At 49.8% G+C, this 57671-nt stretch carries 53 protein-coding genes and 1 tRNA gene (2 of these 54 running past the window's edge); 28 read left to right on the top strand and 26 right to left on the bottom strand.

Translation table 11 applies throughout. The features are described from left to right. Positions 1-173, bottom strand: the start of a protein-coding gene (locus HRM2_RS08240) for an NADH-quinone oxidoreductase subunit NuoE family protein (protein WP_015903554.1). It extends 322 nt beyond the left edge of the window; the window shows 173 of its 495 coding nt (coding positions 1-173); its start codon is at positions 171-173; its stop codon lies off the left edge, out of view. Between the two features lie 107 nt (positions 174-280). After that, complete coding sequence (locus HRM2_RS08235) at positions 281-1396, bottom strand: tRNA-queuosine alpha-mannosyltransferase domain-containing protein (protein WP_015903553.1); 1116 nt, start codon at positions 1394-1396, stop codon at positions 281-283. Between the two features lie 187 nt (positions 1397-1583). On the opposite strand from HRM2_RS08235, the gene HRM2_RS08230 reads away from it, so the two are divergent. From HRM2_RS08230 to HRM2_RS08155, 16 genes are all read left to right on the top strand, one after another. Continuing rightward, complete coding sequence (locus HRM2_RS08230; protein WP_232364228.1) at positions 1584-1916, top strand: DRTGG domain-containing protein; 333 nt, start codon at positions 1584-1586, stop codon at positions 1914-1916. Between the two features lie 12 nt (positions 1917-1928). After that, the gene (locus HRM2_RS08225; RefSeq protein WP_015903551.1) at positions 1929-2360 is read left to right on the top strand and encodes an ATP-binding protein; all 432 of its coding nucleotides are present in this window, start codon (positions 1929-1931) and stop codon (positions 2358-2360) included. Then, the gene (locus HRM2_RS08220) at positions 2357-4003 is read left to right on the top strand and encodes a [Fe-Fe] hydrogenase large subunit C-terminal domain-containing protein (protein WP_015903550.1); all 1647 of its coding nucleotides are present in this window, start codon (positions 2357-2359) and stop codon (positions 4001-4003) included. The genes HRM2_RS08225 and HRM2_RS08220 overlap by 4 nt, the downstream gene beginning before the upstream one ends. 8 nt (positions 4004-4011) lie before the next feature. Then, positions 4012-4761: a PHP domain-containing protein gene (locus HRM2_RS08215; protein WP_148214584.1), complete on the top strand. Its 750-nt coding sequence runs from the start codon at positions 4012-4014 to the stop codon at positions 4759-4761. A gap of 3 nt (positions 4762-4764) precedes the next feature. Continuing rightward, positions 4765-5298: an ATP-binding protein gene (locus HRM2_RS08210; protein WP_015903548.1), complete on the top strand. Its 534-nt coding sequence runs from the start codon at positions 4765-4767 to the stop codon at positions 5296-5298. 9 nt (positions 5299-5307) lie between these two features. Further along, positions 5308-5676, top strand: coding sequence for a (2Fe-2S) ferredoxin domain-containing protein (locus tag HRM2_RS08205; protein WP_015903547.1), 369 nt, complete (start codon positions 5308-5310; stop codon positions 5674-5676). 36 nt (positions 5677-5712) lie between these two features. Beyond that, positions 5713-7359 (top strand): fatty acid--CoA ligase, encoded by a 1647-nt coding sequence (locus tag HRM2_RS08200; protein ID WP_015903546.1) that lies wholly within the window; start codon positions 5713-5715, stop codon positions 7357-7359. A gap of 68 nt (positions 7360-7427) precedes the next feature. Further along, positions 7428-7733 carry a DUF721 domain-containing protein gene (locus tag HRM2_RS08195; protein ID WP_015903545.1) on the top strand — a complete coding sequence of 102 codons (306 nt, stop codon included), beginning with the start codon at positions 7428-7430 and terminating at the stop codon, positions 7731-7733. Further along, on the top strand, positions 7714-8415 hold the full coding sequence (locus tag HRM2_RS08190) for a tRNA1(Val) (adenine(37)-N6)-methyltransferase (protein WP_041273146.1): 702 nt from the start codon (positions 7714-7716) through the stop codon (positions 8413-8415). The genes HRM2_RS08195 and HRM2_RS08190 overlap by 20 nt, the downstream gene beginning before the upstream one ends. 20 nt (positions 8416-8435) lie before the next feature. After that, positions 8436-8525: transfer RNA gene (locus tag HRM2_RS08185), tRNA-Ser, on the top strand. 27 nt (positions 8526-8552) lie between these two features. Continuing rightward, positions 8553-10325 carry a DNA polymerase III subunit gamma/tau gene (dnaX, locus tag HRM2_RS08180; RefSeq protein WP_015903543.1) on the top strand — a complete coding sequence of 591 codons (1773 nt, stop codon included), beginning with the start codon at positions 8553-8555 and terminating at the stop codon, positions 10323-10325. Beyond that, complete coding sequence (locus HRM2_RS08175; protein ID WP_041273145.1) at positions 10322-10633, top strand: YbaB/EbfC family nucleoid-associated protein; 312 nt, start codon at positions 10322-10324, stop codon at positions 10631-10633. Before dnaX ends, HRM2_RS08175 begins: the two co-directional genes overlap by 4 nt. A 5-nt stretch (positions 10634-10638) precedes the next feature. Further along, positions 10639-11238 (top strand): recombination mediator RecR, encoded by a 600-nt coding sequence (gene recR / locus HRM2_RS08170; RefSeq protein WP_015903541.1) that lies wholly within the window; start codon positions 10639-10641, stop codon positions 11236-11238. Continuing rightward, a complete protein-coding gene (locus tag HRM2_RS08165) occupies positions 11228-11659 on the top strand; it encodes a YkgJ family cysteine cluster protein (protein WP_015903540.1) in 432 nt (143 codons plus the stop codon). Before recR ends, HRM2_RS08165 begins: the two co-directional genes overlap by 11 nt. 208 nt (positions 11660-11867) lie before the next feature. Then, positions 11868-13190, top strand: a complete 1323-nt coding sequence (locus HRM2_RS08160; RefSeq protein WP_015903539.1) for a KamA family radical SAM protein — start codon at positions 11868-11870, stop codon at positions 13188-13190. 220 nt (positions 13191-13410) lie between these two features. Then, positions 13411-13854 carry a MarR family winged helix-turn-helix transcriptional regulator gene (locus HRM2_RS08155; RefSeq protein ID WP_015903538.1) on the top strand — a complete coding sequence of 148 codons (444 nt, stop codon included), beginning with the start codon at positions 13411-13413 and terminating at the stop codon, positions 13852-13854. A 4-nt stretch (positions 13855-13858) separates the two neighbouring features. Here HRM2_RS08155 and HRM2_RS08150 read toward each other — a convergent pair whose 3' ends face one another. The 6 genes from HRM2_RS08150 to HRM2_RS08125 are packed head-to-tail and all read right to left on the bottom strand — an operon-like array spanning position 13859 to position 20167. Then, the gene (locus HRM2_RS08150) at positions 13859-14689 is read right to left on the bottom strand and encodes a hypothetical protein (RefSeq protein ID WP_015903537.1); all 831 of its coding nucleotides are present in this window, start codon (positions 14687-14689) and stop codon (positions 13859-13861) included. Positions 14690-14697: 8 nt separating this feature from the next. Further along, positions 14698-16428, bottom strand: a complete 1731-nt coding sequence (locus HRM2_RS08145; protein ID WP_015903536.1) for a chloride channel protein — start codon at positions 16426-16428, stop codon at positions 14698-14700. A 9-nt stretch (positions 16429-16437) separates the two neighbouring features. Beyond that, on the bottom strand, positions 16438-17124 hold the full coding sequence (locus tag HRM2_RS08140; RefSeq protein ID WP_015903535.1) for a PTS sugar transporter subunit IIA: 687 nt from the start codon (positions 17122-17124) through the stop codon (positions 16438-16440). 46 nt (positions 17125-17170) lie between these two features. After that, on the bottom strand, positions 17171-17980 hold the full coding sequence (locus HRM2_RS08135; protein ID WP_015903534.1) for an OmpA/MotB family protein: 810 nt from the start codon (positions 17978-17980) through the stop codon (positions 17171-17173). A gap of 44 nt (positions 17981-18024) precedes the next feature. Then, positions 18025-18786, bottom strand: coding sequence for a motility protein A (locus HRM2_RS08130; protein ID WP_015903533.1), 762 nt, complete (start codon positions 18784-18786; stop codon positions 18025-18027). A 1-nt stretch (position 18787) separates the two neighbouring features. Next, positions 18788-20167, bottom strand: coding sequence for an HD domain-containing phosphohydrolase (locus HRM2_RS08125; RefSeq protein ID WP_015903532.1), 1380 nt, complete (start codon positions 20165-20167; stop codon positions 18788-18790). A 175-nt stretch (positions 20168-20342) separates the two neighbouring features. On the opposite strand from HRM2_RS08125, the gene HRM2_RS08120 reads away from it, so the two are divergent. The 3 genes from HRM2_RS08120 to HRM2_RS08110 are packed head-to-tail and all read left to right on the top strand — an operon-like array spanning position 20343 to position 23438. After that, entirely contained in the window at positions 20343-21368 is a 1026-nt protein-coding gene (locus HRM2_RS08120; RefSeq protein WP_015903531.1) for a LysM peptidoglycan-binding domain-containing protein, read from the top strand. A gap of 16 nt (positions 21369-21384) precedes the next feature. Continuing rightward, entirely contained in the window at positions 21385-22770 is a 1386-nt protein-coding gene (locus tag HRM2_RS08115) for a TrkH family potassium uptake protein (protein ID WP_015903530.1), read from the top strand. Next, positions 22767-23438, top strand: a complete 672-nt coding sequence (locus tag HRM2_RS08110) for a potassium channel family protein (protein ID WP_015903529.1) — start codon at positions 22767-22769, stop codon at positions 23436-23438. Before HRM2_RS08115 ends, HRM2_RS08110 begins: the two co-directional genes overlap by 4 nt. 62 nt (positions 23439-23500) lie before the next feature. Here HRM2_RS08110 and HRM2_RS08105 read toward each other — a convergent pair whose 3' ends face one another. The 7 genes from HRM2_RS08105 to HRM2_RS28295 form a co-directional block, all read right to left on the bottom strand. After that, a complete protein-coding gene (locus HRM2_RS08105; RefSeq protein ID WP_015903528.1) occupies positions 23501-24568 on the bottom strand; it encodes a hypothetical protein in 1068 nt (355 codons plus the stop codon). Next, on the bottom strand, positions 24561-25766 hold the full coding sequence (locus HRM2_RS08100; protein ID WP_015903527.1) for an ABC transporter permease: 1206 nt from the start codon (positions 25764-25766) through the stop codon (positions 24561-24563). The genes HRM2_RS08105 and HRM2_RS08100 overlap by 8 nt, the downstream gene beginning before the upstream one ends. Next, positions 25763-26503: an ABC transporter ATP-binding protein gene (locus HRM2_RS08095; RefSeq protein WP_015903526.1), complete on the bottom strand. Its 741-nt coding sequence runs from the start codon at positions 26501-26503 to the stop codon at positions 25763-25765. The genes HRM2_RS08100 and HRM2_RS08095 overlap by 4 nt, the downstream gene beginning before the upstream one ends. Beyond that, positions 26500-27819 (bottom strand): efflux RND transporter periplasmic adaptor subunit, encoded by a 1320-nt coding sequence (locus HRM2_RS08090; RefSeq protein WP_015903525.1) that lies wholly within the window; start codon positions 27817-27819, stop codon positions 26500-26502. The genes HRM2_RS08095 and HRM2_RS08090 overlap by 4 nt, the downstream gene beginning before the upstream one ends. 64 nt (positions 27820-27883) lie before the next feature. Then, complete coding sequence (locus HRM2_RS08085) at positions 27884-29425, bottom strand: efflux transporter outer membrane subunit (RefSeq protein WP_015903524.1); 1542 nt, start codon at positions 29423-29425, stop codon at positions 27884-27886. 283 nt (positions 29426-29708) lie between these two features. Beyond that, positions 29709-29927: an ATP-binding cassette domain-containing protein gene (locus HRM2_RS28300; RefSeq protein WP_408605353.1), complete on the bottom strand. Its 219-nt coding sequence runs from the start codon at positions 29925-29927 to the stop codon at positions 29709-29711. A gap of 154 nt (positions 29928-30081) precedes the next feature. Then, positions 30082-30429, bottom strand: coding sequence for an ABC transporter transmembrane domain-containing protein (locus HRM2_RS28295; RefSeq protein ID WP_408605352.1), 348 nt, complete (start codon positions 30427-30429; stop codon positions 30082-30084). Between the two features lie 361 nt (positions 30430-30790). Between HRM2_RS28295 and HRM2_RS08070 the strand changes: the two genes are divergently transcribed. Beyond that, the gene (locus tag HRM2_RS08070) at positions 30791-33304 is read left to right on the top strand and encodes a PEP/pyruvate-binding domain-containing protein (protein ID WP_232364226.1); all 2514 of its coding nucleotides are present in this window, start codon (positions 30791-30793) and stop codon (positions 33302-33304) included. 14 nt (positions 33305-33318) lie between these two features. After that, a complete protein-coding gene (locus HRM2_RS08065; protein WP_015903521.1) occupies positions 33319-34341 on the top strand; it encodes a protein-tyrosine phosphatase family protein in 1023 nt (340 codons plus the stop codon). Between the two features lie 25 nt (positions 34342-34366). On the opposite strand, the gene HRM2_RS08060 is transcribed toward HRM2_RS08065, so the two are convergent. From HRM2_RS08060 to HRM2_RS08050, 3 genes are all read right to left on the bottom strand, one after another. Next, complete coding sequence (locus HRM2_RS08060; protein ID WP_015903520.1) at positions 34367-34726, bottom strand: response regulator; 360 nt, start codon at positions 34724-34726, stop codon at positions 34367-34369. A gap of 95 nt (positions 34727-34821) precedes the next feature. Continuing rightward, entirely contained in the window at positions 34822-36810 is a 1989-nt protein-coding gene (locus tag HRM2_RS08055; protein ID WP_015903519.1) for an ATP-binding protein, read from the bottom strand. A 3-nt stretch (positions 36811-36813) separates the two neighbouring features. Continuing rightward, a complete protein-coding gene (locus HRM2_RS08050) occupies positions 36814-37722 on the bottom strand; it encodes a phosphate/phosphite/phosphonate ABC transporter substrate-binding protein (protein WP_202944695.1) in 909 nt (302 codons plus the stop codon). A 374-nt stretch (positions 37723-38096) separates the two neighbouring features. On the opposite strand from HRM2_RS08050, the gene HRM2_RS08045 reads away from it, so the two are divergent. From HRM2_RS08045 to HRM2_RS08030, 4 genes are read left to right on the top strand one after another with little or no spacing between them, the layout of a single operon-like run. Further along, positions 38097-40091: a TonB-dependent receptor gene (locus HRM2_RS08045; protein WP_015903516.1), complete on the top strand. Its 1995-nt coding sequence runs from the start codon at positions 38097-38099 to the stop codon at positions 40089-40091. Between the two features lie 6 nt (positions 40092-40097). After that, positions 40098-41114, top strand: a complete 1017-nt coding sequence (locus HRM2_RS08040; protein WP_015903515.1) for a FecCD family ABC transporter permease — start codon at positions 40098-40100, stop codon at positions 41112-41114. Between the two features lie 10 nt (positions 41115-41124). Then, entirely contained in the window at positions 41125-41943 is an 819-nt protein-coding gene (locus HRM2_RS08035; protein WP_015903514.1) for an ABC transporter ATP-binding protein, read from the top strand. Next, a complete protein-coding gene (locus HRM2_RS08030) occupies positions 41940-43007 on the top strand; it encodes an ABC transporter substrate-binding protein (protein WP_015903513.1) in 1068 nt (355 codons plus the stop codon). Before HRM2_RS08035 ends, HRM2_RS08030 begins: the two co-directional genes overlap by 4 nt. Positions 43008-43114: 107 nt before the next feature. Here the strand turns inward: HRM2_RS08030 and HRM2_RS08025 are convergent, their stop codons facing one another. After that, positions 43115-44395: a nickel pincer cofactor-dependent isomerase, group 22 gene (locus tag HRM2_RS08025; RefSeq protein WP_015903512.1), complete on the bottom strand. Its 1281-nt coding sequence runs from the start codon at positions 44393-44395 to the stop codon at positions 43115-43117. 237 nt (positions 44396-44632) lie between these two features. On the opposite strand from HRM2_RS08025, the gene HRM2_RS08020 reads away from it, so the two are divergent. Then, complete coding sequence (locus tag HRM2_RS08020; RefSeq protein ID WP_015903511.1) at positions 44633-45637, top strand: TAXI family TRAP transporter solute-binding subunit; 1005 nt, start codon at positions 44633-44635, stop codon at positions 45635-45637. 76 nt (positions 45638-45713) lie between these two features. After that, positions 45714-47615 carry a TRAP transporter permease gene (locus tag HRM2_RS08015; protein ID WP_015903510.1) on the top strand — a complete coding sequence of 634 codons (1902 nt, stop codon included), beginning with the start codon at positions 45714-45716 and terminating at the stop codon, positions 47613-47615. Positions 47616-47661: 46 nt separating this feature from the next. Here HRM2_RS08015 and HRM2_RS08010 read toward each other — a convergent pair whose 3' ends face one another. From HRM2_RS08010 to HRM2_RS07975, 7 genes are all read right to left on the bottom strand, one after another. Continuing rightward, positions 47662-47976, bottom strand: a complete 315-nt coding sequence (locus tag HRM2_RS08010) for a hypothetical protein (RefSeq protein ID WP_015903509.1) — start codon at positions 47974-47976, stop codon at positions 47662-47664. 308 nt (positions 47977-48284) lie between these two features. Beyond that, complete coding sequence (locus HRM2_RS08005) at positions 48285-49034, bottom strand: sulfite exporter TauE/SafE family protein (RefSeq protein ID WP_015903507.1); 750 nt, start codon at positions 49032-49034, stop codon at positions 48285-48287. Between the two features lie 72 nt (positions 49035-49106). After that, complete coding sequence (locus HRM2_RS08000) at positions 49107-49481, bottom strand: rhodanese-like domain-containing protein (RefSeq protein ID WP_015903506.1); 375 nt, start codon at positions 49479-49481, stop codon at positions 49107-49109. Between the two features lie 718 nt (positions 49482-50199). Further along, a complete protein-coding gene (locus tag HRM2_RS25080) occupies positions 50200-52428 on the bottom strand; it encodes a sigma 54-interacting transcriptional regulator (RefSeq protein ID WP_015903505.1) in 2229 nt (742 codons plus the stop codon). A 153-nt stretch (positions 52429-52581) separates the two neighbouring features. Continuing rightward, positions 52582-53430: a 3-hydroxybutyryl-CoA dehydrogenase gene (locus HRM2_RS07985; protein ID WP_015903504.1), complete on the bottom strand. Its 849-nt coding sequence runs from the start codon at positions 53428-53430 to the stop codon at positions 52582-52584. A gap of 36 nt (positions 53431-53466) precedes the next feature. Beyond that, positions 53467-55269, bottom strand: a complete 1803-nt coding sequence (locus HRM2_RS07980; protein ID WP_015903503.1) for an acyl-CoA dehydrogenase — start codon at positions 55267-55269, stop codon at positions 53467-53469. A gap of 66 nt (positions 55270-55335) precedes the next feature. Then, on the bottom strand, positions 55336-56706 hold the full coding sequence (locus tag HRM2_RS07975; RefSeq protein ID WP_015903502.1) for an acetyl-CoA hydrolase/transferase family protein: 1371 nt from the start codon (positions 56704-56706) through the stop codon (positions 55336-55338). Positions 56707-57356: 650 nt separating this feature from the next. On the opposite strand from HRM2_RS07975, the gene HRM2_RS07970 reads away from it, so the two are divergent. Beyond that, positions 57357-57671, top strand: partial view of a hypothetical protein gene (locus HRM2_RS07970; protein ID WP_015903500.1) — the 5' portion only. The gene runs 138 nt beyond the window's last position; 315 of the gene's 453 nt are visible here — the first part of the coding sequence; its start codon is at positions 57357-57359; the stop codon falls past the right edge of the window.

Genomic DNA, 57671 nt, shown 5'->3' with positions numbered 1-57671 from the left:
TGGCTGATGTGGTTGATAAGTTCAGATGGCAGATATCCCACAACTTCCTGGCTTTCGCGAAGAACGGATATCAGGGAACCGGGTATGCCCTTCCCGCTTGCAATAATCTTGTCTATTTTACCCCACATATCCTCTGAGATATCTGGATGAAGGGGGTGGGTCTTCTGTTTCATAATTTCTCCTAGACTCAATACACGACTAACCTATCTTATTATTTGATTTTTAATGCAATACTGATGGTTCTCTATTTTCACAGTCAACACAAATTGTCAATCATCGTTTAAAACTTTTCCCAGACCCGGGTTCGATCCATGGCCGCCAGGTGGTTGAGGATCTCATCATATTTTTTAATCACATGGTTCCAGGCATATTCCTCCATGGCCTGGGCAAGATTTCTCCCAAGCGGTTCATGGCGGTCAGACGAAAGCAAAAAGCCTGCCAGTTTATCCACCAGGTCCCCATGGTCCTTATACAATATGGTTCCATGGTGTTCCCGGGGCATAATTTCAGGATAGGCGAGCCTGTCCGGCAAGAGCGGAATGCACCCCATGCCCACGGCCTCCACCACAGAGATACCGAAATTTTCCTGAATGGCCGTACTCACAACGATATGACCCCGGCTGAGCCAGTCAAAATACACCGACTTGGACGGGACATGACCAAACACCACGATCTCTTGTTTAAACGCCTCTCTTGCAGCAAGGAATGCCTTTGGAATCTTTGATACGCCCCCACCAAGCAACGCGAGTCTAAAGGGTATCCCTCTTCGTTTAATTTCGCCAAGAGCCCTGAAAAACCGTTCCGGCTTTTTATCATACTCCCACCGATGATTCCAGATCACCAGGGGGGCAAGCGCCTTGTCTGGCAAGGATTCAGAGCTGCCCACGGGAAAACTGCATCCAGGGTAAAGCACCCCGGACCTTGCGCGGATGGTTCTGCCCACCCACGACGGATTTAAATCAGGCATTGTTGTGAGCAGCCCTTCCACCCCGGCCAGAAACTGCTCCATCTGGAATCTTGAATTAAAGAAAACCCGATCGGCACAAAGGGCCGTTGTCATGTTCATGAATCCATACTGCACTTCCGGGGGAACCCCTGGGTTGTCTGGATAGCCCAGCTGATTTTCATGGAAATAGGCCAAGACCGGCGGCGTGTTGGGGCCGGCCATGGCCATGAAATCACTCAGATTGATCATGTCTGTTGCAATGACGCCGTCATAGGCGGAAAGGTTGTCAATCCTTTCATGGAAAAGAAGGGCCGCCCCACGCATGCGCCATCGCCAGTAATGGTCAGGAAGCGTTACAATGTCTATCTCATGGTTTGAATGGGCCTTCAACCCCAGGGCAAAAGCCTTGTGCGACCCACCAAAAAACGATTCTAGAAAAAGAAACCTCACCAAACCTCCATGCCTGACCGTCGTTCACGGACACTGATATTTTCAGAATTCCATGAAAATTTTAACAATAACCGATTTGCCCGGTAAACGCCAGCCATGATTCGCCATCCAGATTCTTTGCCCCTTTTTCATTGACTTGCAAAGAAGAATACCTTAATAATCAAAAATGTTACTCTCAGAAATAGCCATGATACTCAAGGCTAGATTTCTTTTCGGCCGTGAGTTATGCTCAAAAGAGGTTCTTAACGTCGGGGCAAGCGATCTGATGAGCGATATACTGGCTGCCGACTCAGCAGGGTCACTCCTCCTGACAGGCCTGACCACACAACAGGTGATCAGGACAGCTTCCATTGCCGGAGCAAGTGCCATTGTTCTCATCAGGGGAAAAGTTCCCCACCAGGCGATCATTGACCTTGCAAGGGAAGAGAATCTCCCCCTTCTTACCACCCCCCTGTCCATGTTTGTCGCAAGTGGACGGCTGTATATGCACGAACTTAAAGGCCTTGACAACGGACGATAATCCGGAGGTCCCATGGAAAACCTGGTAAAAACATTTCTCATCAAACACAGGGATTTTATCCATGCCGGAAAGGCGTCCATTGAAATCAAAAACATACTCAAAGCCCTGAACACGCCCCCCGACATTATCCGCAGGGTTGCCGTGTGCGGCTATGAAGGTGAAATGAACGTTGTCATGCACGCACAAAACGGTCGCCTCAACCTGGAACTGTCTGCGACCAAAATAGTGATATGCATAACCGACAAAGGCCCCGGTATCGAAGATATTGAACAGGCCATGCAGGTCGGTTTTTCAACAGCTCCTGACGAATTCAGGGAAATGGGGTTTGGGGCAGGCATGGGACTGCCGAACATGAAAAAAAATGCCGACCGGTTTGAAATGACTTCCATACCCGGAGAGGGTACAACCATTAAAATGGAGTTTAAAACCGGAGATCGGAAATGACTACGGTCAAAAATCTTCCATGTTATGTTTCCTTTGACAGCCGTGACTGTAACGGATGCGGGGCCTGCGTCAAGGTCTGCCCCACCAAGGCCATCCGAATCAAAGACGGGAAGAGTCTTCTTCTTGTGGACAACTGCATCGGAGGCGGAGAGTGCGTCACTGTCTGCCCCCAGGAGTGCATCACCCCGACCACCGCCCCCTATGGACAGTTCAAAAAGACCCCTTTCCCGGTCGTGCTGGTGCCGCCTGTTCTCTACTCACAATTTTCCCATGCCACCCCGGATAAGGTACTCAAGGGGCTCAAACAGATGGGATTTAAACACACCGTGGACATGTCCTACTTTTTAACCCTTTTTAAGAAGGCTACGGAACAGCACATCCAAAGTCTCAACGTTTCCAGAGAAGGACGTCCGGTCATCTCCACCCTCTGCCCGGTGGTGCTTCGGCTGATCGCTTTCAGATTCCCAAGCCTCATGAACCTACTCCACCCGGTACTTAGACCCGTGTCCCTCATGGTCAAGGATGTGGCAGCCTTTATTGCACGACACCATGGCATTGAGATTGGCGAAATATCCATCTTTTACTTAAACCCCTGCCCCACCAAAATGACCCTGGAAAGCTCAACCCCCCACCATTCAACGCCCTATCTTTCCAGGACCATCGGGATTAACCAGATCTATGCGGAGCTCAAACACGAGATAAAAGCCCTGGAGTACACCCCCTTGAACGATGGTCCCGTGTTTGAATTTGAAGAACCCCCAACGGGTAACAGTCTGCTGTGGGGAATTTCAGGGGGAGAGACGGCCGGAACAACCATCCAGAACGCCATTGCCATATCTGGAGTGAATCAAACCATCGAGTACCTTGAAAAAATTGAACTGGGCCTTTTCAAAGACTATGACTTCATTGAATTCAGGTACTGCAGGGAGGGGTGTGTCGGCGGTTCCCTGTGTGCCGTTGACAAGTATGTGGCAAAGAACAATCTTTTGCAGCATATTGCCCGGCTTGAAGTCAGGAATCGCCATCAAAAAAAGACCTTGGAAAATGTCTATGCTAAAAAACGTTTTTTTGACAAATTGACCTCCTCAAAAATGGAAAAAATTTTTGGTCAGAAAAAAGAACCCCTTTCCATTGATGATCTCACAAAGATCAACCGGATTTATGACCGCCTGCCAAAATTCAACTGTTCAGCCTGCGGTGCACCCGACTGTCTGACCTTTGCAGAGGATGTGGTCAGGAAAAGGGCCAGATTAACCGAGTGCAAAATATTTAAACAGGAGATTGTACCCCATATGAACGACAAAATGTTGAAGGTATCGGATTTAAAAGACAAATTAGATCTTGTCCTGGCAGCCGGGGGAAAGGGGCTTGGCCGGCCCCTGTCAGGCGGTTACTGCGGCGACCTTTTAAGTGACGTCATGGCAAATGCCGCAGAACACAACGTCTGGCTGACAGTCCAGGCCCACCAGAACATCATTGCCGTGGCCGTTTTAAAAGAAATCGCCTGCATCATCATCACCTGCGGCAACCGACCGGACACGGCCACCTGCCAAAAGGCCGATGACGAGGAAATCCCCCTGTTTCTATCGGACAGATCAGCCTTTGACCTTGCCACGCGTCTTGCCCTGCTCCAGGGCGTTTAACCGTGCCCGTGGCGACAAAGAAAGGCTTTAAGGCCGATCTGCACGTCCACACCTGCCTCTCCCCCTGTGGTGACTGGGATATGACCCCAAAAAAAATTATCAAACGGGCCGGAGCGCTGGGACTGGACATCATCGCCATCTGCGATCACAACGCATCAAAAAATGCCCGCCCGATCATGACCCTTGGCAAAACAGCAGGCATCCTTGTCCTGCCAGGACTTGAAATCTGCACAAAAGAGGAGGTCCACCTTCTGGGCATCCACAAAAGCATCTGCCAGGCAGAAGCCGTGGCAGCGGTTGTTTACCAGGGATTGACCCAAAATAACGCACCTGACCTTTTTGGTTTTCAGGTCATTGCCGACGAACAGGACATGGTGATTGGACAAGAGCAGAAACTTCTGATCCAGGCGTGTCAACTCACGGTAAAGGAGGCAGTGGATCTCATCCACCAACAGGGCGGCATTGCCATTGCCGCCCACATTGACCGAACCAGCTACAGCATCCTTGGCCAGCTTGGTTTCATTCCCCTGGATCTTGGCCTTGACGGTGTGGAAATAACGGCCAGAACAATTGCCCACAAACAAGAACGGTATTTCCTTGACAAAACTACCCTTCCCTGTTTAGTATCGTCTGACGCACATCGCCTCGACGAAATGGGACAGGGAACGACCGTGTTTCATATGACTATTCCGACATTTGAGGCCATGGCATCTACACTGAAACGGGGCGATACGACCTTCACAACCAGAGGATTCTGATCGTTGAAAGAGCTGTCACTGCACATCCTGGACCTTGTGGAAAATAGTATTCAAGCAGGGGCGACCCAGATTGATATTAAAATAGACGAAACCCATCTCCACACCCACATCAAAATTACGGTCACGGACAATGGCAAAGGCATTGACCCCGCCATGCTGGCCGTTATTTCCGATCCCTTTGTCACCTCCCGGACCACAAGAAGGGTGGGCTTAGGCATTGCGCTGTTCAAGGCAGCATCGGAAAGATGCGAAGGCATATTTTCCATTCAAAGCAGACAGGGCAACGGAACAACGGTTACGGCCACCTTTGCCATTGACCATCTTGACAGGGCTCCCCTGGGCGACTTGGGAGCGACCATGACAACTCTTATTGCAGGTTACCCTGACATTGGTATAAGATACCATCATATTCTTTTCCAGGACAGTTTCACAATGAACACGGCCGAACTCAAATCAGGGCTCGATACCGTCGAGCTCAATGACCCGGCCATCCTGTCCCGGATAAAAGAGATGATAAATGACTTTTGCAAACAATGAGGACGTAAAATGGCAAAGATTTCAGTGGAAGATCTCAAACGAATCAAGGAAAAGACATCCCAGGAATCCTCCCTCAGGGGAGGGGAAACAACGGTCAAGGTGACTGTCCACATGGGAACCTGTGGTATTGCGGCCGGGGCAAGAAGCGTTATGAACACCCTTTTAGAAGAAAAGGCCGAATCAAACAGAACTGACATCAAAATCGTTGCTGCAGGCTGCCTTGGCATGTGCAGCAGCGAGCCCAACATCACCGTTGAAATCGTTGGGCAGGAACCCATTGTATACAAAAAGATGGACCCCAATAAAACCCGGCAGGTATTCAGACGCCACATTTTAAAGGGGGAGGTTCAGACCGATTTTGCCCTGGGTAAGGGCTAACATCAATCAACCGTTATTTAGGAGGAAAAACCGATTATGGGTGTTAAAATCATTGAGCAGACTGAATCAGCCTATTCCTATCCGTTGCTGATCAAAAATCTTCTGACAAATTCCCTTGTTCGTTCACCAGACCAGGAGATCATTTACAGGGATGAGATGCGCTATACCTACCGGGATTTCCACCGACGGGTGGCCCAGCTTGCCAATGGCCTTAAAGGGCTCGGCGTCAAACAGGGTGACACGGTGGCTGTCATGGATTATGACAGCCACCGGTATCTTGAGTGTTATTTTGCCGTTCCCATGATGGGTGCCGTGCTTCACACGGTTCATATAAGGCTTTCGCCGGAGCAGATCCTGTATACCATCAACCATGCAGAAGATGACGTCATCCTTGTAAACTCGGAGCTTGTTCCCCTTCTGGAGCCCATCTACAATAAGATTAAAACCGTTAAAAAAATCATCCTGATCAAAGAAACCGATGAAGCACCCAAGACTGCCATAAAATTTGAGACTGACTATGAGACCCTTGTCTCCGGGTCAAAACAGACCTACGACTTCCCGGATTTTGACGAAAACGCCAGGGCCACTACCTTTTACACTTCAGGCACCACGGGCGACCCCAAGGGCGTTTACTTCAGCCATCGTCAGATCGTGATGCACACCTTTGGACTCATGACAGGCCTTTGCGCCTACCACTCCCAGGCCATCATGACCTCAAAGGATGTATACATGCCCCTGACTCCCATGTTCCATGTCCATGCCTGGGGAATGCCTTATCTGTTCACCATGCTTGGCGCCCGCCAGGTCTATCCGGGACGATACGAACCTGCCATGATCCTGAAACTTGTGGTCACGGAAAAGGTGACCTTTTCCCACTGTGTTCCCACCATTATCCATATGCTGGTCAACTCACCTGTGATCAAAACGGTGGATCTTTCGACCTGGAAGGTTGTCATTGGCGGATCAGCCCTTCCAAGGGGCCTTTGTGAGGCTGCCATGGGGGCAAAGATCAATCTTTATTCAGCCTACGGCATGTCTGAGACCTGTCCACTGCTCACCGTGGCCCACATCAAACCCCATATGGAATCGTGGGACGAGGACCGCCAGATTGATATCCGGTGCAAAACAGGTCTTCCCATCCCACTGGTGGATATTGAAATCATTGATCCCATGGGTGATCCCGTGGCCCACGACGGGGTGCAGACGGGCGAGGTGGTGGCAAGGAGTCCCTGGCTCACCCAGGGGTATCTTAAAAATCCAGAAAAAAGTGAAGAACTCTGGCAGGGGGGCTGGCTCCACACAGGGGATGTGGGCAACATTGATACCGAAGGATATCTCAAGATTACCGACCGGGTAAAGGATGTGATCAAGACCGGAGGAGAGTGGGTCTCGTCCCTTGAGCTTGAGGATATTGCAAGCCGCCATCCCGCGGTGAGTGAAGCTGCGGCCATCGGCATCGCCGATGAAAAATGGGGGGAACGGCCCATTGTCCTTATTGTTCTCAAGGAAATTTACAAAGGTAAAGACCTTGAAGCTGAAATAAAGCAAGCCTTTATTGACCAGCATGACCAGGGAAACCTTCCCAAATATGGCATTCCAGACAAGATCATCTTTGTCGACGCCATTGCTAAAACAGGGGTTGGCAAACTTGACAAAAAAGTGATTCGAGGCCAATATAAATAGCTGACTTGGGGACAGGCTTTCTTAGGGCAAACGGGCAATAAAAAGCCTGCCCCCGAAAACATAAAAATATGAAACAAAAACTTACCCCACTTGGCAGCATCCTTTCAAAGGTCCTTGACAACCTGCGCCCAAGCTCGGATCTTGACATGACCCGGATCTGGGATCTGTGGGATGAGGCCCTGGATCAAACCGTTGCTGCAAACTCAAAACCCGGTGCGTTCAAGGAAGGCGTCTTGATCGTTCACGTCTCAAGCAGTGTCTGGATTCAGCATTTGCGATTCATGGAAAAAGATCTTAAAGCCCAGATTAACCTGGCCCTTGGAAGGCCCCTTGTAAAAGAGCTTAAATTCAAAATTGCATCCCTGCACAGTTGAACGATTCCCTGACCATGCCCTAAAGGTGTATCAGCCGAAAACCGGCTACCGATTCTCCATTGATCCGATTCTTCTGGCAGACCATGCCGATCCTCTCCCTGGAGATAGAATCGCAGACCTTGGAACCGGCTGCGGCATCATCCCTCTTTTACTGTCCCGCAAGCACCCTGAAACCCATATCACGGGTATTGAAATCCAGGGTGCCCTTGTAGACATTGCCAACAAAAACATCCAGAAAAATCACCTGACGGATCAGGTCACCATTCTATTGTCGGACATCAGATCACTTGTGCCCGCTGATCTTGGCGGACCTGTCGACCTTGTCGTCACCAACCCGCCCTATATCAAACAAGGCTGTGGCCGCATCAATCCCCATCCCCAGAAGGCCATTGCCCGCCATGAAGTTGAGATAACCCTTGACGAACTCCTTGACAGTGCAACAAAAATTCTCACCTTCCGGGGCCGTTTCATGATCATTTTTCCCATGGAACGACTCAATGAAGTCATGGAACGAACACGTCACCACGGCATGGGACCTTTTAGCCTACGGTTCATTCACACCCACGTGAACAAACCGGCAAAGCTGTTCATCCTCACCGCCATGCACAACCGCACGCCTTTATTAACGATCCTGCCACCCCTTTTTTTACCCCTTGACACGACACCCGAAACAGGGTATTAACTCCGAGTCATTGTTACTGCGGAGAGATGACCGAGTGGCTGAAGGTGCACGCCTGGAAAGCGTGTGTACTGTTACAGGTACCGAGAGTTCGAATCTCTCTCTCTCCGCCATCCCTTTTTTCTTCTTGTTCAGGCAAAATGTCATACCGAGTTCTAGCCCTTAAATACCGCCCCCAGACCTTTGACGAGGTAGTCGGGCAACCCCACGTTACAACCACCCTGAAAAATGCCATTTTATCCGGTCGTGTGCCCCATGCCATTCTTTTGACTGGTCCCAGGGGAACGGGCAAGACAACCATTGCCCGTATTCTTGCAAAAGCCATGAACTGTGAAACCGGGCCAACACCGACCCCCTGCAATATCTGCAAGACATGCACGAACATCACCGCAGGCAGCGCTGTCGACGTTTTCGAGATTGACGGTGCCTCAAACAACAGTGTGGACCAGGTTCGGGAACTAAGGGAAAACGTAGCATATATGCCCTCGTCTTCCAAGTTCAAGATCTACATTATCGACGAAGTTCACATGCTGAGCATGGCAGCTTTTAACGCCCTCCTCAAGACACTGGAAGAGCCACCAGACCACGTTATTTTTATCTTTGCCACCACCGAAGTCCATAAAATTCCCGTGACTATCCTTTCCCGGTGCCAGCGCCACGACCTGGGAAGAATTTCCCTTGCCCAGATCTCAGCCCATTTGATGACCCTTGCCGCCGCCGAAGGATTTTCCATTTCCCAGGAGAGCTGTGACCTCCTGGCGGGCGAAGCAGACGGCTCCATGCGGGATTCGTTGAGCCTGCTTGACCGGATCCTTGGCAGTCAGGCCCAGACATCCGAACAGACATCTGGCCCAAGGGCGATCGATGATGACAAAATCCTGGGCACCCTCGGCATCATTGATAAGACCCTTGTGTTTGACCTTGCCGATGCCATTATCCAGAACAGGGGAGCTGACATCATTGACCTTGTGGACCGCATCCACACCCTCGGTCTCGACCTGAAACGATTTTACGCCTCACTTATTCGGCACTTCAGAAACCTGGCGGTTGTCAAGGTCTCCAGTAATGACAAAAACACCTGCGACATTTCAGACCATGACAGACAACGGATGGCAGCACTCACAGCCCCCCTTTCCCAATCTTTTTTAAATCAGATATTAAACACACTTCTGGTTGACGAATCCCTGGTAAAACTATCCTCACACACACGAACAGCCGTTGAGATGGTGCTGTTAAAACTTGTTCAGATTCGACCGGGTATTGAAATCGATTTGATGATCAAGCGGCTGGATGATCTTGCCCGCCGATTTGACAACCCCGATTTTCAGGCATTACCCCAGGAGGAAAGACCTGTCTGTCCCCCCCCAGAGCCACGAAAAGCACCAACTTCCATGGATCCACATCCGATTTCAGATGACAACGGTGAGTCAGTGCCTGCACCACAACCTGGGACCACACCTTCGTACAAGCCCACAGACAGAATCAATGTTGTTTCGCCCCCCACACCTGAACCTCGGACCATCGCTCCCCCAGAAGATCCAGCTGGCCGATGGAACCCTTTCCTGAAGGCTCTTGCAGATTCACTGCCCTTTGCGTCGGCCATCCTTTCCAAAGGCCGGTTGCAAAAGATTTCAAATACTGATATTGTCGTTGAGCTCAATGGCACAGCCTTTGACAGGGGAAGGATTGAATCCAAAAGAGGGGAAATCGAGACCGTTTGCCATGACTATTTTGGAAAGCCACTGCACCTGACCCTCATTGGAGACTGTGCCCCCAAAGAATATGGGAATGATGAAAAAAGTCCGGCCAAATTAAGACAGGAGATATTGAACCATCCCCTTGTGGCCGACGCAATAAAACGATTCAACGGCACAGTCGTTGACGTAAAATTAAACGAAAGGAGCAACCCGTGAACAATATGAACAGCATGATGAAACAGGCCCAGAAACTTCAAAAAAAGATGCTCAAGATGCAAGAAGAGCTTGCCACCAAAACCGTGGAAGCCACAGCAGGCGGTGGCATGGTAAAGGTTATTGCCAACGGTAGTCAGAAGATCGAGGCGATCACCCTTGAACGGGAAGTGGTAGACCCTGAAGACATTGAAATGCTCCAGGACCTGATTCTTGCAGCGACCAATGACGCCTTGAATAAATCCCAGGAAATGGTCTCCGCCCATATGGGCAAACTCACCGGTGGCATGAACCTGCCCGGCATGATGTAGTATCTGTGGACCTCTATCCCGAATCCATCCTGAACCTGATCAAAAGCCTGTCAACGCTTCCGGGAATAGGAAGGAGAACTGCCGAGCGCTTGGCGCTTCACATTCTACATGCCCCCCTTCACGAGGCACAAACCCTTGCCAACGACATCCTTGAGCTTAAACAAAAGGTGACGCTTTGCAGGACCTGCTTTTCCCTGAGCGACCAACCAGAGTGCCGGATATGCAGTAACCCACGGCGGGATGCATCAATCATCTGTGTTGTGGAAAAGCCCACTGACATTGTGGCCATTGAGAAATCAGGTGCATTTTCAGGACTTTACCATGTTCTTGGGGGGGCACTTTCACCCATGGACGGCATTGGACCGGACGAGCTGAGGATACGCGAACTTTTTTCAAGGGCCTGTTCTAAAACAACAACCGAAGTGATCATTGCCACGGGGACCAATGTTGAAGGCGAGGCAACAGCCGCCTATATTTCGGACCAACTCCGAAAAAAAGGCGTCAATGTGACACGAATCGCTTCAGGCGTCCCCATGGGTGGCGATTTTCAATATGTTGACCAGGTAACCATGCAACGGGCAATGGAGGGCAGACGTGGATTCTGAAATTATTTCCGCCAGTGACATCTTTAACTGTACTCAATGCGGTCAGTGCTGTTCAGGCTTTGGCGGCACCTATGTGAACGATGTGGATATCCAGAGAATCGCAGCATTTATCGGTTGTGAGCCGACAACCTTTATCGAGCAATACTGTAACAGGTCCGGCTCCCGCTGGGTCATCCGCCAGGCAGAGAACGGCCTGTGCATCTTCTTTGACAAAAACTGCACGATCCACCCAGTAAAACCATACATGTGCAGAGCCTGGCCTTTTTTAAGGACCCTTATCAAGAATCCAGAGAACTGGGACGCCATGGCCCGGTCCTGCCCTGGGATGCAGCCGGGCGTCCCAGAAAAACACGTTAGTAGAATTGCAGCAAAGGAGGTTGAACGCCTTGATGCCTCCTACCCCTTTTCAACCCAGAAATAACCCCTGACACCCCTTCAATTTCCTGCCCCACCCCTGCTATACCATTTAAAAAAAACATTGTATCCAAACTATTTTCATGTTACTTATTATAAGATAGTTTGGATACAATAGAAATTCCACCCCAAATACTATCTTGTAGATCGCGCTTCGTACGGACATACGTTAAAAAAATCAGGATTTTAAAAACCTTTAATATCTGGAGGGACCTATGCGATACAAGCCATATACCAACAAAAACCTGAAAAGCCTTCCCCAATTCAACCGCCTTACGCCTGAACAGATTTTTAATATTCAAGTCGTTGGAACCGTTCTACCCTTTAAAACAAACAACTACGTGGTCAATGAACTTATCAACTGGGACGATTTTGAAAACGACCCCATGTTTATCCTTAATTTTCCCCAGAGAGAAATGCTGGCAAAAAAACACTTCAACACCATGGCGGCCCTGGTGAAAGCCAATGCCTCCAAGGAACGAATAACCATGGCAGCCAACCGAATCCGCCACAGTTTAAATCCCCACCCGGCAGGCCAGATCGACAAAAATGTGCCTGTGCTGGACGGTCAACGGCTCAACGGCATCCAGCACAAATACCGGGAGACCATGCTCTTTTTCCCCACCCAGGGACAGACCTGCCATGCCTTTTGCTCGTTCTGCTTCCGCTGGCCCCAATTTACCGGCATGGACGGCCACAGGTTTGCCATGAAGGATGCCGATCTCATGGTGCGATACGTACGCAGTCAACCTGAACTCACTGACATCCTTTTCACGGGCGGAGACCCTCTGACAATGAGCACCAAAATCCTGTCGGTTTATCTGAATGCAATTATCGACGCAAAACTGCCCGGAATCAGGACTATTCGAATTGGAACAAAAACCCTCTCGTTCTGGCCCTACAGGTTTACAACGGACAAGGATTCAGCAGAGCTTCTCGAACTATTCAAACGGGTAACTGACGCCGGGATTCATCTTGCCATCATGTCCCACCTGAACCACCCAAGGGAGATCGCCACACCTGAATGCAAAAGAGCCGTTGAGGCCATCAGAGGAACCGGTGCCGTCATCAGAAGCCAGTCCCCAGTTCTAAACAGAATCAATGCATCCGCCAAGATCTGGTCAAAAATGTGGCAGGACCAGATAAGTCTCGGTATTGTTCCCTATTACATGTTTGTTGCCCGCAACACTGGGGCCCAGGACTATTTTTCCATTCCCCTTGTTGACACCTGGAAAATTTTCAGGGATGCCTACAGCAGCGTAAGCGGCATCTCAAGGACCGTACGGGGACCGAGTATGTCAGCCTCCCCAGGCAAGATCAAAATCGAAGGGATAACCGAAATCAATGAACAAAAAGTCATTGCCATGACCTTTGTGCAGGCAAGAAACCCCAAGTGGGTAAAAAGACTGTTTTTTGCCGAATATGATGCAAATGCCGTCTGGCTTGACGACCTCAAACCCGCATTTGGGGACAAGAAATTTTTCTTTGAACCGCCCAGGGAAGATCTTAAAGTCGAATTTTCCCATACCGGACATTGATTTTTATCAGGTACAGGTCAGAAAAAGTTTGGCCTGGATTACCAATTAGGGTACAAGGGGAGAAATGTTAAAATGTCTGGCCCGGTTGTTCAAATGATTTTTAGATGAAATATCCACGGGAACTTCGCCCGTGGAGACGTTTTAAATTTCGTTGAGGCCAGGGCAGAGACCCTGCTCCGGCCATGCCGGTTATATTATTTAAAATGGTGACCCAAAAAAAGTGAAAGCAATACACGAAGAACGATGCAAGGAACTCCTCACACTGTTGAGGAAAATGATCCAGTCCATAGATCTCTACTCAAAGGACCTCAACAAACGCTGTGGTCTGACCGGTCCCCAGCTCGTGGTCCTCAAAGAAGTAACCATCCATGAAGAGATCTCTGTTTCAGATCTTGCCAGGACCATCAGTCTGAGCCAGGGAACAGTGACCGATATCATCAACAGGCTTGAAAACAAGGGGCTCATGAAAAAGGAGCGGTCCAAGGACGACAAGCGCCGGGTAATAATCTCCCCTTCTGAGAAATGCGTCGACATCCTCAAGGATGCCCCCCCTCCCCTTGAAGAAAAATTCACCGGGGCATTTATTGATCTTGAGGAGTGGGAGCAACTCATGATTCTAAGCGCCATGAACCGATTGGTTACCATCATGGCCGCCAGAATCTAAATTTTCAGCCCTGGCTCATCACATAATTGGGTCCTGCAATCAGGAGGGTATTTGTAAGGGTTGACTGAACCATCTCCATGGTGCTGCCGAAAAGCACCTCCTTTACAAGGCCGTGGCCATAGGCCCCAAGCACGGCAAGGGCATTGTGGGGGACATCGTAAAGATTGTGCTCAAACTTTCCCTGGTCATAAAAATACCACTTTCTTACGGTGGCATCCACCACGTCATAGAGATCCCGTTCTCTGAGGATCTCGTTAAAATGATCCTTTGTAAATTTTCCAGCCTGGGTAAAGATGTCCAGGGGCAACCCTGTGCTCCGGCTCAAATATAGGCCAAGTTTGAGGGCCTTTACGGCATTGACTGATCCCCCGAAAAAGACAATGATGCTCACCCATTCCTTGAACTGTGAGCTTGGAATGAGCACCGGGAACCGGGCAGAGTTGATGATGCGTCTCACCTTTGGGCCGATGTGACCCAGACTTATCTTGGTTGAAAGATCGCTGATGCTCCTGGGGCAGCACATGAAATCGAAATCAACGGGAAGATCAGGCAGGGTGGATGCAGTAAAGTTCATGGGGCCGATGATTCTCGGTTCGATCCCAGCCGCCTCTGCAAGGGCCCTGGCATGGGCCTCAGCCGTTTCCGGCTGGGTCAGATAGGAGGGGTCCAGGTCCACCTGTACTACATCATTGTCAAAGTACATTAAAAACTTAATAAATTCAGGTATATAAATATTAATCGATGACCGGGTCTGTTTGCAGAAAAAAAGCGACTGCATAAGAATCTCCCTGCCAAGGGGCGTGTTCCTGAACACATGAAAAAGTGTTGTCTCCATAAATTCTCCTAAAAAGCCTGGGACGTCTGAACGTTAAGTTCGTCCCGATATTTATCCAGAAGTGTTGCCTTGGACACCATGCCCATAAACCGGTTGTTGCTGACCACCGGCATGCTGAAACAGCGTCGGGCATCCATGGTTTCAAGCACGTCTGAAAGATTGTCTTCATAATGAACAGTGGCGGGATTTGAATCCATTATCTGCTCAACAAAAACAGTGTCATACATGACCGCGTTAAAAAGATAGGGTCGTACATGTTTAAGTTCGATCATCCCGAGAAACTGCCCTGTATCGTCATCTTCAACCGGGAAATAATTTCTCGTGGACTGCTTGAGCAAATACAAAAAATCCCTGAGAAGCATGTGGGGAGAAACAGAGATACAATCCCGTTCAAGCACCTCTCGGATGCTGATGTCGGCAAGCACCCGGGAATCTGTTCCGGGTCTTAAAAGCTCGCCCCTTTCCTTTAAATCCTTATGGTAAAACGAAGCAGGTTCAAAATAGTGGGTAATGGTGGTTGATATGGCAGACACAATGATCAACGGGAGCATCACTTCATAGCTGCCCGTGATTTCCAGGATAAGAAAAATGCCTGTCAGCGGGGCCTGGAGAATGCCGCTGATCAACCCGGCCATGCCAAGCAGGGCAAAGCAGCCCTCGTTGACCAGCATGGCCGATGGGAAACCAAAGACCAGGAGGCGATGGAAGGCAAGCCCTGCAAAACTGCCGATCACAAGGCAGGGGGCAAAAACCCCTCCCGATCCTCCCCAGCCAAGGGTGAGGGAAGTTGCTAATATCTTAGCAAAAAAGGCCAGGGCAGCAATGCCGATGCCCCCCTTAAAAACGCCCTGGATCATGGCGTGGATGGAATGATAGCCCTCGCCGAGCACCTCGGGAACGACATACCCCAGAAGCCCCACGGCACATCCGCCAATGGCCGCCCTGACCCACAGCGGCACCCGGACCTTTGCTGAAACCCCGTGCATCCGTCTGAGACTCCTTGTTAAAAGGATAGAGGCAAAAGCCGCCACAACAGCCAGCCCCAGGCTGGCAAACAGATCCACCCCGGTAATGTGAAAACCGCTGCTCTCAAAGGCAATGGAATTTCCCTGGAGCAACCTTGATACCTCAGCGCCAGCAACCGATGCCACGGCAATGGGAATGATATTGACCATGGACCATTCGCCAAGGATGATCTCCATGGTAAAGATAATACCGGTCAGTGGGGCATTAAAAATTCCTGCAATGGCCCCGGCCGCTCCGCACCCCACAAGGGTGGTTCTCTGGCGATCGTTCAGGTTGAAAAAACGGGCAATGGTCGAGCCGATGGCGGCCCCGCTCATGACAACGGGCGCTTCAGGCCCTGCCGAACCACCGCTTCCGATGGTGAGGCAGCTTGAGATCAGCCGTGAAAAGCTCGAACGAAACCGCAGCAACCCCCCATACCTTGAAACACTGTAAATAACCTCAGGAACACCATGTCCAGCCCCTTCCTTCATGATTTTATCAAGAAAGAGAGCGGATGCCATGGCACCTGCGGCAGGCAGCAAGAATGCCCACCACTGGTGACGCAGGTGATGAAGTCCTTCCAGCATAAATACAAGGGAACGGTTGAGCCCGATGGCGGCAAGACCAGAGGAGAGCCCTACGATAACGCCAATGGAGATAAGCAGCAGCCTGTCATCCATTCGAAAGAAAGTGAGTCTTGCCGGATACCTCCATGAAATAATTTTTTTCATCTTTCAGACCTATCTCTCCTTACTCTCAATGGCTGTCTCCATTTTTTTTACCCGGGCAAGGAGTGCCTCCTGTTCGGGAATCTTTTTCAGGAAAGAGACAAAGGCCCCGTCACGAAGACAAAAGGAAAGTCGGGACAAAAGCTTTAAATGATCCTGGACAGTGGGACTTAACAAAAGAAACAGCACAAACACGGGCAGATCATCAATGGCGTCAAAATCAACAGGCTGATCAAGGAAAAAAGTCACCACCGTGGGGCAATCCACCCCCTTGTCCAGGGGATTTCTAGGATGGGGAATGGCAATCCCCTTGCCAATGCCCGTGGAGATGAGGGCTTCCCTTTCCAGCAACTGGGCATAAAGTATTTCTTGAAAGTCGGGGGAAAGACCCGGCACAAGCGATACGCAGCTCTTGAGCACTGATGCCTTGTCTGAGCCTTCTACCCCTGCAAATACCCCACCAAGATCCATGGCCAACGCAAGCATGCCCGATCCTGTCTGGTGCTCATTATTATCCGGTTGGGTTGAAACGCGGTAGGAACAACGCTGGGACCTGGCCCACCGTTTGAGTTCAGTTTCATTAAAAATTCCCTCATCGCCCCGTTTGGTAACGGGAATCCGACCCTGTTTGATCCAGCGCTCAAGGGTATCCATGTTCAGTGCAAGACGCCTTGCGATTTCTCTGATGGTCAACTTCATAAAATGTTACCAATACTCCATTGGGGACAGTATGGCATCCATCCCCTCAATAGGTTTTCATTCCGGCAAATGATCGGGCAATGGCATCCCTCTCGTATACGATCTCAACCCGCCGATTCCGGGCCCTGCCCTTTTCCGTATCATTAGTGGCAACCGGCCGGTACTGGGCATAACCTTCAGCGGAAATCAGGCTTGGATCCAGACCGCTTGCCACAAGCAATTTTACTACGGCTGCGGCCCGACTGGCTGAAAGCTCCCAGTTGGAAGGATATCTTCCCGTACTGATGGGTGATGCGTCGGTGTGGCCTTTCACCTTGACATGGTAGGCAAGCTGGGCAAGAACCGCTGTCACCTTGTTCAGAATGTCGGCCCCTTTTTCAGAAAGAATTGCCTCACCCGCAGAAAAAAGCAACAGGTCAGACATGGTAATCACCACCCCTGTTTCAGATTCCGACACATTCACAAGACCTCCGAGTTTGTTAAAGAGAATCATCTCCCTGACCTCACTTGCGATTTCCCGAATCTCTTTTTCAACCATGCCGCCAAGCTCATCAATCTTCTGATTGTCCGTAGGTTCTTCTGAAGGGACCGCATGCATGGTCAGCCCCTCCCTTGTGCCGGTCTCAGGAACACTCTGGACACCCAGGGCACTTCGCAAGGATTCCACAAGTTCCTTAAAGGTTTCCTGCTGGGTGGTACTCATGGCAAAAAGAAGCACGAAAAAACACATGAGAAGGGTTACCAGGTCTGCAAATGTAGCCATCCATTCAGGCGAGCCACCGCCTTTTCCACCGTCATCGTCATCCGCCGGTACAACAAGGGCCGGGGGAGCTTCGTCCATGCTTTCATCCACCATTTTCACCCCCAATGCTTGCCTGGGTTAAACTGCCAGACTCCATTCTACTCCTCCTTGGGCTTTGCCCCGGCGCCAAGATAGACGTTGAGTTTATCTTCCATCAGCCTTGGATGTTCACCCTCCCTTATGGAAACCACCCCCTCATAGATGATGGTCATGTTCGTGATCTCCTCGGCACTCCTGCCTTCAAGCTTTGTTGCCATGGGGATGAAAAAAAGATTGGCCATGACGGATCCGTAAAAAGTGGTAATCATGGCAACGGCCATCTTGGGTCCAATGGTCGAAGGATCATCCAGATTGGCAAGCATCTGAACAAGTCCGATCAGGGTGCCGACCATGCCAAAGGCCGGCGCAAAACTTCCCATACTCGAATAAAGGGAATAACCGGTCTTGTGCTCTTTCTTGATCAGGGCCATCTTCTTCTGCATGATGGCGGCAATGTCACCTGTCTTGACGCCATCCACCGTCATCTGAAGGGCTTTGGCAAGGTATGCGTCCGGGGTATTTGCAATATCGCTTTCAATGGACAACAGGCCACCTTTTCTGGCCTTGTTGGAAATTTCAACAAGATTGGCAATGATATCCTCTGTTTTCTCAATTTTAAAAAGAAACACCTTCATGGTCACCTTGACGATGCTTAAAAAATCAGACAGGGGGTAGGCGATCATTGTTGCGGCAATGGTGCCTCCGACAACGATCATGACCGAAGGAAGGTTCCAGAACAGTCCCATCCCGCTGCCAAGAAGAATGGTAACACAGATAAACCCGATACCGGAGACAATACCAATAATTGAAGCTAAATCCATCCTAATCCACCTTTATAAAAACCGTTTCCGCCAATGGGTATTCCCTGTTGTATCTCATCAACATGGTTATGGATTCCTGGGTGAGCACGGCACCTGCCGAAAAAAGCTTGGTTCCTGTTTTAGCATAAACACCTGCACCCATGGTCATCCCGGGTTTTAGTTGATAAACCCCCATCTCTTTGATCCTGGTCGAGTGACCGTCCATGCAGGTGACCACATAGTATTCAAGCAAATTCACTATCCTTGGATCAAGCCTTGTACCGGAAAATGGCTCAAGCATGCCGGGAAGCGCATCAGGCAAAGGCCTTCTTTCTGCCGGGTCCGGCCCGTCAGCCAATCCATTGGCCAGATCATCCAGAAGATCAGCCCCGGCAAGTATCCTTGCCGCCAGGGGAATATAGCGCCGCTTCAACCCCTTAGGTCTGCCCGTTCCATCAACATTTTCATGGAGATGACAGATGATTTGAGAGGCTCTTTCAAGACCCGGACACTGGCTTAGGAACGCTGCACCCGTTTCAGGCGCCTGACGAAAAAGATCCCTTTCATATTCAGTCAGCTCCTCCCTTTTCTTGGCAGACACCGATCCGGGAATAAACAGCTGTCCTGCTTCGTGGAGAAGGGCTGCCTGTTTCAATGCCATTTTTTCGATCATGCTGAGCCCCAGGCTGTCGCCCACAAATTTTGCAATGCGGGCAACTCTTCTAGCGTGCCCCTTGTTTGTCTCATTCCCTGCTTCAATCATGCTACCCAGGATATGCTCTATTCCCCTGGTATTTTTCTGAAGGCGCCCACCAAGATCAAGATTCTCAGCCTTTAACCGCTCCCTTTCCCCTGTCATGATGGTGATCTGCTTCAACGAATTATGGAGAAGGTTCTTTTCCTTTACCAGGGCTTTGCGGGTGTTCAGAAGATCTGCCTTGAACTTTTCCAGCAGTTTCACAGCATCATCAAGCTTCTCCCTTGTCCAGGCAATTTGCTGTTCCAGCTCTTTTTTCCCCAGAAAAACAGGCGCTTTCAGCCCAAGCTCTTCAATGGAAAGCGGTTTAATAAAAAGATCGTCAAACCCCATACTGAGCAACGCACACCGCTTTTTGACGCCCGGATCAACGGCAAGGACGCCAAAAATGGCGGCAAGGGGCTTTTTAACCTTTTTACTGACAAAACCTAGCACCTGCTCTGTCTTGTTAACGTCAATGGACTCAAGATCCACCACCAAAAAGTCGGGGGTTTCACCCAGTGCCGCTGACAGATTGGATGACAACGCGTCACACACGATGATCTGCCAGCCCTGGTGGTGGGCAGACAGCTCAACACGGTCATCTGTCCCCTGACAGCAGACATAAACTAACTTAATGATTTCCCCTTGTTCCTGTGTATTCATCAGGGGAGCAGGTTATACCAGATGACGAAATTTTTCAAACCTTTTAACTTCGAAATCCAGGGTTGAATAGTGATTTAGCCTTCAATCCCCCCTCTTTCTTGACTTTTTATTCCACAAGGGTGTAAATAAAGTCAGAGTTGGGCTCTTAATGAACATTTTCCAAGGAGACAGGGGTATGCACAAGCAAGGCTTTTATAGAATGTTGGCTGTTGTTTTTCTTGTCTGCTGTTTACAGGCAGAACCGGGTCGGACACAGGTTCAAGAACCGTCCCAACAAGACCCTGGATTCTTCTACATCATCCAGAAGGGAGACACCCTGTGGGATCTGTCAAAACGATTCTACAATGATCAGTGGACCTGGCCGGGGTTGTGGGAAATAAATGATGACATAAAAAACCCCCACTGGATCTATCCTGGGAAAAAAATCCGCATTTTTCTCACAGATTCCCTTGACCCCCCCCCCCCCACCCCTCCGGCACTGGTGCCGGGCAATGGGGAAAAAACGGTTAACCCTTCCAGCGAACCACCCTTCTTCGCCTACCCCGCCATGGACAGCCTTGGGTTCATCAGCGAAGAACCCATTGCCCCCCTTGGAACAATCATCGGGTCCCAGAGCAACAACCTGATGTTGGCAACGGGAGAGACCATTTATATCAAACCGGGCAAGGATTCTTTCCTTGTTCCCGGCCATGAATACCGGATAATATCAACAGAACCTGTGTCTGCAAATTTCAACGGGGAAAAATTCAACGGAGTGAAACATATCATTCTCGGTATTGTTAACGTCATTGACGTTGAGAAAACTTACGCAACGGCCCACATCACAAAATCCTTTGACCATGCTGCAGTTGGGGACATCATCGCACCCTTTGAACCCTCGTCGGGCAAAATAATGGTGAAAGAAAGTCAAAAAAATATCGGTGCACGCATACTCTCCTCCCAGGCTGAAGACGTTGTTTTAAGCGAACATAAAATCGCCTTTATCAACCAGGGAAGCGACCATGGCATAAAGCCCGGACAGACCTATACCCTGTTTGAACAAAGGGAAAAGATAGACAGCCCCTGCGGGATGCCCGATGCCATAAAGATCAAAGACCGTGCCATGGGAAAAATCATTGTGCTCCATACGGAGAAAACAGCGTCCACTGTCCTTGTCCTCTCCTGCTCAAATGAGTTCAGCCCCGGAACACTGGTCAATTAAAGCAAACTAAGATACCATGTTCCGACAAAGATTTTCCACCATGGTCAACCGGTTTTTCAGCTCACCCGGCCCGGCAACGGTTTTTGGATTCCTTGCAATGATCTTTGCCGGATCAGGCCTGCTTCTTTTACCCCAGGCCACCACCGGGACCGGTAGGGGATTAACTTTTGTGGATGCCCTGTTTACATCCACCTCCTCGGTATGTGTCACCGGCCTAAGCGTCACAGACACGGGAACCTCGTTTACCCTGTTCGGCCAGACGATTATTCTAACACTGATTCAGACCGGTGGTCTTGGCATCATGACCCTTTCCACCCTGTTTCTCATGCTGTCGGGGAAAAGGCTCAGTTTCTCAAGCCATACGGCCATAAGGGAAAGTTTCACCCCGTTCCAGGAACGCCACCCCTGGGCGATACTCAAGGACATCTTCCTTTTCACCCTGGTACTTGAAGGCGTGGGCGCCATGGCGCTGTTCACCCAGTTTATCCGTACGGCAACACCCTCAAAGGCATTCTTCCTTTCAATTTTTCACTCGATCAGTGCCTTTTGCAACGCTGGTTTTTGCCTTTTCCCAGACAGTTTTACCGCCTTTCGATCAAGCATTGTCGTCAATCTGACCATCGGTTTTTTAATCATTCTCGGTGGGATTGGATTCCCGGTGATGTCCGAGCTCAAATGGCGGCTTCTCAGGGGCGACAGGCAGCGATCTCCCATGAGCCTTCATTCAAAAATTGCCCTTTCCATGACGGCAATCCTGCTGGTTTCCGGCACCCTTGTTTTCCTTACCATGGAATCCAGGGTCACCCTTGACCGACTGCCCTGGGGACAAAGAGTTCTGGCCTCTTTTTTCATGTCTGTTAATGCAAGAACCGCAGGATTTAACAGCCTGACACTTGAAAATATGGCCAACGAGACCCTGTTTTTCATCATTTTGCTCATGTTTGTGGGAGCATCCCCGGGGTCATGTGGGGGTGGCATCAAGACCACCTGTTTTGCCAGCCTGATAGCCCTGGGTCAATCCAGGCTCAAGGGCGAAAAAAAGCCCAACCTCTTTGGCCGGGCCATCCCTGAACAAACCATTGGAAAGGCTGTGAGTATTCTCATGGTCAGCACCGTCATCGTCTGCCTGGGTACCATGGCCCTGCTCATGACCGAACTTGGAGACGTGTCCCATCCACAAAGCCGGGGAATGTTTCTGGAGCTTTTATTTGAGGTGGTCAGCGCATTTGGTACCGTCGGCCTCTCCACCGGGGTGACGGCAAGCCTCACCAATCCAGGAAAGCTTCTCGTCGTTACCATCATGTTCATGGGCAGGCTGGGTCCGCTGCTGATTGCCATGGCAGTCAGCAGACCCCTACGCCTGGGGTATACCCATGCAGAAGAGGATTTTATCATCGGATGAAAAATTCAATCAAGCAATTTGTTGTCATCGGGCTTGGCAACTTTGGCCATTACCTGGCGTCAAGTCTCTATGGAAAGGGAAACGAAGTCCTTGCCATTGACGTTGATCCAGACAAGGTCCAGGCCGTAAAGGATCAGGTCAGCCAGGCCGTCATTGCCGATGCAACCCAGGGCAAGATACTTCAATCCCTGGGGGTTTCTAAGGTGGATGCCGCCGTTGTATCCATCGGATCGATGATGGAAGCATCGGCCCTTGCCTGCATGAACCTCAAGGATCTTGGCGTGGAACATATCATTGCCAAGGCCAACTCCGAAATCCACAGCCGCCTGCTCTACAAGGTGGGGGCATCCCAGGTAATTTTCCCGGAAAAAGACCAGGCCCTGGCCCTGGCCGAACGTCTCCACAACCCCAACATTCTTGAATATATGCGATTTGTTGACGGTTACAGCATCGTCGAGTTCGCCCCTGCCCAAAATTTCATGGGCAAACGGCTCAAGGATCTCGATCTCATCAACCGGTATGGCATCCAGGTCATTGCAATAAAGGGGGCTGTGGGGGAACAGCTATCCATGATTCCGACGGGTGATTTCATCATCCAGCCAAGCGACATCCTAATTCTGCTGGGTCCGAACGCGGCCCTGGACAAACTTGAACGTCTCAAGGAATGAAAACATTCAGGTCTGACAGGTTCCCCCGGGGTCTGGATCAAACAGTACTTAAATAAAAAACATCAAGGTTCCATGACAATATCAATCACCACGGCGCATTCAAGACCAAAGGGGAGATAACCGGCATAGCCGAGCAGGGGCATTTCAAACAGATGCAGTACATCAACATAGGGGATGGTGTACTGCCACCTGGCAAGGCTGTACATGTTAAACATCTCCCAGAAAAACCCGCACACCAGGGCGGCTGAGGCATAGGCCACCACCATGGTGAAATCGCCGGGAACCACACCAGAAAGGATATGGCGCCGGTTGAAAAGGATCCGGTATCCCAGAAGAACAAGCAACGGACAGACCCAGACCAGGGGAAAAAGTGCGTCCGGAAACATGGCCATCAGGCAAAGACAGACACAGGAACAGATCATCAGACAGATGGCAAAAGGCTTTGAGTTCAGGTACGGAACGGGCCTGCAATGTGCGAATCCGTTTTTAAAACGGTCAAAGGTCAAGAGATATGCTTTCGTAGTTTCCACGGCCGGTAGGACGGTTGAGAAACTCAATGTGGCCAGAAGAAAATACCGCCATGGACGATACTGGCTTGCCGAATAATACCAGTTTCCCACAAACCGGTTCAGGTATTCAAACACCCACCAGAACAGGGCACTGACAATAAACAGGCGCAGGAATTTAAGGGGAGATGTAAACAGGGGACACTGATTTTTCGACTGGTGGACCAGGGCGTTGACACTGACAATCCAGCAGATCCACAACGGAAAAAAGGTGTGGGGCTGGAAACGGACGAACCAGTCAAACCGCGTCCAGGCAATTATCCAGAAACAGGCAAGGCCTGAAAATGAAACAACGCCCCACCAGGGAAACGGTCCAGCAGCAGCCACAGATTTTTTCCTCGTGTGGATGAGGCCAACCTTCAGAAACGGCAGCGTGGCCGTAAGAATCAAGAGGATGAAAGCCATAAAGACCGGCAGGGAAAAAGTCCCATGGCAGGTGACGACCGGCTCGGGCGGAAATACAAGATAGGGCAGAACAGACTGCCCGTCAATAAGGACACCCAGCAGGGGAAAGATAAGGATCAGCCCAGTGGGTATGATCATATGGGTGAACGATTTATTCATGTCTTAGCGCATCAATGGGATTGAGGCGTGCGGCCTGGCGTGCGGGAAAATATCCGAAGACAATGCCCACTGCCCCTGAAAAGCAAAAGGCGATCAGGGTGATGACAGGGTCAAACACAAAGGGGACATGGAGCAGCTGTGTTCCGACTGCTGCCGTGGCAAGGCCCAGAAGGATTCCCACCAGACCGCCAAGCAGCGACAGAACCACCGCTTCCACCAGAAACTGCATGAGAACCTCTCGTTCCCTTGCACCAATGGCCAACCGGATACCGATTTCCCGTGTTCTTTCAGTGACCGAGACCAGCATGATGTTCATGATGCCGATGCCGCCGACCAGCAGACTCACTGCCGCCACAGCAGCAAGTAACATGGTCAGAATCCGGGTCGTCCCGGTCATGGTGCTGACCAGCTCCTGCATATTCCTGACATGGAAATTGTCATCCTGCCCAGTCCGGATACGTCGCCGTTCGCGCATCAGCCGCTCGGTGTCCAGCTTTGCCTTTTCCGTTGAAAGACTGTCCCTGGCAGACAGGTAGATGGCATCAATGTCCCGGTTGCCGGAAATACGCCGTTGAAAGGTACGAAGGGGTATCAGAACGATATCATCCTGGTCCGAGCCAAAGCTGGATTGCCCCTTGGATTTGAGCGTACCGATAATTTTACACGAAAGTTTCTGCAGGCGGATGGACGTCTCCAGTGGATCCATGGAACCAAAAATTTCCTTGTACACAGTGGCTCCCAGAAGGCAGACAGCTGTTCCGCTTTTCATTTCATTATCCGTAAAACGCCGGCCGGTTTCAATTTCCCAGTTTCTCACAAAAAAATAGTTATTGTCAGTACCGATGACCGAAGTAGACCAGTTTTCACTGCCGTATATGGCCTGGAGGTTTTTTGAGGCTGTGGGTGCCACGGCTGCCACACTGGAGATATCCCTGGCAATGGCTGCGACATCCTTGTAATCAAACGAAGGTGCGGCTTCATGTGCCCCCCCACGAACATCCTGGCCCGGCCTGACCATGAGCATATTACTACCCAGCTTGGAAATGTCTGAAGTTACCTGAAGTGTGGCACCTTTGCCCAGGGTGACCATGGTAATAACGGCTGCCACGCCTATAACAATGCCCAGAATGGTCAGCAGTGACCGAAGGGAATTGCGGCGGATCGCCCGCAGGGCCAGCAGGATCGTGTCCACTATCATTGGTTTGTTCCTTTGTTGATCTCTTCTGAATCAATCTTTCCATCAAGGAACCGGACAATCCGCCGAGCATAGGCAGCCATATTCGGATCATGGGTGACCATGAGAACCGTTATGCCGTTCTTGCGATTGAGGGCGCAGAGCAGTTCCATGATTTCACGGCTCCTGACCGTATCCAGATTGCCGGTGGGTTCATCTGCCAGCAATACCGCAGGCTCGGTAACCATGGCCCTGGCAATGGCCACCCGCTGCTGCTGCCCCCCGGACAATTCTCCAGGCGTATGGGTTTCCCGGCCGGCAAGGCCTACGGCTTCAAGAGCTCTTTTTCCCCGCCCATGCCTTTCGTTTGCCGAAACACGGCGGTAGATCAGGGGCAGTTCAATATTTTCAAGGGCTGACGTGCGATTGAGAAGATTAAATCCCTGGAACACAAATCCAAGGTAATGGCGGCGCAACAGCGCGCGCTGGTCCCGGGAGAGGGTTACCACATCAATGCCTTTGAACAGGTAACTGCCCGAAGTCGGCAGATCCAGGCATCCAAGGATGTTCATGGCTGTGGATTTTCCGGATCCGCTCGGTCCCATCACTGCCACAAAATCACCGTCATAAATTTTAAGGTCAATACGGTCCAGGGCCGTCATGGCTGCAGCGTCCCTGCCATAGACCTTGGTCACCTTTCTGAACTCGATCATCGGCTCATCTGAACAAAAAGGATCATGGATTGGCATGCCAGGGTTCATTTATTAGCCCCTATAATGTCCACCACCAGGGGAGCACCTGCCTGAATATCTCCGGATTGCACCGCTGTCATCTCTCCGTCTGAGAATCCAATGGTCAGGGGAACCTTTACCGGACTTCCCTCTTTGAGGATCCAGACGCTTCGCTGGTTTTTACTGGCCAGGGGTGCCCGGACGCGACGATTGCCCTGGCGCGCCGGCCGCCGGAACGGCAGAAGCATGCTCATAACGCTTCTGTTCTGGTCCGGGCGCTGGATTTCATTGACCGGCATTTCAAACCGTAGGGCAACATTGGGCACCAGGAGGGTATGTTTGAACTGCTCAACGATAATTTCTGCAGTGGCTGTCATACCCGGCCTCAGCAGCAGATCCCGGTTGTCAACCTTGAGGACTGTTTCATAGGTGACAACACCATTTACGGTCTGGGCAGCATACCGCACCTGGGTGATCGCTGCCGGAAATTTACGGTCAGGAAAAGCATCCACGGTAAATATGGCCTGCTGACCTTCTTTTACCTGGCCCACATCTGCCTCATCCACATCCACATGCAATTCCATCTGGTGAAGGTCGGCGGCCAGGATAAAGAGTACCGGGGCCTGCAGGGATGCAGCCACGGTCTGGCCGGGTTCTATGCCGCGTTTAAGAACAAGACCATTAATGGGTGAACGAATTTCCGCCTTGGACAGATCGGTGTCCCGGGCATCAAGCTCTGCCTGGGCTTCAGAGACCATTGCCTTTGCACTGACTTCATCTGCCTGGGCACGCTTTAAAATGGCCTCTGCAACATCCAGATCATTTAAGGCAGGCAACTTTTGATGGCTCAACTCGTGCAACATCTGCAGCCGTTTTAATTTACTGAGCGCTTCAAAAACAGTCGCCTGGGCCTGTACAACCCTGGCCCTTGCTGATTCCAGATTGGCTCTGGATTGAATGACCTGGGCATTGAGTTTCTCGGTATCCAGCCGGGCCAGCACCTGGCCTGTGGTTACCTGATCATTGTAATCAACGGCCACGCTTTTGATGATGCCGGAAAGTTCACTTCCCACATCTACCTGCTGGTTGGTAGGTGCAATTGTGCCCGTGGCCTCGATGGTCACTGTCATATCTCCCATTCGCGCAGGCTGGGTTTCATAGACTATTTTGCTGCTCTTTCCCGCATTCTTCCAGATAATGGCCACGAGAATCAATGCAACCATGAACAAGGCAGTAATGATGACAAAGACCTTAAAACCCTTTTTTGCACCCTTTGACCGGTTGATACCCAATTTTTTTTCAATTTCAGATTTTTGATCGGTTTTCTGATCCAATATTGTGTTCATGGGCTCTCTCTGTAAAATTTCAAGAATATCCTGATTTGTTTAATGCTTGGAAAAATTAATTTTTTTAATGGGCCTTTGTGGCACCACTCGCTGACAGCGGGGTCCAGCCACCACCAAGGGCCTTATAAAGCCGGATCAGATCAGAAGTGACCGCACCATTGCTTACGGCCAGCTGGTTCTGCAATGACAACAGCGACCGTTGTGCATCCAGCACCACCTGAAAATTGACCATGCCCGAAGCGTACTGGTCACGGGCAAGATCCAGGGCATCCTGCTGGGCCGTTGATGCCCCTAGGAGAGATTGCCGCCGTACCTGCTCACCGCCATAGGCAACCAGGGCATCTTCAACATCTTTAAGGGCGGTGAGAACCGCTTTTTCATATTCAATGGCGGCCTGTTGTGTCAAGGCATTCTGCACCTCAATGTTCTGCCGTAGGCGGCCGGCATCAAACAAGGTCCATGAAAATGCAGGTCCGATACTGAAGATCCGGCTGGCGGACTCAAACAGCAGATCATGGATGGAAAGGGCATCAAAACCGATTGACCCGTTTAGGGTGAACTGAGGATATTGTTCGGCCGTAGCCACGCCGACCCGTGCCGTCTGGGCGGCCAGTTGACGCTCTGCCTGGCGGACCGTGGGAATGCGGCGCAGCACTTCGGCAGGAACGCCCACGGCAATTTCCATGGGGGCAACCGGAACCGGTGCCGGCACTGAAAGCGCTTTGTAAAGGGTACCCGGATACTGGCCCAGCAGCAGGGCCAGTTGGTTCATGACCTGGCCAAGCCCGGTCTGCAGATCAGGAACAGATGCACGGGTTTCTTCCAGGCTGGATCTGGCCTGTTCCACATCCAGCTGGCTGGTCAGGCCTGCCTGGCGCTGCCATTGGGTCAACTGGAGGGTCTCTTCCTGCACTGCCAGGCTTTTTTGTGCAATGGCCAGCCTGGCCTGGAAAGAACGAACCCCAATATAATTCAGGGCAACTTCAGCCACAAGGCTCACCCGCACATCCCCCATGCTTTCCTGGTCCGCCTCAAGGTCTGCCGTGGCCGCCTCCCTTGCTCGTTGTACCCTGCCAAAAACATCCATCTCCCAGAAGGCGTCAAATCCTGCATTATAGGAACTGCCGGATTCATCATCCTGGTAACGTCTAACAGCAGAAGCGTCTGTTTTAATCGTCGGAAAGGCATCTGTACCGCTGATCAAAAGTCTCGCCCGGGCCTCACGCAGAACGGCACGGGTTTTACGAAGATCTAAATTGACATCAATGGCACGGGTTATCAGACCGGTCAGCACGGGATCATCGAGAACGATCCACCAGCTAGCCAGGGCTTTGCTGTCCAGGGGAACAGCAGACATCCCGCCGGTCATTTCAGGGGTCCATCTTCCAGGCATTCGGTTGAAACCGGGCGCGACATAATCCGGTCCCACAGGGACACAGCCCCCGGACAGCGCCATGAAAACCGTCACCAAGACAAACAATACCATGGCTGTATATAAGGCAGACCCTCTCCTGTGATGGATACCCCCGGCGGGTGTCTGTTCAGGTCCGGACGATATTTTCAGCCTCGATCCGGGTTGTTCCAGAAATCCTGTAATGTTTTTCATTTAAGACCCGAGGGTTTAATTCCAATCACCTATTGGTGTGTTGTTTGGATAAAACCAAGAACTGCCGTGTTATTCAATAGATCTGAAATGGTTTCTTGTCAAGGACAAGGAGGGGAACAAGTCGAACCGGGAAAGGCGCTTTATATTTTTTCGCCTTTGAACTGGCTCAGATAGAGATGGTGGTAAAACCCGTGCCGGTCCAGAAGCGTCTGGTGGGTCCCTGTTCAACGATCTTTCCGTTTTTGATTACCAGAACCTGATCGGCATCACGTATGATGCTCAGTCAGTGGGCAATCACGAAACTGGTCCGTTTTTTCATCAGATTGAGCAGGGCTGTCTGAATGCGGATTTCAGTGCGGGTGTCAACACTGCTGATGGCCTCATCCAGGATCAGAATCCCCGGATCCGCCAGAATGGCCCGGGCAATAGCCAGAAGTTGTCGCTGCCCCTGGCTGAGATTTCCGGCCCGTTCTGAAAGAGACGTTTGATATCCCTGGGGCAGAAGCTGGATAAAATGATCGGCATCTGCCGTTTGCGCTGCCCGGACACACTCGTGAGCTTTCCATAACGAATATTTTCAAGAACCGTATTGGCAAACAAAAAGGTATCCGGCAGAACCAGGCCAGTGCATCTGCGCCATTCAGCCTTGGCGATATTCAGGATATCTGTTTCGTCAATGGTGATCCGGCCGTGGTTGATCTCGTAAAACCGGGGAACCAGGTTGATATCAGCCCATAAATCCACTTTGATGACGCCATTCCATTGGCCCAGACATTGGAAAGCCGGCTCATCATCAGGAGCGGCACCATGGTCAATGCCAACCCCAGACTGGTATTGACCATGAGAATCAGGCTGCCGACCATGATCAGCGGTGCTCTGGTGCCGATGCGAAGGGAGATCAGCACCAGGCGCTGGACCGCGCTGGTGTCGCTTGACAGCCTCACCATGAGTTCACCGGTTTTCAGGTTGTCCAGATTACCAAGGGAAAAGCTCTGGATTTTCACAAACAACGCTTCCCTGAGATCACGGGCAACGCCCTCACCCACCTGAACGGAAAAGATATTATTGCGATGGCCATGCACATGCTCAACAGTGAGATACCGAGCATAAACACCCCGGTCCTGATGACGACCATCTGGTTGTTCTGGTGAATCCCCTGGTCAATGATCCTCTGGATCTTAGTGGCTTCCCCTGTTATTATTATTCATGTTTGTAATCCTTTAATCATATATGCTACCCTTAATAAAAAAACAAATCCCATGATCGAGGCGGCCCATGGTGATAAAAAATTTATTCAAACATTGGACATATCAAGTATTTTCTCCTGATACCGTATTAAAAAAAAAGTATCAATCGTTTAAAACCTTGCTGGCCCACGACAAAGCTGCCCACGAGCATCTGGCAATCCTGGAAGAGCTTTACTACTCCCCCAAACCATGGGATTTCCAGGCAGTGGTCAGACACTACGGGTTGTTGTCCCGTGCCGTAGCTGCAATGATTAACGCCCTTTTAGCCATCTGTCCATCCCGTTACCGGGATCTTGCGGCCTATCATAGAAAATTTGATTTTTATGTACGATATATTCTGGCCCCTCCAGTCGTTGATCTTTGTCCCCCCTACACTGTAGAATTCAAACTTGGGGCACCATCCGTTGAAGAATCCTTTCTTGGAAACAAAGCATCAACCCTGTTCCGCCTGGCATACACCCTCCATCTGCCAACACCCCGTGGATTTGTGATCACCACGAATGCCTTTCACTATTTTCTCTCCTTCAATGATATAGAGACCCCCATCAATGAAAAACTGGCAACCCTGGACATCGGCGATACACCTGACCTGGAAGAAACAGCTTCGGACATCGAACAGCTTATTATGGCTGCAACCATTCCCCAGGAAATTACAAAAGCAGTTAAAGACGCAATGGCTCAGCTACAAAAGCAGTGCGGCGCCCAGGTAAAGGTTGCCCTTCGAAGCAGTGCCGTAAAAGAGGATGGCAAAGCCTCTTTTGCCGGGCAATACCGAACCCTCCTCAATGTTGACGTTGCTGACATTTTAAACAGTTACAAACAAATCATTGCCGGAAAATATACCTCCCATGCCCTGTTTTACAGAATCAGCCGGGGTATCCTTGACAGTGAGACCCCCATGGCGGTACTGGTCCTTGAAATGATTGACACCCTGGCGTCCGGAGTGGTGTATACCCGGGATATAACCAATTCCCGTACAGACCAGTTGATAATTTGTTCCGTGGCGGGACAGGGAGATCAACTGGTGGGAGGCCGGGTATCACCGGATGTAATCAAAACTTCAAGGTGCCCCCCCTACGCCATCGTTCAGACCATTCCAGGGACCAATAGTCCCAGGGGGACCACCGGAGGCAAATTTCATCCACAAACAACGTATACCCTTTCCCATTCACAACAACAGCTCTCCCTGGATGAAGCCTCGGCACAAACCCTTGCCCGGTGGGCCATGACGCTTGAAGCCCACTTTGACCACCCCCAGGACATTGAATGGTGCAAGGATCAGTCCGGCAACCTGTTTGTTCTCCAGTCCAGGCCCCTGCACAGCCCTTTGGCCAGAATCCCAACGATAGAAACAGGGTCACAAACCATTAAAAACAAATGCCTCAGCGCCGGGGGTGAAACCGTGTGCCCAGGCACAGGGTCGGGGGCTGTTTATCGCCTTGAACATCCGTCACTATTGCAGGATGTTCCCCAAGGGGCAGTGCTGGTGGTCAGACACGGCCTGCCCCAATTTGTAACCGCCATGAATCGCCTGGCAGCGGCGGTGGTGGAAACCGGCAGCCGGGCCAGTCACTTTTCTTCCATTGCCAGGGAGTTTGGAGTGCCCACCCTAGTCAATGTTTACCAGGGATTCAACGAACTTGCCCAGGGTCATCGGGTCACTGTGGATGCCGACAATGGACGGATATATGACGGGGATGTACAAGAGCCAACGGACGGGCATCCCCCCCAAGACAACGACAACCCGGACATGGCGGTTTATCGGGAAAGCCTTTTCATGGATAAACTAACCTTTGTCATGGATTTTTCAACAAAACTTCGCCTATTCGATCCAAAGTCCAGTGACTTTTCCCCCCAGGGGTGCCGGTCCCTCCATGACATTATCCGGTTCGTCCATGAAACCGCTGTAAAGGAAATGTTTTTACAGGGACACAGAAAGGGCCACAGAAAAAAGGGTGCCCGGAAACTCATCTCCCCCATTCCCATGCTCTTTTACCTTTTGAATGTGGGCAGGGGCGTCACGCCCCATCCCATAAAAGCCACCACCCTGACTCCAGATGAGATCACCAGCCCTCCCATGAACGCTATTTTAAAGGGATTGATGGATCCAGGCGTCCACTGGTCCCAGGCCAGCCACTTTGATTGGGAAACCCACGACAGAATTATCATGTCCGGTGGTATTATTTCTGCGGATTCTCCCCGATTTGGCAGCTATGCCGTGGTATCCAGAAAATATGTGAACATCAACTTCAGGTTTGGTTATCATTTTGTTATCCTGGATACCTTCTGCACCCCCGCAGCCCTGGACAATTATATCCTCTTTCGATTTTCAGGGGGCGGCGGTGATCACACTGGACGGGTGTTAAGGGCCGCCTTTGTAAAAGGCGTTCTGACCCGGCTGGGTTTCATGGTAACGGTGCGATCGGATCTTGTGGATGCCGAGTACCGCCAGGGTTCCATTGAAACCATGGTGACCATCCTTGAAAACATTGGACGGCTTCTTGGGGCCACCAAACTCATGGACATGTATATCAAAAACACCCGGGACGTTGAATTAATGGTTGATGATTTCATGGGGGGCCGATATGATTTCAGGAATCACCCACAACTTCAGCAGATGCCAACACGATGACATCAGGAGATAAAATGCCCGCCTACCCGATCACATGGATTACCAACAGTATTTCCCTGGGCCATGCGCCCATGTCCTACGAAGAACTGGACTCTATCAAGGCCCAGGGAATTGATGCCATTGTTAACCTCTGTGCTGAATTCAGTGATCTCCATGAAATTGAAATGGCCGCAGGTTTTGAGGTCTATTATCTGCCCATATGGGATGAAGACGTCCCGGAAATGGATGCCATGGAAAAGGCCCTGGCCTGGCTGGATGAAGCCGTCTATCTGGGTAAAAAAATCCTGATCCACTGCCGCCACGGCATTGGCAGAACCGGCACATTCATCACCTCTTACATGATCCGCCGTGGCATGGACCTAAAGGCTGCCAAAAAAAATTTAAAATCCTCACGGGCCACCCCCACCAATTATGGCCAGTGGAAACTACTCAAACGCTACACCAAACAATCGGGTGTGCTCAAGATAAGGGAACCCTCCCTGGAACGCGACCACCGGGTGGACCTTAGTCATTTTTTTTCAGAGTATGAATCCCTTGTCCATGGAATAGACACCGTCCTTGGGACCCGGGCCGGCATTGATGGGGCAGAAAATGGTAAAAAACCCTGCGGCAAAGGAGACCATGAAGGATGCCGGCGTTCATTTAAGATGCAGATCATGGAGGTCATTTATATCAACTCCCGGATAAATCGTCAATTTGCCTCCCGGCAACGGGATATCTTCATCGCCAGGTCCATTAACGCCTCGAAAGAAAAAAATCCGGGCTGTCCGCTTAATAACGGATCCGGGTGTGCCATATTTGAATTTCGGCCCATAGGGTGCAGACTCTACGACAACCATGATAAGACCCTGGACCACCCTGGCATCCATGCCCTGGTGTCAGAACTTTCCCGCACTGTTTTCCTGGCTTTGTCCGGCCAGTTTCTGCCCCCCAATACCCTCTCCTTTTCCGTTGCCGACACTATTTCCGGAAAATTTGTTCAAGCCTATTTCCACCATATGATGGCCCTTGAACGGGCAAAAAGTTATTCCACATAAAAGTTCCAGATAGCCCCATACGCTCTCAGCTTTCAAGCACGTTTTTCACCTTCTCTTCCAACTCTTCCTTGTCAATGGGTTTCACACAATACTCGGCCGCTCCCATGGCCAGACACTCCCTGGCCGTCTCAATGGTAGGATACCCTGTGAGCATGATCACCCGGGTGGCGGGTGATCTTTTTTTCATCTCATCCAGCACTTCAACCCCGCTCATTCTTTTCAACTTCATGTCCAGGATAGCCAGGTCAACGGGATGGGAGGCCACATAGTCAATGGCATCCTCTTCTTCAGTAAAAGACACAACGGTGTGTCCCTTTCGTTCCAGAATCCGTTTTACCAGAAGGCCAGCATCCATTACATCATCCAGTGCAATAATAATTGCCATTCAACACTCCTTATACAGGTATGATCACAACATCGGCCATTTTGTCGAAGAACAAGCCGGGCTGCTGCAGGGTTCAAACCACATTTTTATCTGTGTCATCCAGCGGGCAGAGTAACAACAACCGACGTGCCCCTTTCCAATTTTTCTTCCGGCAGCGGCGGTGAAAAAACCTCAATGGTGCCGTTGTGCTCCTTGATGATACCAAAGGTCACAGACAGGCCAAGTCCAGTGCCCCTGCCCGGTCCCTTGGTGGTATAAAAAGGCTCAAACAATTTTTTCATATCAGCCTGGGCAATGCCATGGCCGGTGTCGGAAATGATTATTTTTACCTCTTTTTTTGTAATAGCCAACACGGTTTTGATCTGAATGGTCCCGTTTTCTTCTATGGCATCAAAGGCATTGTTCAACAGGTTAACACACACCTGTTTGAGTTTCTCCTTGTCACCTTTTATCCACAACTGCGGCTGATCATAGATACGTTCCACATTCACATGGCTCAACCCAAAGGTGTGCTCCACCACATCCAGCACCTCTTCAATGGCCCCATTCATATTAAAGGTTGTAATGATACGCTGGCTGGACCGTGAAAAGCTCAACAGGTCCGCCACAATTTTAGAACAGATGCGGGTCTGTTTTACAATGGTGGCAACATCCTTGTAGGTCTGGCCCTGGGGGGGAATATCCTCCAGCAGGATCTGGGCATATCCCAGAATAATGCCAAGGGGGGTGTTGATTTCATGGGCAACCCCTGCGGCAAGACGTCCCACCGATTCCATCTTCTGGGCATGTGTCAGCTGTTCCTGGACCTTTTTCAACTGGGTAATATCCCGGCCGCTGCACACAAGGCCCCCCACCCGGTCATGGTTCTGCAAAACAGCAACCTTGACCACATGCAGCCATTTTGTATCCTTGTTTTTTAAAAATTTGTTTTCCTTGACCAGAGATCCCCCCAATTCAAGGATCTGATGGTCTTCCAGATTATACTGCCGGGCAAGTGGCTCTGCAAAAAGATCGTCATTGAACCGGCCCACAATCTGATCTTGTTGTTTAGCGAGTATATCGCAAAAGGCCCGGTTCACCGAGACATAACGGCCTTCATGGTTCTGGAGGGAAATAAAATCGGGAATGGCATCCAGGATGGTCTGAAGCCGGATTTTCTGCTCGCTCAATACCCGCTCGGCACTTTTGAGCTCGGAAAGGTTCCCCTTTAATGACAGGGTCATGGCATCAAAACTTTCTGCCAGGCTCTGGATTTCATCGCCTGAACATCGTTTGTACACCTGGCACTGCTGGCAGGAATCAATTTTCCTGGCATATTCTCCTTCCACACAGGTCGGGCACAGGGTGCCTGCCATGTACCAGCAGCGATGGTGATAATTTTTATATGCCGGGCAATCGTTTCGGTGGCACTGCATAATATCCCAACAGTTTTTCCCCAGCATGGGGGCTGTTTTCACATCAAAATTGCCCCGCAATACCTGTTCCGAGGATTCATGGAGTTTTTGGATTCTTTGGGTCACGGATTTTAAAACAAAGGTCCCCACAATTCCGGCCATGCAGATGGTCGCTAAAATGGTGATCACAGCTGAAATCATGATCTTGTCCACGGCCGATTCAGCCCGGGTACGCAACAGCCCCACCCGCAATGTGCCCAGTCGATCCTGGTTGATAAAAATAGGCACGGCATAATCGTAGATCAACTGCTCCCCGGTGTCTAAAAGCTTCATGGCGTTTTGGCCATTGGCAGCAACGGTGTTGACGGACTTTAATGCCGTTGGGAATCCGTTTTTAAACGAGTGGATCAGGGGGGCGTTGCGGCTGTCCAGAACAAAGGCGTAAAAAATATCCGTTTCCAACTGTACTGTTTCATCCACCAGCACCCGCATTCGTAAAAAATCCATGGCCAGCATGGGTTCCACCATGCGTGCAGACAGACTTTTGCCAATGGAAATGCCGTGGGTTTTTATCTCCTTTAGCAGTGTCTGTTTCATGGTATGGCTGAACCAGAAGAAAAATACCAGGCCCTGGATGAGCAGCAGCAAAAAAAAACCAGCGTATATTTTACTGCGAAATCCCGGTTTCATTTGTCACTCCTTAATTCTTGCGGCAAGAGCCCTCACCGAATCAAAGTCCGAATCACACCCGGGGATCACACCCACAAAATGCGCAGCCTCCAGGATGGAGCGATGGGCTTCATCATGGATATCCAGTCGTTCCAGGGCCTGGCCTACCTTTTTCACAATGGTGACGTCCAGATCTTTTCTGGCCGCATAGACCCAGCCGGGAAAATGAGGCGTCATGGCAACAACGCGTATCTTGTTCAAATCAATCTTTCCGGCCACCACCGCCAGGGCCCCCTCACGGATGGTGCCAATATCATACTTTCCCGCAAAAACCGAAAGAATGACCTTTTCCTGCTTTCCGCCAGGGCCGGGGGCAAAAGCAATCTCACTGAAATCAGATTTTGTAATACCATTGTCAAGAAAAAGTCCCAAAGGAAAGAGAAATCCCCCTGCAGATGTGGCATCCACGGCAATCCAGCGCTTGCCGCTGCAATCGGCCAGTGCGGTGATGGCAGCGTTGTCCCTTCGACAGATAATCTGCCCCCGAAAAGTTTTCCGGTTATCGCCTTCAATGCTTCGGGCAAAGGCCCTGGCACCATAACGTCCGGCAATTTTCACATATACAAATGGATTGGAGAAGGAGATGTCCACCTTTTTTTCCCCCACCATTTTCATGTGCTGTTCAAAGGTGTCGGGAAAAATCTGTCGGATATTCAACCCGGTCTCAACACACAGATACTTGATCAGGGCATTGTGCCGGGTGTGGGAAACCGTATGGGAATACTGGGGAAGATAGGCATAGGAGATGCTGTCAGGCTCCACCGTTGGAATGACCTCTTCTGTGAGGCTGAGATCCACCTTGGTGGCAGACGGCTGATCTTCACACCCCAGGACGAAAAACAAACAAACCACCATGACCCATACATATCTCACTGTTTTCCTCCGTAGGTTATGTCAGGGAGTTATGACAACATCGTCCAGTCCAAAACGGGCCAGGGCAAAAATGGATTACCCGGCAGTGCCTGACCGCGTTTTATTTTGCCTTTGTTTTTTATCAACATACCACCAGAATGACAAGACAACCAGTAATTTTACCTGCCGCGGCTTGTGAAGATCCCGGGAACCCTGCATGTTTCCCGAACAAAAGTGCAATAACGCCAACCCCATGTAAGCGTTAATAACCAGCTGTTTTCACATGAAATAAAAAAAATTACCGTTGGATTTTATTGACAATAACACCTGCAATATGATTGACTGCCAAACTCAGTGACAAAAATTAAAACGATCAGCAGGAGGAGAAAAGAAGTATGAGAGGGATAAGAGTCCATCACTTTTTAGCAATTTTATGGGTATGCGCCAGTGTTTCATCTGCCTGGGCCAATGAAACGACACCAGGGGTTACAAAAGCCTATTCTCTTGGAGAAATTGTCGTAACAGACAAAATGCCGACCAACAAAGCCATTACAACCATGGAGATTACCGACGTTGACATTGAAAACAGAAATGCAAAAACCCTGGATAAAGCACTGGAACTTTTACCGGGAATAGATGTGAGCAATGGCGCCCAGGGAACACCCCGAATTAACATACGGGGATTTCGAAGCCGGCATACGGTCCTTTTGTTGAATGGCATCCCCATCAACTCCACCTATGATGGTCAATTTGATCCCCACCTCATTCCAACGGAAAATATTTCAAAAATAAAAGTATCCTATGGCAACAATTCTGTTCTGTATGGCCAGGGCGGACTTGCGGGTGTGATCAACATCATCACCAAACAAGGCACCAAGGGATTCCATGGCGAGGCCTCAGGCGAAATGGATGAGCGGGGCAACCCCTACAGCCGAGCCAATGTATCCGGCGGCAATGAAAGGGCGAATTTCTTTGTCAGTGTGAGCAACAAGGATTCCGAAGGGTTTCTGCTCTCGGATGACTTTAAAGAAACCCCATTTGAAAACGGCGGAATCCGGGAAAACAGTGACGATGAAAGAACCAGCTTTTTTGGCAATATCGGCTTTCACATGAACGATGATATAAACCTGGGACTGACCCTGGAAAGATCCGCCGGTGAATATGGCACCCCTTCCACCACCATTGACAACGATATGGATCCTCTTTTTGCTAAAAATTTAAAATATGACCGAACAGAAAATTTTGATACCTTTTCAGCACAACTCGCAATCGAGTATCATCCAAAAGGCATCCTGGGCGTCAGGGCCTGGGGATTTACCAACAACCATGAGGAAGACCTGGACAGGTACGATGACGACACCTATTCAACGCAAGACAGCAAGGGCAGCTATTCCACCACCGACGAGACCACCATCACCGGCGGCACCCTGCAGACCAGTCTTGATTTCAAATCTTCAGGTACGGCTGTGTTCTCGTTTTCAGGTCAGAATGAAAAATATACCTCTGATGGACAGGAGGTGCTCAAGAAAAATACCCCGGCCGAAGCCTTTTACCTGGACAATGAAGTGGACATCTACTCCGCAGGCCTTGAATACAAGGTCCAATTGTTCTCTGCACTGGATATGGTCATGGGCTACAGCCACCACTGGCAGTCCAGGGATGTCGGCAGTGATGACGACAAGGGCAGCTACATGATCGGTGCCAGCACAGACATCACAGAGACCACAACCATCAGGGCCTCCTATGCCAGACAAATACGCTTCCCGTCCCTTAAACAGCTCTACGAACCGGGCGGAGCCGGCAACAGCGAACTTTCCCCGGAACAATCCTCAAATTATGAGGCCGGTGTCACCCAGCAACTGCCATGGCAGATGGAGATGGACCTGGCCGTGTTTCAAAATAACGTGGAAGACTATATTGAAAAGGATTCAGCGGATCAGAATCAAAACAACGAAGAATATGAATTCAAGGGTGTTGAAGCTCGCCTGACCAAGGCAATCATGGACAAGGGCACCATCGGCATCGCCTATTCCTACCTGCACACTGAAGACAAATCCTCCGGCACCGAAAAAGACGAACTGCAATATCGGCCCACCCATAAATTCACGATTGACATGACCTACAAATGGGATTTCGGGTTGACGGCCCATGCCGACTTCATGCGGGTGGCCAAACAGTATTATTATTCAACAGATGAAGATCTTCCCCTTGAAAAGCGGCGCCTGGACGACTATTCCATCATCAATCTCAAACTGGAACAAAAACTGTACAAAGAGAATCTATTTGTCTACCTGGGTGTTGACAATCTTTTGGACGAAGCATACGAAGAATCCTATGGCTATCCCCAATCGGGCCGGACCTCCTATGCCGGATTGCGGATAAAGTTTTAGATTCAGATGAACAAATCACAGCAAAGGCATCGAATGTGGTTTTACACCCTTATTCTAACGCCACCGCTGGTTCTGATTTTTATCTCTGTTTTCCTGGGCCGATATCCCATATCTGTTTCAGAAATTTTTGCCCTTTTGTTCTCACCGTTCACAGGCCGTAATCTCGATGCCACCCACCTGTCTGTCATCATGTATGTCCGATTGCCCCGGGTTCTACTGGGGGCCATGGTGGGTGGCAGTCTTGCCGTGAGCGGGGCTGCCTTCCAGGGGCTTTTCAGAAATCCCCTGGTCAGCTCAGGCATGCTGGGTGTCAGTTCCGGTGCCGGCTTTGGGGCGGCTTTGGCCCTTATTTTATTTAAAGACTTTTTTTACGTATACCCGTTCGCCTTTGGATTCGGCCTCATGGCTGTGTTCCTCTGTTTTTTCATCGGCCGAATGACCGCGTCCACCCAGTCCATCACCCTGGTTCTGGGCGGTGTAATTGTGGGTTCCATCTTTTCGGCCCTGATTTCATTTTTAAAATATGTGGCCGATCCCTTTGACGAACTGCCCGCCATTGTTTTCTGGCTCATGGGAAGCTTGACCCGGGCAGAATACAGCCAGATTCTCACGGCAGGTATCCCCATGGTCCTGGGTTCCGGGGGGTTGATGGTCATCCGCTGGCGCCTGAACGTCCTGGCCATGGGAGACAAAGAGGCCCAGTCCCTGGGCATAAGGGTAAATATCGACCGATTTTTCATCATTGCCTGTGCCACCCTGGCCACGGCAGGTGCGGTTTGTGTCAGCGGGGTGATCGGCTGGGTCGGACTCGTGGTCCCCCACATGGGCCGGATGATCATCGGGAACAACAACAGGGACCTGATCCCGGTCACCTTCTCCATGGGGGCAACGTTTCTCGTGCTGGTGGATGATATCAGCCGCCTGATCACCAGCAGTGAAATGCCCCTGGGAATTTTAACCGCCTTGATCGGCGGTCCGTTTTTTATTTACCTGTTAAAACAAACCAAGGGCCGGGAATGGTAAAAGAGGTGATATGGCCCTGTTGACCCTGGAAAACGGTGAATTTTCATTTGGCAAAACCCAGGTTTTCAAGGGGGTGAACCTGGCTGTTTCAAAGGGAGAGACCCTCTGTCTGCTGGGGCCCAACGGATGTGGAAAAACAACACTCATAGACTGCATCCTCGGCATCAACCCCCTTACCTCGGGAGAAATAACCCTTGACGGTCAGTCAGTTAAAGGCGTTTCCCCCAGACAAATGGCACAAAGGGTCGCCTATGTTCCCCAGAAGCATACCCGTCATTTCTCCTTTTCAGTGCTGGATGTTCTTCTCATGGGAAGGGCACCCTACACCTCCTTTTATGCATCGCCAGATGACGCTGACGTCGCCCTGGTAGAAGAGACCCTTGAATCCATGGACCTTTCCCATCTGAAAAACCGGGACTATACCCGCCTGAGCGGAGGAGAAACCCAGTTGGTCATGATCATGCGGGCCCTGGTCCAGGATACCCCCGTGATTGTCATGGATGAGCCCACTGCCCACCTGGATTTCAAACATGAACTCATCGTACTGGAAACCATTGTCAGGCTGGTAAAAGAGAGAAAACGGACCCTTATCATGGCCACCCATTTTCCCAACCATGCCTTTTATCTTGAAAATGAAGGCATTTCAGTTCAAGTGGCCTTCATGGACCAGCAAAGGGTTTACCTGGCAGGATCTCCTTCCCGGGTATTAACCGAAAAAAACCTTGAATCGTTTTACAGGGTCAAAACATCGGTGATTACCCATGGCATACCTGGGAAAGGCACTGTCAAACACATCATTCCCATTCAAACCATGGACACAGATCAATGAGAATAAACTTTTTTTTACGCCACGCTGTTTTTTTCATATCCATACTATTGAGCTTCTCTTTTTCCGGAACGGTTTTCGGGTCCGATTCTGTCACGGTCATGGACTCCACCGGCAAGGTCCTTACCCTTGAGTCTCCCCCCCGTCGCATTGCCTGCCTCTATGCCTTTTGCGGCCATGTGGTCACCATGCTGAACCGGGGGCAGGATATGGTTGCTGTTGTCAACGGATTAAAACGAGACCTGCTGCTGCACCGGCTCGTTCCGGGCATCAACCTTCTGCCCGTCCCTGCCAAAGGGGGAATTATCAACATTGAAGCGCTGTTAAAGACCCAGGCGGACATCGTGTTTCTCAAACCTGAAACCGCAACCATTACGGCGGAAATAAAAAAACTCCAACGGTTTAATCTCCCCTATTTTGTGGCAGGCTATCACAGCATGGAAGAACAGATGGAGATTATTGAAAACATGGGGAAGGTCATTGGGCGTGGGGAAAAAGCCCGTGAGTATACCCGGTATTATCGAGATGTGATTCATCGGGTCCGCTCCAGAACGGCCCACATTCCCAAAGACAAACGCGTCCGCCTCTACCATTCGGTCAATGAACCTTACCGAACCGACGCCCCGGGCACCATTGAAACGGACTGGACAACGGCCTGCGGAGTCAACAATGTCTCTGTGGGAGCGTCATTGCAGGGCAAAGGCAATAAGAATTTTGCCGGCATCGAGCAGATCCTTCTTTGGGACCCTGAAGTGATCATTGTGAATGAAGACGGGGTGGATCAATTGATCCTCAACGATAAAAAATGGTCACCCATTCAAGCCGTTCAGGACCAGCGGGTATTTTCCATTCCCGTGGGCATCTCCAGGTGGGGACATCCAGGTGGACTCGAAACGCCCCTTGCCATCCTCTGGACGGCCAAAAAAGTCTACCCCAACCTCTTCCAGGACATTGATCTTAAACGAGAAATCATCGTATTTTATCACACTTTTTTCAATCTTGACCTGGACGAAGCCCTGATCGACAAAATCCTTGGCAACACCGGCATGCGGCAGACATCATCCTGAAACTATTCCCAGGACGGTTCACGCTTAAGCAGCCACCAGTCATACAACCCATGGCAATCCCCTTGTTCGTTGTGACCGGACGCCTCCCCTCGCTCCGACCCTGCCGGTTATAAAACAAGCTCCCCGTTTTCATCAAATCCCAGAAGGGCCTTTTCAAGGACTTCAGCACTGTCCATGGCTTTTAGCTGGGGCAAAAGGGCCTGGCTTGCCCAGAACTCCTGGACATGGCGGGTGTCCCGGATGATGACAGCCCGGACACTCGAGGGATCCATGGGACCCAGGGTGGAAAACGCCGCCTGAATGGCCTTTTCATCATTGGGCAGGCGAATGGGAATGAACGCCTTTCGCAGGGACATGCTGGTCATGGCGTTCATGAGAGTGGCTTCATAGTCCAGCCCGTTAAACACCTTGTCTGTGATGATATCGGCATTACCAAGGCCTATGGCATTCCCTGCTGTTTTACGGGAAAGGTTAAGAACGGCAATGCGGCCTGCCCTGAGACTTTTTGAAAAATCATCTTCCATCAGATCATAGGTTCTGCCCGTGACATTGGGGTCCATGCCTGAGCCACTGATTTCCTTGCCGATCTCCTGGACAACCAGAACCTCCAGTTCGTTGAACGGGAGTCGGGGAAAATGACGCCTGGCCATGGCCAGCAGCTTTTCCTCCTTTTCAAACAGCTCTGCTGCCATGGGGGTTTCGATTGCCATGGTATTGTCAAAGAAATCCTCCACAAGAGCAATGCCGAAGCAAAAATTACCCTTGTCAATAATTTCATCTCCCATGGCTTTGAGAAGGGCCGAGAATCCATATTTCAGGGCCATGTTGTGGTAAACCAGGGCACCCTCATGCTTTCCCATTCCAACGCACAGCATTTTATAAAGCCCGCTTTCCACAGCACCCTTGAACTTTGTATGGGGTTTTATCCGGTTGATGCAGATGGTATGGTCCATTGCAAGGGCATCCCGGGAAAAATAAACCGGCACTTCGCCCATAACCGCTCCCACCCTGTCAACCGCCATGGAAGAAACAATGGGTGCCCCGCAGATCGACTGTGTGATGCCCAGTCGTTCAAGCACCCGGGTCTGACCGTCCGCCGTGGCGTTGCCGTGGCTGCCCATGGCTGGAATGATAAAGGGCCTCGCGCCCATTTCTCGAAGACAACGGCAGAGAATTTTCATCAGCACCGAGACATTGGCGATACCACGGCTACCCACGCCGATTGCAACCCTCTGACCGGAGCGAATGCCAGACTGTGGCAGTATCTGGTTCAAACGTTCCTCAAGAACCATCCCGGGTTTCTCCAGGCCCCTGGCGGGATGATTTATTTTCACACGATAGAAATGGGGAAAAATAAATTTATTTTCAATGTAGGGGGGATACCGCATTAAACTCCTGGAAGAATTAATCGCTTTGTATTGACAGAAAATAAAGTTTCTGATTATAAAATTTAAAGTCAGATGTCCGACATCTGACAAATTTATATTAACGATTGAATAGCACCGCACCCCATATCGTGTAAAGTAAAACTTGAGCCTGTTTGCCGGATCAATTAAAGATTCACCAGCAGAAAACAACATTCTGCGGGTCCAGATATTAACTGTCTTTAATTAAAGGAGAAACGGATGTTAAAAAAAACGCTATTTTCACTGATCGCCATTACCCTGGCATTATCATTCCAGGTAAAAAAATCAGCCGCCGGCGAAAGCCTGATCCTGGCAACGGCAACCACCGGAGGTACCTATTATCCAGTAGGGGTTGCCATCGGCACCCTTGTGAGCATCAAGCTTGCGAAAGATCACCAGATAACGGCTACTGCCATCAACTCTGCCGGATCTGGAGAAAATATCCAGATGTTGAAAAACAAGGAGGCCCACATGGCCATCCTCCAATCCCTGTACGGCCTTAATGCCTACCGGGGAGAAGGCCCCTATGCCGGCAAACCCATGAAGGATTTTTGTTCAATTACCATGCTATGGGAAAATGTAGAACACTTTCCCCTGCTCAAAAAATATGCGAAAACGGGAACCATCAGCGATCTTGCAACCATCCAGGGGAAAAAATTTTCCATTGGAAAAAGGGGTAGCGGCACCGAAGGTTCCGGCCGCACCATCCTCAATGCCATGGGCATTGATCCGGAAAAAGAGATGACCCTGGAGTACCTGGGTTATACCCCCACGGCCCAGGCCATGATGGACAATAGAATCATCGGAGGAAATATTCCTGCAGGCCCCCCGGTCGCATCCATCACCCAGCTTTTTGCCCAGTTAGGTGATAAAAAAATAACTGTCCTTGATTTCACAGACGCTCAACTCCAGACCATCCAGGCGAAATTTCCCATTTGGAACCGATTTGTCATCAAAGCCGGCACCTACCCCGGCCAGGAAAAAGAGATCAACACCATTTCCCAGCCCAATTTCCTGGCAGTCCATCCCGATGTTTCCGAAGAGACCGTCTACCTGATCACCAAAACCATATATGAAAACCTGACCTTTCTTGGCAATATCCACAAGGCCACCAAGGTCATGCGACTGGAAAAAGCCATCAGCGGCCTACCTGTCCCCCTGCATCCCGGTGCGGCAAGATACTACAGGGAAATGGGCATAAAAATTCCTGAAACCCTGTTGTAAGTATTTAACACCAAAGATACAGCATGGCAGGATCTGTTTGTAATTGGACCTGCTGCGCCACACCCCAGGAGTCTCCATGTCCAACAAATCCCAAGGCGTTATTGAAGACAGCAGTGGCGAAGTGGTGGTGAGCCAGAGAAAGCTTTCGCCGGGTTTAACCAAAACCCTGTACTGGACAGGGGTTGCCATGTCCCTTTTTCATATCTGGGTCAACACCGTGGGTATCATGCCCGAGATTCAACGCAATGCCGTCCATTTTGGATTCATCCTGTTCATGGGGTATATCATCTACCCCTTCAGCGTCAAAACAGCCCTGGGACTCAAATGGCTGGATCTGGGCCTTGCCCTTCTCTCCATTGCCACGGCAGCCTATCTATTGCTGTTTGAAAATGCCCTCCATGCCCGCAACGAGGTCCCCATCGTCCCGGACCTGATATTCGCGGGAATTGCCATCATTCTCATGCTGGAAATCACCCGGCGCACGGCAGGATACATTATTCCCGGCATTGCCCTCTTTTTTCTGGGGTATGCCCTGTGGTTCGGCAAATACATGGGAGGCATATGGAATTTTCCAGGGGTTAATATTCAACGGATGCTCTACCGAATGTATTTTGCACCGGACGGTATCTTTGGCACCATTGCCACCATCTCTTCGACCTTTGTTTTTCTCTTTGTGCTCTTTGCCTCCTTTTTGTTGAAATCCGGTGCCGGGGATTTTATCATCCAACTCTCCATTGCCATGATGGGGAAAATGATCGGAGGCCCGGCCAAAATGGCCGTTTTTGCAAGCGGGCTCATGGGTTCCATATCCGGAAGTGCCGTGGCCAATACCGTGGGTACAGGCTCCATCACCATTCCCCTGATGAAACGGGTGGGGTTTAGTGCACAATTTTCCGGTGCGGTTGAGGCAGCCGCTTCCACGGGAGGACAGCTCATGCCCCCCATCATGGGCGCCGGCGCCTTTATCATGAGCCAGTGGACCCAGATTCCCTACCTTACCATCGTGGGGGTAGCCATTATTCCTTCGTTCATGTATTTTTTAAGTGTTGGTTTTTTTGTACACCTGCGGGCAAAAAAAATGGGCCTCAAACCCATGGAAGACGCAGATATTCCAAAAATTATGGACGTTCTCAAACAGGGGTGGAACTTTTTTATTCCCATTGCCGTATTGATCGGTCTGTTGATGAGTGGTTTTACCCCCACCTATTCCGCCTGTGCAGGGATTGCATCCATTGTGGCGGCAAGCTGGCTGAACAGAAAAACCCGCATGGGCGTCAAAGATATCCTGGACGCCTTTGCACAAGGCGCCAGGGGCATGGTTACCACCGGGGTAATTCTGCTCTGTTCGGGCATTGTCATTGGCGTGGTTCTAATGGTGGGGGCGGGCATTAAGTTTTCCATCATGATCTCCGCCATTTCCGGAGGCAGCCTGCTGGTCACCATTGTTCTGATTGCCCTTGCATCCCTGGTTCTTGGCATGGGCCTTCCCGTGACAGCCTCCTACATCGTACTGGCCGTGCTGGCAGCCCCATCCATGGAAATGCTGGGTGCCTCCCTCCTCAGTGCCCACATGCTCATCTTCTGGTATTCCCAGGATGCCAATGTAACGCCGCCGGTCTGCCTTGCGGCCTATTCAGCTGCGGGCATTGCAGGCAGTTCTCCTTTGGCAACGGGATTTGAATCCTGGAAACTTGCCAAGGGACTCTATATCATTCCCATGCTGTTTATCTATACGCCCATTCTCTTTGAAGGCCCCCTGTGGCAGGTAGCTGAAACCACCCTGGCAGGCCTATCCGGTCTTTTCTGTTTTACCGCCTTTTTTGAAGGATTCCATAAAATCCGGCTGAACTGGGGGCTGAGATCTCTTTATCTTGTGGCTGCATTTCTTCTGCTCTGGCCCATGATCTACCTCCACGTCCTAGGCGTCGTGCTTCTCACAGTTTTATACCTTGCCCAGAAAACAAGAATTTTGATCTGAAACAAATCCACAATGGGTTAAGGATGTTACTGTCATTGTTGGATCTTTACCTCATAAGTTTCAAAAAAGCCGTTTCCAAAAGTTTGATCTGCATGGCATGGAGAAGGATATAGGATGCTTGATGGATATCAATCCGGGACAAATTTGCCAACAGGGCACAGGACTTCATAAGGGGCTCATTGCCGGGCAGACGAAACTCAGTGACGATATAATTTTCAATGGTTTTATTATACGCCACCAGCGCACTTTTCGACATATTTGCAAATTTCACCTTTTCCCTGGGCGTTGCAGTTAATTTATCGATCAGTATCTCAATGGCAGCCGCCACGGTCCTTGGAAATTTTTCTTCAATTGAATCCATAGTGAACCCACCCCAACCTTGCCGATGTTTTAGTTATCGCACTTGCCATGACCGTTACAATATATCTAAAATATATAGACATAAAACAACAAAAAGCAATCCTGATTGAAAATCAGATGGGATGTTTTTGTTATGCCTGGAAAAAAATCCGCCGGGAAACACAGATCCCTTTGCATCGTTTTCTGAATCACAAACTGTGACAATATGGGAAGACCCACATCCCGATCAGACCTATTGAGCCTTTGATGGCGCTCGGTAGATGGGATAGAAGACAAGCCATTTCGCTCAAGTTATAAAAATTGCGACCCCTAGGCCATGGACCATAAAAACTTGAACCCAATCAGTATTAAAACACTGCCCAGCACCCGTTTAACACTCTGGGGATTCATCTTTTTCTGCATAACCCGGGTGCCAAGATATCCCCCGGTCCAGGCGGCCAGCCCGGCAAAAACAAGAATTTTAACGGACACCGATCCCATGGCAGCATAGGTGATAAATGCTGAAAACGATGAAAAAGGCACTGAAAAGGCCGTGACCATGGCCACTTTTTTGGGATTAAATCCCTGGACCACCATCAGGGGGGAAATGATGCCGCCCCCACCCACACCAAGAAGTCCTGAGACAAATCCGGCCAACACGCCGACACCTGAGGGACCTGCAACGGGCCGGTCTTCCCGGTACTGGTCTGCATATTTTGAGCTCTTGAAAAAAATCATCATGGAACCGGAAAAGAGTAAAAAACCGATAAAAACAAAAAGAAGGGTCTGGGTGGGTAAAAAATGACCGGCCCAGGCGCCCACCGGTGCCATTACCATGGACGAAACAATTATGGGAAGCCCCAGTTTTACATCCAGTTTCTTTTCCCTGAAATTGGACCAGGTGGCCCCGAGCATGCTCAAGCAGTTAACAAAAAGCCCGGTGGGCCGGGCCAGGTTAAAGGGAACACCGATCCAAGTTAAGGCAGGAATGAGAATAACGGCCGACCCCACGCCGCCCAATGCGAAAAAAAAACTTAAACAGAATGAAAGAAAAGCAATGATGAGAATATGGGATTCCATTTTAACCTGTCCTTTATTACCATGGGAAAAAAATACCGGCAGGCAGCTGTACCTACCGGTATGGAGATCAGATCACATTTTGACCAGAGGGCCGGGCTTGAATGCCAGGGCCATATCCTCGGAAGAGGCCGTCAGTCCCTTAACCTCCTCATACCCGTTGGCCAGAAGATAGGTGTAGGCCATTGCCCCCCTGAATATTGAAGAGCAGAAGGTGACGATGAATTTGTCCCTGGGCACCTCGTCCAGCCGGTCCGGTAAATGATTTAAAGGAATATGCAGGACAAAGGGAAAAGAAAGGTATTTCACTTCCTCATCTGTCCGGACATCCAGAAACAAGAAATGATCGTTGCCGAGCACTTTGCGCATTCCTTCGATGCTCATGCCGTGCTCGCCGGAACCGAAAAAGTGAAGATCCATTTCCCTAAAAGCCTGATTCAGATAGCTCATAACAGTTAACTCCTTAGTTCGTCGTGTTTGTACGTTGATAAAAGTCCCTGTGGGCCAGCCAGGCAAGGCCGGCGGACAGGGACAGAATAAAAATGTTCCTCAACCAGGTCAGGATATTCATGGTATCTGAGGTCGAGGTGAAAAAACATCCACATCCAACCCCTGTACAGATAGAATGCAATGATGCCCCTTGGTTTTATATGTGATCATTTAACGATACAATTGTTTGTTTTCCCATTTATCCTTTGCAGACAATTTCTTTGAAAGCCCCTTAATCATTTAAGAAGCAATCTCTTTCCCAGGCATCTATAGGCTTATTTGATGCAAGCCTTTAAGTACTTCATTAAGACCGACAATACCTGTCCCATGTTTCCCAACTTTAATCTGAGTTACTGACTGCATATAAACGCATTCAACAAATCGTCGAAATGGAATATATAGATCTAAAGAAAGCTTGTCAATCAACATGATAAAAAAATAATTTTGCAATCCTATCCCCTGTTTTTTCAGGAGGGTAAATTAAAAAAAATCAGTCTTGTACTCGCTTCAACACAGGTAGACACAAAAAATCTCAAAATTCACGCAGTAACGTGATACAGCTATCCATTCCCATTGGCCTATTGCCTGCAAAACCAGGGGCTATATTAGATGAATTTATCTTTTGATTGTTTTTTAATATTTAATAGAGGACGACATCGCCAGGCTAAATCCGCCAGGGTTAGATGACCAGGTCGTATTTTTTCATCTTGAGAAACAGGGTCTTTCTGTGGATGCCAAGTTCCGATGCGGTCTTGGCTTTCATCCATCTGTTGTTTTCAAGGGCCTTGGCGATAATCTGTTTTTCAATGCCAGCCACGATATCCGGCAGGGCATTTTTTCCGTTGTCCATGTCCATAAGACAGTCATTTATTTCATGGTTGTCTTGGGGGGGAGCAAGGCTTTCTAAAAAATCGCACTCTTTTAAGGTGACATAGCGATCCAGAGAATGCTGCAACTCCCGGACATTTCCAGGCCAGTCATGGTTCAGGAATGCGTCGAGCAGTTTCTTATCAATGGGAGGAATGGAAATGTTTTTGTCATATTTAGAGATGAAATGTTTGATCAACAGAGGAATATCTTCCTTGCGGTTCCTCAGGGGGGGAAGCTTGATGGGAATGATATTCACCCTGTAAAAAAAATCTTCCCGCATCAACCCTTGGTGTATGAGGAATTTAAGGTCCTTGTTGGTGGCAGCAACAATGCGTAAATCCGGCTTTTTAACCAGGTTTCCTCCCACCGGGGTGAACCCCCCTCCTTCAATGCTCCTGAGCAGTTTAACCTGGAGGTTGAGGGCCAGGTCACCGATTTCATCCAGAAAAAGGGTACCCTTGTCAGCAAGATCCAGAAACCCGGCCTTGTTCTGATCAGCTCCGGAAAAAGCCCCTTTTTTATATCCGAAAAACTCACTTTCAATGAGATTATCATTAATGGCAGCACAGTTAACCGGTACAAACATCTGTTTGGACCGTGTGCTTAATTTGTGGATAGCTGTGGCAACAAGCTCCTTGCCTGTGCCTGATTCTCCGTAAAGCATCACATGGGCATTGCTTGAGGCGGCTCGTAAAATCAACTCATAGACCTTTTGCATGGCGTTGCTTTTACCGATGATATTTCCGAACCGGTATCTCTCTTTCATGGCAGAGCGCAAGACCCTGTTTTCACTCTGGTAATAATTGGCATGTTCTCTGACCTTCTCTTCCCTGTGCTTTCTCTCGGTAATGTCAACCATGATGACCTGTACACCGGTAATACTGCTGACCCGGTCGTAAATGGGAGACTGGGTTACAGAGTACCATCTGTCGTCCTTGGGACTCTTTTCTTCACGTTTGGCAACAGTTCCTGCAAGGACCTTTTTAAGTTCACACCCGGGACAAGGCGCATCCAGGCCGTGGATTACTTTATGGCATTTTTCGTTGACTGCATTATACCCGCTTCTGCTGATCAACGGATTGTTCATGAACTCGATGCGGTGATTTTGTTTCAGGGTAAAAATAAACCCCTCAAAGGAGCTGACAATGCTTTTGAGCAGGTGTTCACTTTTGCTCAGACGCTCTTCAGCAACCTTTCTCAAGGTGATATCCATGAACGAAGCAATGCTGATATTGGTTCCGGCCAGCATTCCCACCTTCATGTGCATATGTTTAACTTCACCGGTCTTGTCAAAAATTCTGCACTCGTACTCATCTGGAACCTGGGGGGTTCCCTTGCGCCGCCCATAGTGGTAGTACTGCATTTTTTTATTATCTTCAGGAATAACAAATTGCGACCAGTGCATATTGTTTTCCATCTCTTCTTTACCATAGCCTGTTAACTGGGCAAATTTCGCATTGGCAAAGAGGATGAGCATATCCTTGTCAATAATGATGGTACCGGTTCCCGTATTTTCAAAAACACTGTGGTACATATCCCGTTCAACACGGAGTGCTTGATTTTCGGCCCTGACAGATAATGCCCTGCGGACCGTGGTAACGGCATGGGTGAACTGAACAGTTAATTCCTGTAATACTGCCCTTGTTTCAGGCTTAAACAGATAATTGTCTCCAGAAAAAACAAAGAAACTTCCCAGGAATGCTGGCGGGGTCACCGTTTGGAGGGTAAAAAGGGGGATAAGCAGGGCCGAAGCGGGGCAAGGGATGATGGTTGCCAGGAATGCATCGGAAAAATCCTTGGCCGCCATTATCGTGACCGGCTGTTTGGCTGAAAGCGCCTCGGTTACAGACTTTTCACACCCTTTTTTTAAAATTCTGGTGACGAGATCCTTGACCGATTCAGTCTCCTGTACAAGTTCGATATGAACATCATAGGCAGTTGTGCCGGTTATCATTTCAATAGTTCTTTGAACAAGGGCCTCTTCACTGTCAGCATGGGCTATGGCATCTCGATATTGAGACAAAATATTAATATCCATGCGTTTCTCCGTCAGTTGGATGCAAAACTGCTTTGCACTTGAAGCCATAGTAGCATAACCGCTGAAAACATCAAACTATGATCCTTTAAAATGGGGGCCCGCCCAGAGGGGGGGAGGGGCGGACCCAATGGGTCAAGATCGCCTGAAACCGATTCAGCGGGCGTAGTCGTAAAAGCCCTTTTCCGATTTCATACCAAGCCATCCTGCCCGAACATAGGTTCTTAGGGTCGGGTGTGCCCTGTATTTGGGATCACCGAACTCCTGATAAAGAACATCCATGACCGCAAGACAGACATCAAGGCCGATCAAATCTCCCAGGGCCAAGGGTCCTATGGGATGGTTGGCGCCAAGTTTCATGGCCGTATCAATATCCCGGGCAGACGCAATGCCTTCGGCATAAATGGCCACGGCCTCGTTGATCATGGGAATCAGAATCCGGTTAACAACAAAACCCGGAGCTTCGGCAACTTTAACCGGTGTTTTTCCAATTCTTTCAGACAGTTGTTTCACCCTGTCAAAGGTGTGGTCTGAGGTGGCAATACCCTTGATGATCTCCACCAACTTCATGATCGGGGCAGGGTTAAAAAAATGCATGCCAATAACCCGGTCTGGACGACGGGTGGCCGCCGCCACCTCTGTTATGGACAGGGACGAGGTGTTGGTTGAAAGAATGGTTTCCTGTTTGCAAAGCGCATCAAGCTCACTGAAAATTTTCTTTTTGATGGCCATATTTTCAACGGCAGCCTCAATAACCAGATCACAATCGGCAGCAAGGGCCATGTCGGTGGTGCCGGTAATTCTTGAAAGGACAGCCTCTTTTTCAGCTGTCATTATTTTGCCTTTACCCTCGAGTTTTTCAAGGTTGGCGGTGATGATGGCCATGCCCCTGTCAACGAGTTCCTGGTTGATATCCCTTACGATGACCCGAATGCCTGCCGATGCAATGGTCTGGGCAATCCCGGCCCCCATGGTGCCGGCCCCCAGAACATATATCTTGTCCATTGATTATCTCCCTTTGTTGTAAGTTAAAAAAAACCCTTATTTGCCGCCGAACTGGGCATCTTCCATGACTGCCGCGACAGCATCCCCCTGTTTGATGGTATTGAGTCTGCCTTCGGTAACGGGCAGGATATTGTTGATGAAAAAACGGGCCGTCTGTATCTGCCCCTGGTAAAAGGCATCGTCTTTTTTCTTTTTACCAAGTTTTGGAGCGGCCACAGACGCTCTCCAGAGAAGCATCCAGGCCACGGTCAGATCCCCGCTCACCTCAAGAAAGGGGTGGGAAAATGCAAAAACCTCCATCACCTTGCCAGAAGCCGCCCTTGCAGATATTTCATGGGCAACTTCAGCGTAGTTTGTAAAAAATCGCTGCATGCTGTCGGCCAGGGATTCCAGGCCTTTAACCTCCCTTGACGCGGTTATGGTTTTTTCGATCAGCCCCAGGAAATGAATAAAAGGTTCTCCCTTGTGCATGCCAAGTTTTCGACCGACAAGATCCATGGCTTGAATACCGTTGGTGCCCTCATACAGCATGAAGATCCTGCAATCGCGAAGCAACTGGGAAACAGGGAACTCTTCGATAAATCCGTAACCACCGTAAATCTGCACACCGTGGTTACAGACATCAAAGGCCCGGTCGGTGATATAACCCTTGATGATGGGGGTGAGCACCTCAAGCAGGGTGGAATAGAACTGCCGTTCACTATCATCTGCTGCAATGGCAAGCCGGTCATGGCACAGGCCCGTGTAGTAGACAAGGCTTCTCATGCCCTCCACCCAGGACTTCATCATCAAAAGCTGTCGTTTGACATCCGGGTGGTTGATAATGGCCACAGGCGGGGTCCCCGCAGGAGCGGTCAGGCTTTTACTCTGGATACGCTGCCTGGCATAGTCCAAGGCATACATATAGGCGGCCGAGGCATTGGCCTGCCCCTGGAGTCCAACCATCTGCCGGGCCTCGTTCATCATCAGGAACATGGCTGCCATGCCCTTATTTTTTTCTCCCAGCAGTGTACCAATGCATTGCCCCTTGCCGCCAAGCTCCAGGGAGCAGGTGGCTGAACCATGGAGCCCCATTTTCTCTTCAATGCCCGTACACACGACATTGTTGAATTCCCCTGGCGTGCCGTCCGGGTTTAACCGGTACTTGGTCACAAGGAAAAGCGAAATGCCTTTGATACCGGCAGGAGAATCTTCAAGCCTTGCCAGAACCGGGTGAACAATATTTTCCGTCAGATCCTGTTCTCCACCGGAAATAAAAATTTTATTGCCCTCAAGACTGTAAGTCCCGTCACCGTTGTCCTTTGCCATGGTGGTAATCCCGGCAAGGTCGGAACCTGCATCGGATTCGGTCAGGAGCATGGTACCGGCCCATTTTCCAGAAAGCATATTTTTAAGGTGTAGATTCTTCTGCTCTGGAGTGCCAAAGGTCTCTACAAGCTTGGATGCCCCATGGGTCAGAAGATTGTAAAGCATGAACGAGTTGCAGGCACCGTAAAAGTACTCGTTGGCTGCCATGGCAACGGTCTTGGGCATTCCCTGGCCACCCCATTCCGGATCGTCGGTCATGGCAAGCCATTCGCCTTCATTGTATGCTTTCATGACCCGGTGAAACCCTTCAGGGACCTTGACCGTGCCGTTGTTGAACTCACACCCTGTATCGCTTGGCTTCTGCAGGGGCAGAATCTCTTTGATGGCAAGATTCCTTGCCTCGGAGACAATAAGATCAACCGTCTTTTTTCCAAATTCATTAAACCTTTTGTGCTCACTGAGGGCTTCCACGTTAAGCTGTTCGTGGAGTACGAAATCAATATCTCTACGGTCCGCAATTAGTTGTGCCATTCCTATCGCTCCTTAATGGTGTGTTGTCAGCAGGTGTTTTATTGATGGATATTCAGTTATAGGGCATCATGCAGCCTTAACCAGGGATGATGTCTGATTTCTATGTACCCAGATTCTCATTTTCTCAGCCTCTTTGATCAACTGATCCCGAAAATCAGGATGGGCGATGCTAATAAGCGCTTCTGCCCTTTCCCACGTGGATTTTCCCTTCAGGCAGACCTTGCCGTATTCGGTGACAACATAGTGGGTGATGGTTCTTGGCAGGGTGACAATGCTGCCGGGATCAAAGACCGGGCGTATTCGGGAATGAACCTTTCCCTCCTTGTCTGTCACGGTGGAAGAAAGACAGATAAAAGATTTTCCTCCCTTGGAGTGATAGGCGCCATAGGCAAAGTCAAACTGTCCACCGGTTCCCGTAATCTGCCGGTACCCGGAAGATTCCGATGAGACCTGGCCATAAAGGTCCACCTCAATGGCATTGTTTATGGAAATAGTTTTATCGTTGGATGCGATGTTACTCAGTTTATTGGTGTAGTCTGCCGGATAACTCGCACAGGAAGGATTGTTATTAATAAAGTCATAGAGGCGCTGACTGCCCAAGGCAAAGGTGTAAACAAACTTACCAGGGTCCAGGTTTTTTTTAAGATTGGAGACCCTTCCGGCTTCAAACATCTCAAGATAGGCATCTACCAACATTTCCGAGTGAACACCAAGGTCTTTTAGATCAGACTCAGCAATGAGTTTGCCCACGGCATTGGGCATGCCACCAATGCCAAGCTGAATGCATGATCCGTCCTCTATCTCCTCAACGATGAGGTCGGCAATCTTTCTGTCAACATCGGAAATCTTTGGAGATCCAATGGTCAAGATCGGCTGGTTTTCGGTTTCAACTACATAATTAACCTCTGAGATATGAACCGATTCCCCTGCTCCACCAAGGCAGTTGGGCAGGGTGGTATTCACCTCCACAATAACGGTTTTAGCATTATCAATGATGGCCCGCTGGAACGAATTACCAATGCCGAAATTAAAATTGCCCTGATGATCCATGGGAGTGGTCTGTACCATGCAGACATCGGTTTTGATGTTTCTGCCGTAGTGCCCCGGACCTTCGTTGTAGGTAAAGGGAATATAGTAACAGTTATGGTGGTCGTGATTATTACGATCTCCACTGCTGAAATGCCAATTGTTATAAGTCATGCTGTTGCCCTTAGCACTGGCCATGGCAACCTTGGCTTTTCCGGGAAAGGCAAGGGCCCTTACATTGACATGCTCTAGTTCATCCACACGCGCTGCCAGGGCCTCATCAAGGGTTCTTGGGGCCGTGCAAAAGGCACCATAATCAATCCAGTCTCCGGATTTAACAACCTGTACGGCTTTTCTTGCGGTTACTAATTTTTGTCGATATTGTTTCAGAATCGGTGATGTAAAACTCATTTCAGTAAATTCCTCTTGTTTGTTTTATGTTGATAAACTTGCTTGAGAATTTAACCCATGAATCAAAATATCCGTCCAATGGTCCCGGAAAATAACGATGTTCAGCCACCATTAATAGGACACGATTAAGACCATTGTTCTCTGACGTTGTAAATACAGCAATATAAGTGCCACAGAAGGGTTAATGAACACAACCTACTGTAATTTAATAATTTTTTTCAGTAAATTGACCTGGAAATTCGTGTCTGTCATTCAGGAGGGGACGTTACTGTTTCGCCACACATAAAACCGGATAAAACGACAACCACCTGATAATAAAAGCTTTTACAACTTCACGTGGCGATTCTACCACGCCATGGGAAGATTTTGCCACGGCTTCTAAAAAAAAGAGCCTATAAATCCAAGGGCAAAGGGCAATTGCTCTGGATAAGAAAGATTCCTGCTGTCCTCCCCATGGGTATACATCGCTTCACCTGAATTAAGGGCTCAGTGCAGCTGTCTTGTTTTTTGTTAAGTCTTTTGTTAACATGAAAGGCTTGAAAAATTTGATTATGGATGCTTGGAGGCAGCTGGATTTCAACACCATTTTTGATAAATCATGCAGACATAAGGGGATATAGCCCAAAATAAATGTATGGATAAGAACCGAAATGGCAAAATTTAAATATTTTAAAAAGCTGACCTCGGATATCAATGGCAACATCACCCTGTCTGCAACCCAGTTTAGGTTGTTAGCCCTGATTGATGAAAACAAGGAAATCGGATTAATCGCCCGTGAATCAGGAATGGATCTCCCAGATTTTAAAAATCAGCTGATGAAATTGTATGGGATGGGCCTTATTACACCTGTTGTCAAAAAGAAAATACAGCGCTACAGCCCGGAATTATTGAAGGAACTCACCTCAATCCTTACCTATTACGTCGGCCCTGTAGCAAATATCATCATGGCCGATATTCTTTCAGGT

The organism is Desulforapulum autotrophicum HRM2 (genome assembly GCF_000020365.1).
In the GTDB taxonomy this organism is placed as follows: domain Bacteria; phylum Desulfobacterota; class Desulfobacteria; order Desulfobacterales; family Desulfobacteraceae; genus Desulforapulum; species Desulforapulum autotrophicum.
This window is presented reverse-complemented; position numbering and strand designations above follow the sequence as displayed.

Bases quoted from the DNA above. Each gene is read 5' to 3' on its own strand.
- HRM2_RS08095 (WP_015903526.1), bottom strand. From the start codon at position 26,503: ATGAACCCTGGCATGCCAATCCATGATCCTTTTTGTTCAGATGAGCCG.
- HRM2_RS08230 (WP_232364228.1), top strand. From the start codon at position 1,584: ATGATACTCAAGGCTAGATTTCTTTTCGGCCGTGAGTTATGCTCAAAA.
- HRM2_RS08000 (WP_015903506.1), bottom strand. From the start codon at position 49,481: ATGAGCTATCTGAATCAGGCTTTTAGGGAAATGGATCTTCACTTTTTC.
- HRM2_RS08220 (WP_015903550.1), top strand. From the start codon at position 2,357: ATGACTACGGTCAAAAATCTTCCATGTTATGTTTCCTTTGACAGCCGT.
- HRM2_RS07985 (WP_015903504.1), bottom strand. From the start codon at position 53,430: ATGGACAAGATATATGTTCTGGGGGCCGGCACCATGGGGGCCGGGATT.
- HRM2_RS08045 (WP_015903516.1), top strand. From the start codon at position 38,097: ATGAGAGGGATAAGAGTCCATCACTTTTTAGCAATTTTATGGGTATGC.
- dnaX (WP_015903543.1), top strand. From the start codon at position 8,553: ATGTCATACCGAGTTCTAGCCCTTAAATACCGCCCCCAGACCTTTGAC.
- HRM2_RS08035 (WP_015903514.1), top strand. From the start codon at position 41,125: ATGGCCCTGTTGACCCTGGAAAACGGTGAATTTTCATTTGGCAAAACC.
- HRM2_RS08135 (WP_015903534.1), bottom strand. From the start codon at position 17,980: ATGGTGGATGAAAGCATGGACGAAGCTCCCCCGGCCCTTGTTGTACCG.
- HRM2_RS08150 (WP_015903537.1), bottom strand. From the start codon at position 14,689: ATGGAGACAACACTTTTTCATGTGTTCAGGAACACGCCCCTTGGCAGG.
- HRM2_RS08010 (WP_015903509.1), bottom strand. From the start codon at position 47,976: ATGGATTCAATTGAAGAAAAATTTCCAAGGACCGTGGCGGCTGCCATT.
- HRM2_RS08225 (WP_015903551.1), top strand. From the start codon at position 1,929: ATGGAAAACCTGGTAAAAACATTTCTCATCAAACACAGGGATTTTATC.
- HRM2_RS08125 (WP_015903532.1), bottom strand. From the start codon at position 20,167: ATGAATACACAGGAACAAGGGGAAATCATTAAGTTAGTTTATGTCTGC.
- HRM2_RS08090 (WP_015903525.1), bottom strand. From the start codon at position 27,819: ATGAACACAATATTGGATCAGAAAACCGATCAAAAATCTGAAATTGAA.
- HRM2_RS08200 (WP_015903546.1), top strand. From the start codon at position 5,713: ATGGGTGTTAAAATCATTGAGCAGACTGAATCAGCCTATTCCTATCCG.
- HRM2_RS08205 (WP_015903547.1), top strand. From the start codon at position 5,308: ATGGCAAAGATTTCAGTGGAAGATCTCAAACGAATCAAGGAAAAGACA.
- HRM2_RS08130 (WP_015903533.1), bottom strand. From the start codon at position 18,786: ATGGATTTAGCTTCAATTATTGGTATTGTCTCCGGTATCGGGTTTATC.
- HRM2_RS08015 (WP_015903510.1), top strand. From the start codon at position 45,714: ATGTCCAACAAATCCCAAGGCGTTATTGAAGACAGCAGTGGCGAAGTG.
- HRM2_RS07975 (WP_015903502.1), bottom strand. From the start codon at position 56,706: ATGAGTTTTACATCACCGATTCTGAAACAATATCGACAAAAATTAGTA.
- HRM2_RS08025 (WP_015903512.1), bottom strand. From the start codon at position 44,395: ATGCGGTATCCCCCCTACATTGAAAATAAATTTATTTTTCCCCATTTC.
- HRM2_RS08195 (WP_015903545.1), top strand. From the start codon at position 7,428: ATGAAACAAAAACTTACCCCACTTGGCAGCATCCTTTCAAAGGTCCTT.
- HRM2_RS08065 (WP_015903521.1), top strand. From the start codon at position 33,319: ATGCCCGCCTACCCGATCACATGGATTACCAACAGTATTTCCCTGGGC.
- HRM2_RS08100 (WP_015903527.1), bottom strand. From the start codon at position 25,766: ATGATAGTGGACACGATCCTGCTGGCCCTGCGGGCGATCCGCCGCAAT.
- HRM2_RS08055 (WP_015903519.1), bottom strand. From the start codon at position 36,810: ATGAAACCGGGATTTCGCAGTAAAATATACGCTGGTTTTTTTTTGCTG.
- HRM2_RS08145 (WP_015903536.1), bottom strand. From the start codon at position 16,428: ATGAAAAAAATTATTTCATGGAGGTATCCGGCAAGACTCACTTTCTTT.
- HRM2_RS08085 (WP_015903524.1), bottom strand. From the start codon at position 29,425: ATGAAAAACATTACAGGATTTCTGGAACAACCCGGATCGAGGCTGAAA.
- HRM2_RS08160 (WP_015903539.1), top strand. From the start codon at position 11,868: ATGCGATACAAGCCATATACCAACAAAAACCTGAAAAGCCTTCCCCAA.
- HRM2_RS08120 (WP_015903531.1), top strand. From the start codon at position 20,343: ATGCACAAGCAAGGCTTTTATAGAATGTTGGCTGTTGTTTTTCTTGTC.
- HRM2_RS08105 (WP_015903528.1), bottom strand. From the start codon at position 24,568: ATGAATAAATCGTTCACCCATATGATCATACCCACTGGGCTGATCCTT.
- HRM2_RS25080 (WP_015903505.1), bottom strand. From the start codon at position 52,428: ATGGATATTAATATTTTGTCTCAATATCGAGATGCCATAGCCCATGCT.
- HRM2_RS08110 (WP_015903529.1), top strand. From the start codon at position 22,767: ATGAAAAATTCAATCAAGCAATTTGTTGTCATCGGGCTTGGCAACTTT.
- HRM2_RS08140 (WP_015903535.1), bottom strand. From the start codon at position 17,124: ATGAAGTTGACCATCAGAGAAATCGCAAGGCGTCTTGCACTGAACATG.
- HRM2_RS08005 (WP_015903507.1), bottom strand. From the start codon at position 49,034: ATGGAATCCCATATTCTCATCATTGCTTTTCTTTCATTCTGTTTAAGT.
- HRM2_RS08040 (WP_015903515.1), top strand. From the start codon at position 40,098: ATGAACAAATCACAGCAAAGGCATCGAATGTGGTTTTACACCCTTATT.
- HRM2_RS08030 (WP_015903513.1), top strand. From the start codon at position 41,940: ATGAGAATAAACTTTTTTTTACGCCACGCTGTTTTTTTCATATCCATA.
- HRM2_RS08060 (WP_015903520.1), bottom strand. From the start codon at position 34,726: ATGGCAATTATTATTGCACTGGATGATGTAATGGATGCTGGCCTTCTG.
- HRM2_RS07980 (WP_015903503.1), bottom strand. From the start codon at position 55,269: ATGGCACAACTAATTGCGGACCGTAGAGATATTGATTTCGTACTCCAC.
- HRM2_RS08020 (WP_015903511.1), top strand. From the start codon at position 44,633: ATGTTAAAAAAAACGCTATTTTCACTGATCGCCATTACCCTGGCATTA.
- HRM2_RS08115 (WP_015903530.1), top strand. From the start codon at position 21,385: ATGTTCCGACAAAGATTTTCCACCATGGTCAACCGGTTTTTCAGCTCA.